Origin of the sequence: Lampropedia puyangensis (assembly GCF_004833285.1) — a bacterium.
GTDB classification, from domain to species: domain Bacteria; phylum Pseudomonadota; class Gammaproteobacteria; order Burkholderiales; family Burkholderiaceae_C; genus Lampropedia; species Lampropedia puyangensis.
The window spans coordinates 1-57,671 of sequence record NZ_STFG01000018.1 but is presented as its reverse complement, the minus strand read 5'-3'; the positions used below and the strand labels follow the sequence as shown (position 1 = coordinate 57,671).

Annotated in this window: 51 protein-coding genes and 1 tRNA gene (1 of these 52 running past the window's edge); 28 read left to right on the top strand and 24 right to left on the bottom strand. The window is 53.6% G+C overall.

The genetic code is table 11. The annotated features are described in order from the left end of the window. A protein-coding gene (locus E9531_RS13815) for an electron transfer flavoprotein-ubiquinone oxidoreductase (RefSeq protein ID WP_136574354.1) crosses the window boundary here: on the bottom strand, nucleotides 1–596 show its start. The gene continues 1,096 nt to the left of window position 1, outside the view; 596 of the gene's 1,692 nt are visible here — the first part of the coding sequence; its start codon is at nucleotides 594–596; the stop codon falls past the left edge of the window. Nucleotides 597–942: 346 nt separating this feature from the next. On the opposite strand from E9531_RS13815, the gene E9531_RS13810 reads away from it, so the two are divergent. From E9531_RS13810 to pcp, 6 genes are all read left to right on the top strand, one after another. After that, nucleotides 943–1,722: an SDR family oxidoreductase gene (locus E9531_RS13810; RefSeq protein WP_136574353.1), complete on the top strand. Its 780-nt coding sequence runs from the start codon at nucleotides 943–945 to the stop codon at nucleotides 1,720–1,722. Between the two features lie 158 nt (nucleotides 1,723–1,880). Continuing rightward, complete coding sequence (locus tag E9531_RS13805; protein WP_136574352.1) at nucleotides 1,881–2,186, top strand: ElaB/YgaM/YqjD family protein; 306 nt, start codon at nucleotides 1,881–1,883, stop codon at nucleotides 2,184–2,186. A 141-nt stretch (nucleotides 2,187–2,327) separates the two neighbouring features. Next, a complete protein-coding gene (locus tag E9531_RS13800) occupies nucleotides 2,328–2,729 on the top strand; it encodes a phage holin family protein (protein WP_158291795.1) in 402 nt (133 codons plus the stop codon). Then, the gene (locus E9531_RS13795; RefSeq protein ID WP_136574350.1) at nucleotides 2,726–3,214 is read left to right on the top strand and encodes a hypothetical protein; all 489 of its coding nucleotides are present in this window, start codon (nucleotides 2,726–2,728) and stop codon (nucleotides 3,212–3,214) included. Before E9531_RS13800 ends, E9531_RS13795 begins: the two co-directional genes overlap by 4 nt. A 66-nt stretch (nucleotides 3,215–3,280) precedes the next feature. Then, on the top strand, nucleotides 3,281–4,756 hold the full coding sequence (locus tag E9531_RS13790) for a M20/M25/M40 family metallo-hydrolase (protein WP_136574349.1): 1,476 nt from the start codon (nucleotides 3,281–3,283) through the stop codon (nucleotides 4,754–4,756). A 40-nt stretch (nucleotides 4,757–4,796) separates the two neighbouring features. Beyond that, nucleotides 4,797–5,447, top strand: coding sequence for a pyroglutamyl-peptidase I (gene pcp, locus E9531_RS13785; protein ID WP_136574348.1), 651 nt, complete (start codon nucleotides 4,797–4,799; stop codon nucleotides 5,445–5,447). 105 nt (nucleotides 5,448–5,552) lie between these two features. Here the strand turns inward: pcp and E9531_RS13780 are convergent, their stop codons facing one another. Together E9531_RS13780 and E9531_RS13775 are read right to left on the bottom strand one after the other, a co-directional pair. Beyond that, nucleotides 5,553–7,055 (bottom strand): polyhydroxyalkanoate depolymerase, encoded by a 1,503-nt coding sequence (locus E9531_RS13780; RefSeq protein ID WP_136574347.1) that lies wholly within the window; start codon nucleotides 7,053–7,055, stop codon nucleotides 5,553–5,555. Between the two features lie 153 nt (nucleotides 7,056–7,208). Next, nucleotides 7,209–8,417 carry a multidrug effflux MFS transporter gene (locus tag E9531_RS13775; protein ID WP_136574364.1) on the bottom strand — a complete coding sequence of 403 codons (1,209 nt, stop codon included), beginning with the start codon at nucleotides 8,415–8,417 and terminating at the stop codon, nucleotides 7,209–7,211. A gap of 529 nt (nucleotides 8,418–8,946) precedes the next feature. Between E9531_RS13775 and E9531_RS13770 the strand changes: the two genes are divergently transcribed. Continuing rightward, nucleotides 8,947–9,996: a porin gene (locus E9531_RS13770; protein ID WP_158291794.1), complete on the top strand. Its 1,050-nt coding sequence runs from the start codon at nucleotides 8,947–8,949 to the stop codon at nucleotides 9,994–9,996. A 440-nt stretch (nucleotides 9,997–10,436) separates the two neighbouring features. Here E9531_RS13770 and E9531_RS13765 read toward each other — a convergent pair whose 3' ends face one another. The 6 genes from E9531_RS13765 to E9531_RS13740 form a co-directional block, all read right to left on the bottom strand. Further along, nucleotides 10,437–12,476: an acetyl/propionyl/methylcrotonyl-CoA carboxylase subunit alpha gene (locus E9531_RS13765; protein ID WP_136574345.1), complete on the bottom strand. Its 2,040-nt coding sequence runs from the start codon at nucleotides 12,474–12,476 to the stop codon at nucleotides 10,437–10,439. Nucleotides 12,477–12,525: 49 nt separating this feature from the next. Continuing rightward, a complete protein-coding gene (locus E9531_RS13760) occupies nucleotides 12,526–13,284 on the bottom strand; it encodes a DUF4126 domain-containing protein (RefSeq protein WP_136574344.1) in 759 nt (252 codons plus the stop codon). 65 nt (nucleotides 13,285–13,349) lie between these two features. Next, nucleotides 13,350–14,183: an enoyl-CoA hydratase/isomerase family protein gene (locus E9531_RS13755; protein WP_136574343.1), complete on the bottom strand. Its 834-nt coding sequence runs from the start codon at nucleotides 14,181–14,183 to the stop codon at nucleotides 13,350–13,352. A 37-nt stretch (nucleotides 14,184–14,220) separates the two neighbouring features. Next, entirely contained in the window at nucleotides 14,221–14,688 is a 468-nt protein-coding gene (locus tag E9531_RS13750; RefSeq protein ID WP_136574342.1) for an OsmC family protein, read from the bottom strand. Continuing rightward, complete coding sequence (locus E9531_RS13745) at nucleotides 14,685–15,248, bottom strand: GNAT family N-acetyltransferase (protein WP_136574341.1); 564 nt, start codon at nucleotides 15,246–15,248, stop codon at nucleotides 14,685–14,687. The genes E9531_RS13750 and E9531_RS13745 overlap by 4 nt, the downstream gene beginning before the upstream one ends. Before the next feature lie 2 nt (nucleotides 15,249–15,250). Then, nucleotides 15,251–16,873 (bottom strand): carboxyl transferase domain-containing protein, encoded by a 1,623-nt coding sequence (locus E9531_RS13740; RefSeq protein ID WP_136574340.1) that lies wholly within the window; start codon nucleotides 16,871–16,873, stop codon nucleotides 15,251–15,253. Between the two features lie 101 nt (nucleotides 16,874–16,974). On the opposite strand from E9531_RS13740, the gene E9531_RS13735 reads away from it, so the two are divergent. Continuing rightward, nucleotides 16,975–18,831, top strand: a complete 1,857-nt coding sequence (locus tag E9531_RS13735) for a Na+/H+ antiporter (RefSeq protein WP_136574339.1) — start codon at nucleotides 16,975–16,977, stop codon at nucleotides 18,829–18,831. Nucleotides 18,832–18,855: 24 nt separating this feature from the next. Here the strand turns inward: E9531_RS13735 and E9531_RS13730 are convergent, their stop codons facing one another. Further along, nucleotides 18,856–20,562, bottom strand: coding sequence for an AMP-binding protein (locus tag E9531_RS13730; RefSeq protein WP_136574338.1), 1,707 nt, complete (start codon nucleotides 20,560–20,562; stop codon nucleotides 18,856–18,858). 134 nt (nucleotides 20,563–20,696) lie between these two features. On the opposite strand from E9531_RS13730, the gene E9531_RS13725 reads away from it, so the two are divergent. The 5 genes from E9531_RS13725 to hrcA all read left to right on the top strand — a co-directional run bounded on the left by E9531_RS13725 (nucleotide 20,697) and on the right by hrcA (nucleotide 26,677). Beyond that, nucleotides 20,697–21,770, top strand: a complete 1,074-nt coding sequence (locus E9531_RS13725) for an AraC family transcriptional regulator (protein ID WP_244610117.1) — start codon at nucleotides 20,697–20,699, stop codon at nucleotides 21,768–21,770. A gap of 112 nt (nucleotides 21,771–21,882) precedes the next feature. Continuing rightward, nucleotides 21,883–22,299, top strand: a complete 417-nt coding sequence (gene rnk / locus E9531_RS13720) for a nucleoside diphosphate kinase regulator (RefSeq protein WP_136574337.1) — start codon at nucleotides 21,883–21,885, stop codon at nucleotides 22,297–22,299. A gap of 173 nt (nucleotides 22,300–22,472) precedes the next feature. Continuing rightward, entirely contained in the window at nucleotides 22,473–24,455 is a 1,983-nt protein-coding gene (locus E9531_RS13715) for a dynamin family protein (RefSeq protein WP_244610116.1), read from the top strand. Nucleotides 24,456–24,527: 72 nt separating this feature from the next. Next, a complete protein-coding gene (gene mutY, locus E9531_RS13710) occupies nucleotides 24,528–25,667 on the top strand; it encodes an A/G-specific adenine glycosylase (protein ID WP_136574335.1) in 1,140 nt (379 codons plus the stop codon). Further along, nucleotides 25,667–26,677 carry a heat-inducible transcriptional repressor HrcA gene (gene hrcA, locus E9531_RS13705; protein WP_136574334.1) on the top strand — a complete coding sequence of 337 codons (1,011 nt, stop codon included), beginning with the start codon at nucleotides 25,667–25,669 and terminating at the stop codon, nucleotides 26,675–26,677. The genes mutY and hrcA overlap by 1 nt, the downstream gene beginning before the upstream one ends. 60 nt (nucleotides 26,678–26,737) lie before the next feature. Here the strand turns inward: hrcA and E9531_RS13700 are convergent, their stop codons facing one another. Both E9531_RS13700 and E9531_RS13695 read right to left on the bottom strand, forming a co-directional pair. Continuing rightward, a complete protein-coding gene (locus tag E9531_RS13700; RefSeq protein WP_136574333.1) occupies nucleotides 26,738–27,904 on the bottom strand; it encodes an MFS transporter in 1,167 nt (388 codons plus the stop codon). Between the two features lie 168 nt (nucleotides 27,905–28,072). After that, the gene (locus E9531_RS13695; RefSeq protein WP_136574362.1) at nucleotides 28,073–28,738 is read right to left on the bottom strand and encodes an ABC transporter ATP-binding protein; all 666 of its coding nucleotides are present in this window, start codon (nucleotides 28,736–28,738) and stop codon (nucleotides 28,073–28,075) included. A gap of 102 nt (nucleotides 28,739–28,840) precedes the next feature. Between E9531_RS13695 and E9531_RS13690 the strand changes: the two genes are divergently transcribed. After that, the gene (locus tag E9531_RS13690; protein WP_425293596.1) at nucleotides 28,841–29,509 is read left to right on the top strand and encodes an arylesterase; all 669 of its coding nucleotides are present in this window, start codon (nucleotides 28,841–28,843) and stop codon (nucleotides 29,507–29,509) included. 18 nt (nucleotides 29,510–29,527) lie between these two features. After that, complete coding sequence (locus E9531_RS13685; protein ID WP_136574332.1) at nucleotides 29,528–31,645, top strand: bifunctional chorismate-binding protein/class IV aminotransferase; 2,118 nt, start codon at nucleotides 29,528–29,530, stop codon at nucleotides 31,643–31,645. Nucleotides 31,646–31,664: 19 nt separating this feature from the next. Here E9531_RS13685 and E9531_RS13680 read toward each other — a convergent pair whose 3' ends face one another. Next, complete coding sequence (locus tag E9531_RS13680; RefSeq protein WP_136574331.1) at nucleotides 31,665–32,255, bottom strand: STM3941 family protein; 591 nt, start codon at nucleotides 32,253–32,255, stop codon at nucleotides 31,665–31,667. Between the two features lie 367 nt (nucleotides 32,256–32,622). On the opposite strand from E9531_RS13680, the gene E9531_RS13675 reads away from it, so the two are divergent. From E9531_RS13675 to E9531_RS13660, 4 genes are all read left to right on the top strand, one after another. Then, a complete protein-coding gene (locus tag E9531_RS13675; protein WP_136574330.1) occupies nucleotides 32,623–33,120 on the top strand; it encodes a GNAT family N-acetyltransferase in 498 nt (165 codons plus the stop codon). Between the two features lie 304 nt (nucleotides 33,121–33,424). After that, the gene (locus E9531_RS13670; RefSeq protein WP_136574329.1) at nucleotides 33,425–34,303 is read left to right on the top strand and encodes a methylglyoxal synthase; all 879 of its coding nucleotides are present in this window, start codon (nucleotides 33,425–33,427) and stop codon (nucleotides 34,301–34,303) included. A 190-nt stretch (nucleotides 34,304–34,493) separates the two neighbouring features. Further along, a tRNA-Ser gene (locus tag E9531_RS13665) sits at nucleotides 34,494–34,583 on the top strand. A 545-nt stretch (nucleotides 34,584–35,128) separates the two neighbouring features. Further along, nucleotides 35,129–35,365, top strand: a complete 237-nt coding sequence (locus E9531_RS13660) for a hypothetical protein (protein ID WP_211343446.1) — start codon at nucleotides 35,129–35,131, stop codon at nucleotides 35,363–35,365. 141 nt (nucleotides 35,366–35,506) lie between these two features. On the opposite strand, the gene E9531_RS13655 is transcribed toward E9531_RS13660, so the two are convergent. After that, nucleotides 35,507–36,478 carry an AraC family transcriptional regulator gene (locus E9531_RS13655; protein WP_244610115.1) on the bottom strand — a complete coding sequence of 324 codons (972 nt, stop codon included), beginning with the start codon at nucleotides 36,476–36,478 and terminating at the stop codon, nucleotides 35,507–35,509. A 162-nt stretch (nucleotides 36,479–36,640) separates the two neighbouring features. Here E9531_RS13655 and E9531_RS13650 point away from each other — a divergent pair, with 162 nt between their 5' ends. Beyond that, a complete protein-coding gene (locus tag E9531_RS13650; protein WP_136574328.1) occupies nucleotides 36,641–37,396 on the top strand; it encodes an SDR family NAD(P)-dependent oxidoreductase in 756 nt (251 codons plus the stop codon). A 691-nt stretch (nucleotides 37,397–38,087) separates the two neighbouring features. On the opposite strand, the gene E9531_RS13640 is transcribed toward E9531_RS13650, so the two are convergent. The 4 genes from E9531_RS13640 to zigA all read right to left on the bottom strand — a co-directional run bounded on the left by E9531_RS13640 (nucleotide 38,088) and on the right by zigA (nucleotide 40,645). Then, nucleotides 38,088–38,645 carry a TetR/AcrR family transcriptional regulator gene (locus E9531_RS13640; protein ID WP_136574327.1) on the bottom strand — a complete coding sequence of 186 codons (558 nt, stop codon included), beginning with the start codon at nucleotides 38,643–38,645 and terminating at the stop codon, nucleotides 38,088–38,090. After that, nucleotides 38,642–38,989, bottom strand: a complete 348-nt coding sequence (locus tag E9531_RS13635) for a DMT family transporter (protein ID WP_136574326.1) — start codon at nucleotides 38,987–38,989, stop codon at nucleotides 38,642–38,644. The genes E9531_RS13640 and E9531_RS13635 overlap by 4 nt, the downstream gene beginning before the upstream one ends. Further along, complete coding sequence (locus E9531_RS13630) at nucleotides 38,986–39,300, bottom strand: DMT family transporter (protein WP_136574325.1); 315 nt, start codon at nucleotides 39,298–39,300, stop codon at nucleotides 38,986–38,988. The genes E9531_RS13635 and E9531_RS13630 overlap by 4 nt, the downstream gene beginning before the upstream one ends. A 121-nt stretch (nucleotides 39,301–39,421) precedes the next feature. Next, a complete protein-coding gene (gene zigA / locus E9531_RS13625) occupies nucleotides 39,422–40,645 on the bottom strand; it encodes a zinc metallochaperone GTPase ZigA (RefSeq protein WP_136574324.1) in 1,224 nt (407 codons plus the stop codon). Nucleotides 40,646–40,887: 242 nt separating this feature from the next. On the opposite strand from zigA, the gene E9531_RS13620 reads away from it, so the two are divergent. From E9531_RS13620 to E9531_RS13605, 4 genes are read left to right on the top strand one after another with little or no spacing between them, the layout of a single operon-like run. Then, nucleotides 40,888–42,708, top strand: a complete 1,821-nt coding sequence (locus E9531_RS13620) for a TonB-dependent receptor domain-containing protein (protein ID WP_211343445.1) — start codon at nucleotides 40,888–40,890, stop codon at nucleotides 42,706–42,708. 24 nt (nucleotides 42,709–42,732) lie between these two features. Continuing rightward, complete coding sequence (cobN, locus tag E9531_RS13615) at nucleotides 42,733–46,884, top strand: cobaltochelatase subunit CobN (protein WP_136574323.1); 4,152 nt, start codon at nucleotides 42,733–42,735, stop codon at nucleotides 46,882–46,884. A 37-nt stretch (nucleotides 46,885–46,921) separates the two neighbouring features. After that, complete coding sequence (locus E9531_RS13610; RefSeq protein WP_136574322.1) at nucleotides 46,922–47,413, top strand: MotA/TolQ/ExbB proton channel family protein; 492 nt, start codon at nucleotides 46,922–46,924, stop codon at nucleotides 47,411–47,413. Between the two features lie 2 nt (nucleotides 47,414–47,415). Further along, a complete protein-coding gene (locus tag E9531_RS13605; protein WP_136574321.1) occupies nucleotides 47,416–47,721 on the top strand; it encodes a DUF2149 domain-containing protein in 306 nt (101 codons plus the stop codon). A 136-nt stretch (nucleotides 47,722–47,857) separates the two neighbouring features. Here E9531_RS13605 and E9531_RS13600 read toward each other — a convergent pair whose 3' ends face one another. From E9531_RS13600 to E9531_RS13580, 5 genes are all read right to left on the bottom strand, one after another. Beyond that, nucleotides 47,858–49,057: an acetyltransferase domain-containing protein gene (locus E9531_RS13600; RefSeq protein ID WP_136574320.1), complete on the bottom strand. Its 1,200-nt coding sequence runs from the start codon at nucleotides 49,055–49,057 to the stop codon at nucleotides 47,858–47,860. Between the two features lie 288 nt (nucleotides 49,058–49,345). Next, entirely contained in the window at nucleotides 49,346–50,959 is a 1,614-nt protein-coding gene (locus tag E9531_RS13595) for a PepSY-associated TM helix domain-containing protein (RefSeq protein ID WP_136574319.1), read from the bottom strand. 12 nt (nucleotides 50,960–50,971) lie between these two features. Next, nucleotides 50,972–53,092 carry a TonB-dependent receptor gene (locus E9531_RS13590; RefSeq protein ID WP_136574318.1) on the bottom strand — a complete coding sequence of 707 codons (2,121 nt, stop codon included), beginning with the start codon at nucleotides 53,090–53,092 and terminating at the stop codon, nucleotides 50,972–50,974. Nucleotides 53,093–53,278: 186 nt separating this feature from the next. Then, the gene (locus tag E9531_RS13585; RefSeq protein ID WP_136574317.1) at nucleotides 53,279–53,740 is read right to left on the bottom strand and encodes a DUF2946 family protein; all 462 of its coding nucleotides are present in this window, start codon (nucleotides 53,738–53,740) and stop codon (nucleotides 53,279–53,281) included. Between the two features lie 290 nt (nucleotides 53,741–54,030). Next, entirely contained in the window at nucleotides 54,031–54,384 is a 354-nt protein-coding gene (locus E9531_RS13580; RefSeq protein ID WP_136574316.1) for a DUF2946 domain-containing protein, read from the bottom strand. A 223-nt stretch (nucleotides 54,385–54,607) separates the two neighbouring features. On the opposite strand from E9531_RS13580, the gene E9531_RS13575 reads away from it, so the two are divergent. Both E9531_RS13575 and E9531_RS13570 read left to right on the top strand, forming a co-directional pair. After that, entirely contained in the window at nucleotides 54,608–54,928 is a 321-nt protein-coding gene (locus tag E9531_RS13575) for a hypothetical protein (RefSeq protein WP_136574315.1), read from the top strand. A 421-nt stretch (nucleotides 54,929–55,349) separates the two neighbouring features. Continuing rightward, complete coding sequence (locus tag E9531_RS13570) at nucleotides 55,350–55,865, top strand: hypothetical protein (RefSeq protein WP_136574314.1); 516 nt, start codon at nucleotides 55,350–55,352, stop codon at nucleotides 55,863–55,865. 33 nt (nucleotides 55,866–55,898) lie between these two features. Here the strand turns inward: E9531_RS13570 and E9531_RS13565 are convergent, their stop codons facing one another. Next, the gene (locus tag E9531_RS13565) at nucleotides 55,899–56,201 is read right to left on the bottom strand and encodes a helix-turn-helix domain-containing protein (protein WP_136574313.1); all 303 of its coding nucleotides are present in this window, start codon (nucleotides 56,199–56,201) and stop codon (nucleotides 55,899–55,901) included. Nucleotides 56,202–56,339: 138 nt separating this feature from the next. Between E9531_RS13565 and E9531_RS13560 the strand changes: the two genes are divergently transcribed. Continuing rightward, complete coding sequence (locus E9531_RS13560) at nucleotides 56,340–57,074, top strand: hypothetical protein (protein WP_136574312.1); 735 nt, start codon at nucleotides 56,340–56,342, stop codon at nucleotides 57,072–57,074. 3 nt (nucleotides 57,075–57,077) lie between these two features. Continuing rightward, on the top strand, nucleotides 57,078–57,671 hold a 594-nt coding region (locus E9531_RS13555), incomplete at its 3' end, for a hypothetical protein (RefSeq protein WP_136574311.1).

The window sequence follows — 57,671 nt, the reverse complement described above, 5'->3', positions numbered from 1 at the left end:
CGTGCGCCTTCGGCAAAAATGGTGTACTTCGCATGCAGTTCCATACCCAACTGGAATTCACCAGTGGGCTCACCATCTTTGCCAATGCCCATGTTGCCTGTGGCAATGCCTTTGACGGCGCCTTGCTCGTCGTACAGGACTTCAGTGGCGGCAAAACCAGGGAAAATTTCCACGCCCAAGGCCTCAGCCTGCGCAGCCAGCCAACGCACGACATTGCCTAAGCTGATGACGTAGTTACCTTCGTTATGAAAGTTGTTGGGAATGAGCGCCGCAGGTGTTTTGGTTGCGCCTGTTTCGGTCAGTAGCAGCACTTCGTCTTCACTGACAGCTTGGTTCAGTGGCGCGCCTTTTTCCTTCCAGTCGGGAATCAATTCGCTGATGGCAATGGGATCCATCACTGCGCCAGAGAGAATGTGCGCGCCGGGCTCAGAGCCTTTCTCCAGCACCACAATATTGATATCTTGGCCTTTCTCTGCCGCCAATTGCTTGAGGCGAATGGCCGTAGAAAGCCCTGCTGGTCCGCCCCCGACGATCACAACGTCGTACTCCATGGATTCACGTGGGCCGTATTGGGCGAGAATTTCTTCGTTTGTCATATTACTCATTCCTGTGGGGCTCGCCTTGATGGGCGATGGCTAGTCTCACTCTATCGTTTTGGTGCTAATGCTGCGCATGGTGCATGAAAAATCGCAGCACCTTGTCTATTGCGTGACGCCTTGTCGTTTGTGTGACTGTTGGCGCAAGCCGAAAAGTGACAATGCAGGCTACTGGCTGTAGTGGCCGTTTAGTGCGCGGCATGGGCGAGCAACACAGCGGTATTTGTGTTTGCCTTAGGCGCTGTCTCGAGTAGGAGGCACAACCCTTACGCCAGCCATTTGCACTGCCTAACTTAATGAATATGGGCCGCAGCAACAAAAGCGCCTAATGATACAAGGAACATACATGGCTTACACAATAGATTTGAGTGGAAAAACAGCAATTGTGACTGGAGCTTCGAGTGGGCTTGGACGTCAATTCGCGATGGTTTTGGCTTCTGCTGGCGCAAAGGTGGTTTTGGCAAGCCGCAGGCGTGACTCCTTGGAGTCGGTGGCGCAAGGCATTGCGCAAGCGGGCGGGCAGGCTTTTGTGGTCGAGTTGGATGTGACCAGTCAATCCTCGATTGAGGCCGCTATTGCCCAAGCAGAGGAAATGGCGGGCCCTATTGATATTTTGGTCAACAACTCGGGAGTGAGTACGACACAAAAACTGCAGGATGTCAGCCAGGAAGATTGGGAGTTTGTGCTCGGCACTAACCTCAAGGGGGCCTTTTTCGTCGCACAAGCAGTTGCCAAGCAGATGATTGAGCGGGCTAAGGCCACAGGCGGGGTATTGAGTGGTGCGCGCATCATCAATGTGGCATCTATGGCTGGTTTGAAAGTGCTGCCCATGATTGGCATCTACGCCATCAGTAAAGCAGGTGTTGTGCAGATGACAAAGGCTATGGCGCTGGAGTGGGGGCGGTTTGGTATCAATACCAATGCGCTGTGCCCTGGTTACATTGAAACGGAAATCAACCGTGCCCATTTTCAAACAGAAGCAGGGCAAAAGCTAATTCAAATGCTTCCGCGCAAGAAAATAGGCCAACCGCAAGACTTGGATGCGCTGATCGTGTTACTGGCCAGTGGCCAAAGCCATTTTGTTAATGGTGCCACTATTGCGGCTGATGATGGTTTTGCCGTGTAGCAATCGGCCGCTCAAGTGCTAAACACGTGGCTTTAGCATGGTGAAAATGGACCTGTTCTCTCTGACATGCAGATGGCGTTATGATGCAAAGCACATGAGTTGCAGCTTGCTGTTGCGGCTATGTTTACAAATCATTCATCAACAAACAGAGGTGTGATATGGGAATTTTTTCTGGAAAAACTCAACCCCGCGATGAACTAGAGAAGCTGGTCGACGAACTGCGTGATGTGATCTCCAGCCGTGATTTGGATGACGTGCCCCAAATTCGCCAGATTCGTGAGCGCTTTGATGAGGGCTACCACAACTTGCGCGATGCAGCGGTGCGTACTGCGCAAGAAGCGGCAAGCCGTGCGAAAGACCATGCGCATGCAGCTAACCAGTACGCACACGATGAGCCATGGCAAGTGGCAGGCGCTGCGATTGCTGTTGGCGCATTGCTTGGTTATTTGCTGGCGCGCCGTTGAGTGCTGATCGCATGAAGCACAGGGGCCGCGCACCAGCTTGATGGGCCACCCTATTCGTATCATGTAGGCTTAAAAGCCAGCGAGACCGCGCCTTTGATGAGGTGGTTGGCCTCGCTGGCTTTTCTATTGGGAGGATCTATTGTGGCAATTCAGTGGCAATCATTGCTTGGGCTTGACAGGTTTCGTGAGTCGGCGCGGTATTGGGTAGATGAGAGCTCGATCGCGCTGTCTGATCGATTGGAGCTGGCCCGGTTAGAGGGGCAGAAGCAGTTTTCCGCCATAGTCGGTTTGATTGTGGCTGCTGCTTTATTACTCATGCTGCTATTTGGTGCGCTGATTGTCGGCTCATTCATGGTGCTGCTGAGTTGGTGGCAAACCCCGCAGTGGGGCACAGCCTTGGCGTGGATTGCGGGAGCTTGGGGCGTAGCACTATTGGTTGCCATTGTGGCGATGGTGCGCATGGTCAAGAAGATGGCCCAGCCATTCGTGTTGACACGGCAAGTGCTGGCACAGGATTTTCGTGATCTGAAGGAGCGGCTATGACAGTAGAAAGAAATGGGGAACTGTCTGCGGCGCAGGCCAAACTCGATCGGATTTTGCAGTTGCAGCAAGCCATTGAGCAAGCTTCTGAACAAGTGCATATGGCAGAGACTGTGCAACCACAAGAGCAAAAAGTGATGCTGCGCATTTTGGCGCAGCGACGCAGGTGGAGCCAGCGTGAAGCTCAGCGCCATTGGAATAGAGAAGAGCGCAATGCAGTCACATCCGGCTTTTCTGTTGGTGCACGTGAGCGCTCTGCTCAGAATAGATCTCTCCACCAAGGTGAACTGGCGCAGGCGTTACCGTTGGTGGGAGAGGTACAAGCATTTGCGTTCAAGCACCCCGTTGCAGTCGGATTGGCTCTTGGTGTCAGTTTGGTGGTGGGCCCCAAGCGTATCTTTAAGACGGCACTTTGGATGGCTCCTCTGATGTGGCGTGGCTGGTCAATGGCGCAACGCATGCGTGGGACTTTAGGGGAACGCCGCTAGACGCGCGTTTGTTTGTTCTTGGTGACACAATACTTGCTTAAATTTTGTTAAACGACCTTGAGCCTTATGAACGCCCCAGCAACCCCTGCGCAATTTGCTCCGCAACAAGCGTTAGAAACGCTCTCTCAGAAATGGGATGATGACATTGTTGGGCGCTTGACCGAATACATTGCGATTCCTGCGAAATCGCCGATGTTTGAAAAGAACTGGCAAGCCCTTGGTTTGATTGAAAAAGTGGTGCAAAACGCTGCGGACTGGGTTGCTGCGCAGCGGGTTACAGGGCTGCGTTTGGAAATTGTGCGCTTGCCCGGTCGCACACCAGTGCTGTTTTTTGAGGTGCCCGCCACGGCAGCCGATGGGCAAACCGTATTGATGTACGGGCATCTGGATAAGCAGCCTGAATTTTCTGGGTGGCGTAGCGATCTGGGGCCATGGACGCCTCAGTACCTGGATGGGAAGCTCTATGGCCGAGGCGGTGCCGATGACGGGTACGCCGTATACGCCAGCGTGGCTGCGATTGCTGAGTTGAAGCGGCAAAATATCCCGCATCCCCGCATTGTTGGGTTAATTGAAACCTCTGAGGAGAGCGGCTCCATTGACTTGCTGCCTTATATCGATGCCCTCAAACCCAAACTGGGTGACGTAGGCTTGGTGATTTGTCTGGACTCGGGCGCAGGCAATTACGATCAATTGTGGTTAACAACCAATTTGCGCGGAAACATCACGGGCACGTTGAAGGTGGAGATTTTGACTGAAGGTATTCATTCAGGAGATGCCTCGGGTGTTGTGCCCTCTTCATTTCGCATCATGCGGCAAGTGCTCGATAGGTTAGAAGACAGCGCGAGTGGCCATTTGCTGCCTGAGGTGTTTCACTGCGATATTCCTGCTGAACGTACTGTACAAGCCCAGATCACCGCTGGTATTTTGGGTGAGGATACGTATGCCCGTTTTCCTTGGGCGCATTACGATTGCGGTGGCGCTACCTTATTCGCGTTGCCTACGACTACTGATCCGGTGGAGGCATTGCTCAAACGTACATGGCGCCCAACTTTGAGTGTGACCGGTGCGGAGGGGCTGCCCAGCCTAGACAATGCTGGCAATGTGTTGCGCCCGTATACCGCCTTCAAGTTGAGTATTCGCACCCCACCATTGGTGGATGCAGCCGCTTGTATTGAGCAGATGAAAAATCTGTTGGAAGACAATGCGCCGTACCAAGCCAAGGTAACTCTTGAAGACCTGCATGGTGCCAATGGCTGGAACGCACCGTCCATGGACAACTGGTTCCAGCAATCCTTAGATGCGGCAAGTCTGGCGCACTTTGGGTCGCCCTGTGGGTACATTGGGCAGGGCGGCACAATCCCTTTGATGGGGTTATTGAGTGAGAGTTTCCCTTCTGCTCAAATGATGGTTTGTGGAGTGTTAGGCCCCAAAAGCAATGCCCATGGTCCTAATGAGTTTTTGCATGTGCCGTATGCGAAGAAGCTCACGGCAGCTGTGGCGCAAGTGATTGCCGCGATGTCTGCGGCTGCTGCAGCTCAGTAAGCTTGAGGCGCAAGCACACCATAAGAAAAGGGCAAGTGGTATGAGCCTTCCTGTATCTACTGCTCCCGTTTTGGTTACCGGATTCGAACCATTTGCTGGTGCGGCAAGCAACCCCAGTTGGCGTGTGGCACAGGCTTTACATGGGCATAACATTGGCGGCATCGCAATAGTGGCAGCATGTTTACCAACTGCATTTGGCCAGTCGCTCGTGCGTTTGCGTGCTTTGCTCGATAACTATCAACCGCAAATGTTGGTTTGTTTAGGCTTGGCTGGCGGACGCTCAGCCATCTGCATTGAACGCATCGCTATCAACTTGATTGACGCGCGAATTCCCGACAATGAGGGAGAACAGCCCATTGATGTTCCGGTTGTCGCTGGGGCGGTTGCGGCATATTTCTCGACTCTTCCAATCAAAACCATGTGCCGTGCTATTCGGGCTTTGGGCATCCCATCGGAGATTTCACACTCGGCAGGCACTTTTGTCTGCAATCAAGTGATGTATGGCGGGCTGCACATGGCGCATGCTAGTGGTAAGGGCATGCGGGCAGGCTTTATTCATCTTCCGTGGGCGACTGGTGAAGGGGTGCCTTCGCTTGATGACAATATGATGGTTGCTGCAATTGAGGAGGCCATTGCGGTTGCACTTGAGTGCCCGTGTGATGTGCGTGAGGTTGGTGGCTCGATATATTGAGAGGCTTGCCACATTGCCTGCATAAATAAGCGTTTTCGCACTGGGATAAAAAAGGACTTCTCTTGAAGTCCTTTGGTAATTATTGGTATTGCGTCCTTGAGCACATCAATCCAGTGTTTGCGCTTGCACTGCGACGGGCCTTTTACTGGCCGGGCGTGTGGGAGCTTTTCCTGGGGGTTGGGTAGTCGTACCTGCGGTTGTTTTTTTTGCGGGTGTCGTGCGTGCGGGGCGCTTTGTTGAAGACGCTGTTGCAGCGGGTTTCTTTGTAGCAGCCTTTAACGTTTTCGCTGCAATAGGTTTTTTTTCAGTCGGTGCGTTATTGTTTTCTAGTTTGGTGGCAGGCGCTGGCTGAAAACGCAAAATGAAATCACGTACTTGCGGATAGACGATTTTGCGCCATTTGCTGCCACTGAAAATACCATAGTGGCCGGCCCCTTTGACTTCCACATGTGCGCGATCTGCATCTCTAATGCCTGAACACAATGTATGCGCAGCTTGGGTCTGGCCAGAGCCAGAGATATCGTCGAGTTCGCCTTCGATGGTGATCAGACCGGTATGGCGAATATCTGCAGGTTTGACCAATTCTGCTTGGCCTGCTGGATTGCGTACTTCCCAAGTGCCATTGACCAATTTGAACTTCTGAAAGACGGTCTCAATCGTTTCCAGGTAGTAGTGGGCATCCATGTCCAGAACGGCGTTGTACTCATCGTAGAATTTGCGATGGTGCTCAGTTGCATCTTCGTCACCTTTGATCAGGTTTTGAAAGTAATCGTAGTAGCTGCTGGCATGGCGATCGGGGTTCATGGCGACAAACCCTGTGTACTGCAAAAAGCCGGGGTAGACTAAACGCCCTTCGCCCGGGTAACCGTGCGGAACGCGGTAGATCAGGTTGTTTTCAAACCATTCAAAGCTGCGCTCGGTGGCCAGGTTATTTACCGAAGTAGGTGCTTTGCGTGCATCAATGGGGCCTCCCATCATGGTCATAGACAAAGGGGTGGTTTCACCTCGACTAGCCATAAGAGAAATGGCAGCCAGCACAGGCACAGTAGGCTGGCATACGCTCATCACGTGGCAATTGCCATAGTTTTCTTGCAGGTAACGGATAAAGGTCTGCACATAGTTGACGTAGTCGTCCAGATGGAATACGCCTTCCTCTAACGGGACGGTACGTGCATTTTTCCAGTCTGTGATGTAGATTTTGTGGCCACCGAGCATCGTGCGTACAGTCTCACGCAGCAGTGTGGCGTAGTGGCCTGAGAGAGGAGCGACAATCAGAACCACGGGTTGCTTCAGCATGGCATCAAGCGTGGCGCTGTTATCCGAGAACCGTTTGAAGCGGCGCAACTCACAAAATGGCAAATCCATCTCTACGCGCTCATGAATGGCGACATCAACGCCGTCCATATCCACGGTTTCAATATCAAATGTCGGTTTGACGTAGTCTTTCCCTAAACGGTAAAGCAAGTCGTAGCCAGCTGCAACGCGGTGTGCTAGGGCAGTGTCTGCAAACATCCACGAAGGGTTGGAGAACAACTTCGATGTGGCTTTTGCGAAATCTGCAAATGGCTCAGAGATGGCACGTTGTGCCTCATAAAGTTGGTAAAGCATGGCATGACCTTTTTTGTTGCAATGCACAATATAGCAGTAGACCGTGACAGTTGCTACGGGCCTAGGCTCGGGCATACCCGCATCTTAAAGAAAAGTGACAAATCGAGTAGTCACCCTCTCAGGCGAAGCTTCTCTGCGCGTTTCGTGAATTGCTTACGAAGCAGGCGCATGGGTGCGGCCAATGTCAGGCCAGCGGCGGTGCAAAACAATCCAAGCAATTAAGCCGATGGCCCAGAAACTGGCGGAAGCCAACGCGAGCGCCCAAGTGGAATGCATTACCAGTGGCACAATGGCTCCGGCAACCACGCCGTTGGCTGCCGAGTTGATGCAAGCCTGCAGCGAAGATGCCATGCCACGTCTTGCTGGATTGATATCGAGCACCAGCAGTGTGATAGGCGGCATCAGGATGGCCCAACCCAACGAAAAAATACCCAGAGGCGGGATTGCTACAAATGGGAGTTTCACATCGCATAGCGAGATCACTGTATTGAGCAGGCATGCTGCGGCCATGATCAAAAAACCTAGCCGTATCTGTTTTTTCGGCGCTAGTGTGCCTGCCATTTTCCCGCTCACGATAGCCCCTGCCATGATCCCGCCAATCGTGCATAGAAACATCCAGAAGAATTGGGTTGGCTGCAACGCTAAGTGCGAACCTAAAAACTCAGGTGACGCCAGAATGTAGACAAACATGCCATTGAATGGCACCGCACTGCTGATGGCTAACAGGAGAAATCGCGCACTCAACCCCAACTCCATGTAACCCTGTAAAAGTGGTTTGAGTTGCAGAGGTTGGCGTTGGGCGGCTGATAAAGTTTCCGGTAGTGCACGCCAGTTCACTGCCCACAAACCAGCGCCTAAGAGGGTCATGAACCAGAAAATGCTATGCCAACCGAACCACGTGTAGAGCCAACCTCCTAATATAGGGGCAACAGCAGGTGCCAGCCCAAAATACAGGGTGACTTGACTCATGACCTTTTGCGCCTGTGCTGGCGGATAAACATCACGAATAATGGCCCGAGAAACGACCATGCTGGCACCTGATGACAGCCCCTGCACAGCCCGAAATAGAATCAATTGTTCGATGGATTGCGCTAGCGCGCACCCTAGAGAGGCTAAGGCAAATGTGGCCAGCCCCCACAGAACGATAGGGCGCCTACCAAAGCAATCTGCTAATGCGCCATGAAACAAATTCATGAAGGCGTAGGCCAGCAAATACGCCGAGAGTGTTTGCTGCATTTGCACAGGCGACGCCGATAGACTGCCAGCAATTCCGGAAAAAGCAGGCAGGTACGTATCAATGGAGAACGGGCCTAACACACTCAGCGCGGCCAATAAAGCGGGAAACGCCCATACCGAGCGCATGATGGGTAATTCAGCGAAATGCTGTGTGGCAGAGGAGTTGTGCGAAGGGATGTTGTTGTGCATATTCTTGTTGCCCTTACTTGATAAGTGCTTCTTGCTGCTGCGAAACTGTGCCGTCGTTAGTTTGATGTATGCATGGGGCAGAGCGAAGACGGCATTGTAGTTTTTTCAGCCTGAGCGCTCGATCTAGCTTGAGGTATAGCTCGGCCATGACTTGCATTGGTATAGCAGTTGTCAAGTTTCTGCCGTATCGGCTCGCCAACGCTTTCGCTGCTTCTTTCATCGTGAGTGATCGCCACTTGTTATGGTCAGGCTCAGGACGGTGTGTTGTTGCCCTTCTGCAACGAATTTGAGACGAAAGGCCAAGCAATTGCAAATACTCTTTGCCAAGCCTCTCAGGGTCTGTTGCAATACGCATAACTTCCCCACCAGGAGGTTGGCTCGGGGAACCGGCGGGACTGAAATCAGGTGATTCAAAGCCCAAGACCCCCCGTACCGGAGCCCTATGTTTAACCTTGGAGTATCCGCAATGAAAAAATCTCTAATCGCTTTGGCCGCTATTGCTGCTTCTGGCTTGGCAATGGCCCAATCTTCTGTGACTTTGTACGGTGTGGCCGATATCGCTTTGGGCGACGCCAACGATACACAAGGCGCACATTCCAACGGCAACATCAATAACGGTACTAGCCGCATTGGCTTCCGTGGTGTTGAAGACCTGGGTAACGGTCTGAAAGCCAACTTCCAACTGGAACAAGCAGTGCGTCTGGCTGACGGCGCTACTGGTGGTAACGGTGGCAGCGGCACTGGTGCAACTTTTGCACGTCAAGCATGGGTTGGTTTGTCTGGTGACTTCGGTGCTATCCGCGCTGGTCGTCAATTGACTCCTTCTCATGGCGCTACAGCTGCTTACGAATTGACAGGTACTGCTAACTACTCAGCAGTTGCTCTGAACTTCGGTTACGGCGGTGGTTCACGTGACAACGCCATGATCACTTACGCAACACCTAGCTTCGGTGGCTTCAAAGCAACTGTGGGTTATGTGTTTGAAGATAACTACGCTTTGAACAGCACATACGGTGTTGGCGATACTAAAGGTCACTACGACATCGGTCTGGTGTACGCAAATGGCCCATTGGCTGTTGCTGCAGCATACAACTACGCTGAAGTGGACACAGGCTGGAACAAGAAAAGCCGTGTTGAGAACAGCAGCATTGGCGCTTCCTACGACTTCGGCGCTGTGAAGTTGGCTGGTTCTTACCACTACAACGACATCGCTGCTGCTGGTTACCTGGGCGGCCCAACAACTGGTTCCACTAACGTGAACCCAGGCGTTGAAGGTTACTCTTTGGGCGCTTCTATCCCATTCGGCGCATTCAGCTTGACAGCTGATGTGGTGTACGCTGAAGACCGTAACGGCAACCGCGACGGTATCGATGCTGTGGTTGAAGCTAAATATGCTCTGTCCAAGCGCACATTCGTGTACGGTGTTTACTACCGTGCTGACGAAGATAGCCCAACATACGGCAGCAACTTCACCGATAAAAACAACTTCGCTATCGGTCTGCGCCACAACTTCTAATTTGACTACCTACCTAGCGTAGGTTGGTTAAATAGCAAAAACGCCTCGAAAGAGGCGTTTTTTTATGGCTGTGAATTCAATAGTGATGCGTATACAGCATGTGATGGATTTTTTCGTTTTCTTTCCGACAGTGTGTGGAGAATTGAATCTAAAAATACTGCGCGGAGTAAGGCGTGCAACGAAACGATAAAGTTTTAGCGAATCGACATGGCTGTGAATGAGGATAAATGAATATCAGCCCAAGCGACTGCTGCACTGCAACCGTGAGTCGGATGGCTGGTTTGGGTGTGATGCAGCGCTAGTGCTTGTAGAAAGACAAGTCACATCGAAAGGATTTCCCTTTTCCTTTGGATTGGGAGGATGCCAGAGGAGGCCAATCGCTCATAGCATTCTGTCTTATGTGCGATGTCTGCTTAAACGCAGCGTATCGCACACAGGCGCTACTTCGCTTCAGTGAGCGTCAGTAGTTCTGCTCCATCCATGACTTGGTCTCCTGGTGTAAATAGCAGTTCCCCGACAATGCCATCCCGTGGGGCAGCGATGGTGTGTTCCATTTTCATGGCTTCCATGACCGCCAGTGGCTGGCCTTTTTTGACGGCGTCGCCTGTTTTCACGGAAAAAGACACCACTTTTCCTGGCATGGGGGCTGTGAGGCGGCCGCCTTCGCCTTGTTCTTCGTTTTGCCTAAGCGGGTCAATCCAGGTCAAGACGTCGTGACCGCGAGGTGCGAAGATTTCAATGGCATCGTTATGCCGATAAACGCAAAAGCGTGCACTGTGATTAGCGTAGCTGACCTCTATGGCATCGCTCCCCGCAACGGGTACAAAGTGCAGAGTACCTTCACCTAAAGGTGTGGCTTGGTGGTCTCCGTGCGGGCGGATATCCAAATGCAGCGCTCCATCGTTCAGGTAGCTGATCGTGGCGCTGATTTTGTCTTCCCCCTTGGCAAACAAGAAAAAGCGCTTGGCTACACCCCAACCGCGCCAGCCGTCATGGCGATCAAACGGGTCTTTTCCGTGTGGTGTCTTTTCTTGCTGCAAAGCGTGGGCGACGGCAGCTGCAACACTGAACGGGATAGGCCATGCCGTTTGTTTGAACAGGTGTTCTGCTTCGCGTGGAATCAGTGCGGTATCCAATTTACCCTTGGCAAAAGACTCTGTTTTGATCGCCCGTCTGAGAAATTGCACGTTTGTCGGTAGTCCAACAATGTGTAGCTGTGCGAGTGCTTCGTCCAAACGCGCCAGTGCCTGTTCTCTTGTGTCGCCATGCACAATCAGCTTAGCGATCATCGAGTCGTAATAGGGGCTAATGGCATCGCCCTCGCGAACACCATCGTCAATGCGAACCTCGCTGATCGCAAAGCTGCTTGCTTGTGGTTTGCGATAGACAGACAGATTACCGGTGGCGGGCAAGAAGTCATTGTCGGGGTTTTCTGCATTGATCCGTGCTTCAATCGCATGGCCGTGAATGTGCAGTTCCTCTTGTTGTTTAGGTAGTGGCTCGCCGTAGGCAACTCGCAATTGCCATTCCACTAAATCTGCGCCTGTAATGGCCTCGGTAACAGGGTGCTCTACCTGCAGGCGTGTATTCATTTCCATGAAGTAGAACTTCATGTCTTCAGGTTTGTCGTAGCCACCGGGTTGCTCTACGATGAACTCCACGGTACCGGCGCCGACATAGTTCACGGCTTTGGCCGCTGCTACAGCAGCTTGCCCCATTTCTTGGCGAAGTAATGGCGTCATTCCGGGTGCAGGTGCCTCTTCAAGCACTTTTTGATGGCGGCGTTGTACTGAACAATCACGTTCAAACAAGTACACCACATTGCCTTGCGTATCACCAAATACTTGGATTTCAATATGGCGAGGGCGTTGAACGTATTTTTCGATCAACACGTTGTCATCGCCAAAACTGTTGATGGCTTCGCGCTTGCAAGATTGCAGGGCTGCATCAAAGTCTTGTGACTGTTCTACGATGCGCATGCCTTTGCCGCCTCCGCCTGCACTGGCTTTGATCAACACCGGGTAGCCGATGCGATCCGCTTCACGCTGTAGGAGTGTGGGGTCTTGGTCCGTGCCGTGGTAGCCCGGCACCAGTGGCACGCCTGCTTTTTCCATTAGGCGCTTGGATTCTGCTTTCAACCCCATGGCTTGGATGGCCGAAGCAGGCGGGCCAATAAAGACCAAGCCTGCAGTCGCGCAGGCTTTGGCAAAGTCTTCGTTTTCTGACAAAAAACCATAACCAGGATGGATTGCCTGTGCTCCGGTGGCTTGGGCTGCCTCGATGATCCTCTGCCATTGCAGATAGCTTTCCTTGGGCGTGTTGCCGCCTACGCGTACTGCCTCGTCGCAGACTTGGACGTGCTTGGCCTGGGCATCGGCATCGGAATACACCGCTACAGTTTGTATGCCCAAGCGATGTGCCGTAGAGGCAACACGACAGGCGATTTCGCCGCGGTTGGCGATCAAGATTTTTTTAAACATGCTTGTCTCCTCAAGATAGTTGAATACAGCAGCAATAGCGGCGGTTATTTCAGGGGATAGGTTTTCCTGCGGGATGGGGAGCCTCTTTCCCTAGCAGGCGTTGCAGGGTGCGCCAAGCCGCACGTAAGAACTTGAACATCCACCATGTGATGAACCACATGGCTACAACGGCAATGACGAGAAGGACGATAAAAACGACAGGATTGGTCAGGGCCAACCAGATAGCGCCAATACTCATGCCGTCTTCTGCCAAGCTTGCGGTGACGTTGGAGAAAGGCTCTGGAGAGGTATTAATAGCCGCACGGGTGGTCGTTTTCGCTGCCTGACTGGTGGCCGCCAAAGTGCCTCCCATCAAGGCTGCGACCATGGCCATTTGGGCGTTATCAACGCCAAAGACAGAGGCTGCCAGCGCCGCTCCGGCGGGCACACGAATGACGCTTTGCAACACATCCCAGAGTGAGTCGAATCCTGGGATTTTGTCGGCAAAAAACTCTGCAAACAGCATGATGCCGCTGAAGAACAGCACGATGGGGCTTTGCAGCATGCTTAAACCACCAGGCAAGGTAATCCAGTCCATATAGCCAACCAACCCCATGATGAATACGACGGCATAGAGGCGCAGCCCACTGGCCCAGCCCAGCGCGGCAGCCAGTGCAAGCAAGCTGGTCATGTCCATGCCACTCAAGGCATGTTCCATGCGGCCGCTGATTTGACTTGCGGTGTCGTGGAGGGCGCTGCCATTGAGGTGAATGCCAGCGCTGTGCAGGCCTTCAACAAGACGGTCAGTGGTGGTGCTGGCGTTGTCCATATCACTTGCGATCGTTGTTCAGTAGATGTAGCCCAATTTGGTGCTGATGCGTATTGGCTGGCAAGTCAGCTAAGCCATTGGGGTTTGCGCTTTTGCAGGAATGATTGCACCCCTTCTTTGCCTTCGGCACTGGCGCGAATATTGGCAATGCCCTCAACGGTTTGGGCAATTAAATCCGGCGTGATAGCGTGTTCAGCAATATCCATGACCAGTTGTTTGGCTGATTGAACGGCTTGTGGTCCAGCCTGCACCAACGCGCGGGTGATTTCGGCGATTTTTTGATCCAAGGCTGAAACTGATCCATCACTTGTGGTGGCTTGGTTCGATTCAGTTTGTGCCGTTTCAGGCTCTGCCACTAGCGCATGGATGAAACCAATGCGCAGCGCTTCTTGTGCGCTGAAGCGTTCGGCCGTCAAGAAATAACGGTGTGCAGCACGAGCGCCCATTGCCCGAATCACGTACGGGCTGATGGTGGCTGGAATAAGGCCCAGCTTCACTTCGGAGAGGCAAAAGCCCGCCGTTTCAACGGCTACGGCAATATCGCATGCAGCTACCAGTCCCATTCCTCCTGCATACACGTCTCCCTGAATGCGGGCTACAGTGGGTTTGGGGCATGCGTAAATGACGTGCAGCATATCTGCTAGTTTTCCTGCGTCAGCGATGTTTTCTTCGCGGGTGTAATCGGCCATCTGGCGCATCCAGTTCAGATCGGCTCCGGCGCAAAAGGCCTTGCCTTCAGCAGCCAACACAATAGCGCGCACGTCTTGGCATTGGCCCAGTTCGATGAAGGTCTGGGTGAGTTCAGCGATGACGGCATCGTTGAACGCATTGCGCATGTCGGCGCGCGCTAGGGTGACAGTAGCGACATGGTCATGATGGGTGACGTGGAGGTTAGTCATGCTGCGTTGGCTTCGTTAAGGTGAGGTGGCAGTTGTTTCAATAGATATATTGGCGAGGTTGACAAAGCACCTCTGTTTTGACCGATTGCGCAATAAAACACTCTTCATGGGCTTGGTGGTGCAGCGCTTCTAAGGTTGCGGCATCGGGCGCTTGACCTGTCCATTGCACGGCAGGGTATAGCGTGACGCGGCTGACCCATTGCTGCCCGTTGGGGTTGCATGCCATTTCGCCTTCCGCACGGTCGTGGTATGCCTGTGCGATGAAACCGGCTTTCGAGGCCAGCCATAAAAAAGTCAGCATATGGCATGACGATAAGGCTGCCACAAACGCTTCTTCCGGATCGACAGCCTGCGCATCGGACCATGGTGCAGGCACGATGTGTGGCGATGGGGAGGCGGGAATAATCTGTCCGCCGTCAAATTGCCATGTATGGGCGCGGCTATAGCGTCCTTTAGCAAAGTCCCCGCCGTTGAGGCTCCAGTGGATATCGGCGTAATAAGTCATGGCTTTGATGTTGCTTCAAACAAGGAGGTGGCGGTGTGAGGGTGGAGTGCTTTGCGCATCAAAACCGACGCGTACGTTTTGCCACTCCATTGCACGTGCCCTGCATCTGAATAGCCGCGGCGTTGGTAGCGAGCGCGCAGTGCTGTGGCAGGTTCGGCGGTGTCCAGTGCCACAGCACTAAAACTATGGTCATGGGCCCATTTTTCAGCGCAATCGAGTAACCTTTCTGCAATCCCTTGACCTCGGGCTTCGGGGTGGACGGCCAGTTGCGCCAATATGGCATGGCTAAAGTCTGCATACAGCTCAGGTACAGCATCTTGCAAGTAGCGGCCATTGGCAGGTTTGGGCGGGGCGATGCTGATGGTTCCAACCATTTTGGTGCCATTTTCTGCAATGAAGCATTGGCCTTGCGTGGCGCGTTCGCGAGTCGTCTCGGCGCTTTGCGTGGCTGCTGTGAAGTTCCAGCCTTGGGTCGCCAGTGTGGCGTAGGCTGTATGCAGCAAGGTAGTCAGCGCCTCCATAGAGTCGTTGGTGGTCAGGGGACGGATGGTGATGGTCATGTTCACATACGGAAGATGCCGAACTTCGCATCTGCAATCGGGGCATTGCGAGCTGCAGACAAGCCCAGCGCTAAAACCCGTCGGGTATCGACAGGATCGATGATGCCATCATCCCACAGCCGAGCAGAGGCGTAATACGGGTGGCCTTGCTCTTCGTATTGCTGGCGGATGGGGGCTTTAAAGGCCTCTTCTTCATCGGCACTCCATTGGCCGCCTTTGAGCTCAATACCGTCGCGCTTGACGGTAGCCAGCACGCTGGCAGCTTGCTCGCCGCCCATGACAGAAATGCGCGCGTTGGGCCACATCCACAAAAAACGTGGTGAGTAAGCGCGGCCGCACATGCCGTAGTTGCCAGCGCCAAAGCTGCCGCCAATGATGATGGTGAATTTAGGCACATTCGCGGTGGCGACCGCAGTGACCAGCTTGGCTCCATGGCGGGCAATACCTTCGTTTTCATATTTACGCCCGACCATGAAGCCAGTGATGTTCTGTAAAAACACCAATGGAATTTTGCGTTGGCAGCACAACTCAATAAAGTGCGCTCCTTTTTGTGCGGATTCTGAAAACAAAATACCGTTGTTGGCAATGATGCCCACCAGCATGCCCTCAATGCGCGCAAAGCCGGTGACCAGCGTGCTGCCAAAGCGCGCTTTGAATTCGTCGAAGTCACTGTTATCCACTATGCGCGCAATGATTTCGCGTACATCAAACGGTTTGCGTGTTTGGTTACCTGCCGCATCCAGCGGGATCAAACCATAGAGCTCTTCGCTGTCAAAGCGTGGGCTTTCAGGAGTGGCATCGGCAGGGTTGGACGTTTTAGCCCAATGCAGGTTTTTGACTTTCTCACGCGCTAGAGCCAGCGCATGCATGTCGTTTTGCGCCAAATAGTCTGCGACGCCCGAGAGGCCGGTGTGAACATCGCCGCCGCCCAAGTCTTCTGCACTGACGACTTCGCCCGTAGCGGCCTTGACCAGCGGTGGTCCACCCAAAAAGATGGTGCCTTGGTTTTTCACGATGATGGTCTCGTCACTCATGGCAGGAACATAGGCGCCACCAGCGGTGCAACTGCCCATTACTACCGCAATTTGCGCGATCCCCTGGGCGCTCATGTTGGCTTGGTTGTAAAAAATGCGGCCAAAGTGATCGCGATCAGGGAAAACATCGTCCTGGTTGGGCAGGTTGGCGCCACCAGAGTCGACCAAGTACACGCAAGGCAGGTGATTTTGCTGGGCAATTTCTTGTGCGCGCAAATGCTTTTTCACCGTCATCGGGTAATACGTCCCGCCTTTGACGGTGGCATCGTTACAGACCACCATGCATTCCACACCATTGATGCGGCCAATGCCGCAGATGACGCCAGCGCCTGGGGCGGCGTTGTCGTACATGTTCAATGCTGCCAGAGGGGCGATTTCAAGGAACGGAGAGCCAGGATCGAGCAAGGCTTGCACGCGGTCGCGCGGCAGTAGTTTTCCCCGCGCCAGATGTTTGTCGCGTGCAGCGGCGCCGCCGCCTTGCTCAATGGTGCTGAACTGCTGTTGCAGGTCATCAACCAGGGCACGCATTACGCTTGCATTGTTTTGAAAATCTACGGAACGGGCGTTGATTTTTGAGTTCAAAATGGCCATGTTGATGTCCTCGCTGGCTCGGTTGTGAGCTGGTTGATTGTCTCTTGTTGAATTGAATGGCGCTGGGTTGGTCGCATGTGGCCTGCTTGCGCTGGCGCACCATGCATACCCTTGAAATTGTTTTGTTGGTTTTGATGTTTGGCGCAGCATCCGGGCTGCTGGCGCGTTACGTCAAATTCATTCCATTGCCGCTGTTGCAGATTGCGCTGGGTTGCGCATTGTCGTGGCCGCAAGCGGGTCTGCATATTGGTTTCGATCCAGAGCTGTTTTTGATGCTGTTTATTCCGCCACTGCTGTTTGCCGATGGCTGGCGCATCCCCAAACGTGAATTTTTTGCCTTGCACCGCCCCATTCTTCGACTGGCTTTGGGGCTGGTGTTTTTCACGGTCATTGGGCTCGGGTACTTTATCCATTGGTTGATTCCCTCCATGCCTATGCCGGTGGCGTTTGCACTGGCCGCAGTGCTTTCTCCGACCGATGCCGTAGCCGTGTCGGCCATCACACGGAATTTGGGAATGCCCACCAAAACCATGCATATTCTGGAAGGGGAATCCTTGCTCAATGATGCTTCGGGTTTGGTTGCGCTGAAATTCGCTGTAGCTGCAGCCATGACGGGCGCCTTCTCGTGGATGGAAGTTGGCCGTAGTTTTGCCTGGATTGCCATTGGCGGTGTGGTCGTTGGCGCGTTGCTCGGCTGGGCTTTTGGCTATGTGCGCAACTTGGTCACACGCCGCATTGGCGATACCGTATCGACTCAAATGGTGTTGCTGCTGTTGCTGCTGCCTTTTGCTGCCTACATCATGGGGGAGCGTTTGGGCGTCTCTGGCATTTTGGCTGCGGTGGCAGCAGGGATTGCGACCAATTTCACTGACTTGGACCGTGGTCGCTTTGTGACAGAGCGCATGCAAAGCAACGATGCCTGGGAGATGGTCGAGTCGGCTTTCAATGGTGCCATCTTTTTGTTGTTGGGTATTCAGCTGCCGACCTTGATTCGTGAGGCAGAGGGCCGAAGCGACTACAACTGGTGGCAACTGGCCGGGTTGATTGTCGCCATCACCGTAGTGGCGATGCTGTTGCGGGCAATTTGGTTGCACATTGGTGTACAGGGGGCGTTGCGCAAGGTTTATCACAAAGGGGCCTTGGGGCACAACCCCACATTTTTGCTCACCGCGTTGGCGACGGTGGCGGGAATTCGTGGCGCCGTAACCTTGGCTGGCGCCTTGTCGATTCCTTTGCTGCTGCCCAGTGGGCAGGCGTTTCCTTCCAGAGACTTGGTGGTCATGTTGGCGGCAGGAGTCATCATCACCACTTTGCTGATTGGTAGTGTGGGGCTGCCTTGGATCTTGCACAAAATGCCCGCCGTGAAAGAGCATGCTACCGACCGAGAGGAACGCCATGCGCGAGTTGCTGCGTGCCATGCTGCCTTGGTGGCTTTGCAGGCAGAGGAGGCCGCTCCAGGTTCTTCTGGAGAGCAGGCCTTGCGTGCAGCAGTATTGGGCCGAGTGGCGCAGGACTATCGGGAGCGCCTTAACGCATTGGATGACACCAGCGATCCTGATTTGGTCAAACTGCGTGAGCGTGTGCAGCATGGCAAGACGCTGGAGTTGGACATGGGCTTGCGCCTTAAAGGTGTGCAAGCGGAGCGGGAGGAAATTTACCGTCTGCGCCGCAAGCATTTGATCAATGACGATTCGCTCAGGCGTTTGGTGAGTGAACTCGACTTGGCTGAAGTGGCCATTAACCGCCGGATGGAGGCTGCCCAACTCAACAGGCAGGTGGCTGAAGCTGCGTTGGAAGAAGCCCGGCGCAACGAAGCAGAACAAACCCAAAGCACACCAGCTATTGGCAGCGGTGCTAACACTCCTGCCCATACGGAAAAACAGACGACCGTATCGAGTGCCGCAAGCGGCGCCGATTTGATGGCGCCGGATGTGGGCATACAAGACAGCAGGCACTGAGGTCGTGTGCATCATGCGCAGTGATTAGGCGGACGCCGCTTCGGTTAAGCCCAGTTGCTGTTTCATTGCATCACGAATGAGAAACTTCTGGATTTTTCCGGTTACTGTCATGGGGAATGCATCGACAAAGCGGATATAGCGGGGCACTTTGTAGTGCGCAATTTGCCCTTTGCAGAATGCACGCACATCTTCTTCGGTCAGACTTTGGCCTGGTTTGGCGATGATCCAGGCACACAACTCTTCCCCATACTTCTTATCTGGCACTCCGACGATTTGCACGTCCTGAATTTGTGGATGGCGGTAGAGAAACTCTTCAATCTCGCGTGGGTAAATGTTTTCACCGCCACGGATCACCATGTCTTTGATGCGACCCACGATGTTCACATAGCCCTCTTCATCCATCGTGGCCAAGTCACCGGTGTGCATCCAATGCTCAGCATCAATAGCCTCGCGGGTTTTTTCCTCGTCGCCCCAATAGCCATGCATGACTGAATAGCCACGGGTGCACAGTTCGCCTGATTGGCCGCGTGCGACGGTTTCACCAGTGCCTGGATCGACTATTTTTATTTCCAGATGCGGCTGCACTTTGCCCACTGTAGTCACACGTTTTTCCAATGGCGTTTGCGTGTCACTTTGGCAGCTGACGGGGCTGGTTTCGGTCATGCCGTAGGCAATCGTGATTTGGCTCAAGTGCATGCGCTCGACCACACGCTTCATGACTTCAATCGGGCATGAAGTACCGGCCATGATGCCGGTGCGCAAAGTGGAGAGATCAAATTCAGCAAAACGTGGGTGATCCAGCTCGGCAATGAACATGGTTGGCACGCCGTGTAGGCCTGTACAGCGCTCAGCTTGTACGGCTTCAAGCACGGAAAGAGGCTCGAATCCATCGTTGGGATAAACAATGGCGCTGCCATGTGTCAAGCAGGCCAAGTTGCCCAGTACCATGCCAAAGCAGTGGTAAAGCGGCACGGGGATGCAGAGCCGGTCGGTGGGGCCGAGTTCCATGCACTCACCAATGAAGAATCCGTTGTTGAGAATGTTGCGGTGGGTCAGAGTGGCCCCTTTCGGGAAGCCCGTGGTACCGCTGGTGAATTGGATGTTGATCGGATCGTTTTGGCGCAAGCTAGCTTGTGTTTGCGCCACTTGTGCATCGTTGGCAGAACCAGTGGCCAGCACGTCAGAAAAACGCAGCATGCCGACTTGATCTTCACCTTGTCCAGCCACATCAATCCAAATGATTTGGCGCAGAAATGGCAAACGCCGTGCAGCCAATTGGCCAGTCGAGGCTGTGGTCAACTCAGGAGCCAACTCCCGCAACATGCCCAGATAGTCGCTGGTCTTGAAGCTGGGCATTGTGACCAGCACTTTGCAGCCCACTTTATTGAGTGCGTATTCGGCTTCTGAGGTGCGGTAAGCCGGATTGATGTTTACTAAGATCAATCCGACTTTGGCCGTGGCCAATTGCATCAGTACCCATTCGACATTGTTATGCGACCAAATGCCAATGCGGTCTCCTGCTTGCAAGCCCATTCTCAGTAATGCACTGGCAAATTGGTTTACGCGTGCCTGCAGCTGGCTGTACGTCAATCGCTCGTTTTGATGGCGGCTGATGAGTGCATCGTGGTCAGGGTACTGGGCAACCATGGCATCAAAATAGTCGCCAATGGTTTGTTCAATCAAGGCGGGAGTTTGGCTGCCTTTGGCGTAGCTGAGGGCGGGATTTTGCATTGTGTCTCCTGTGGGCCATTCTCATTGCGGCTCGCTGTTGAGTGACTATCTTAATGTTGGTGTGCGTAAAAGTCGTGGCCATGGAGGGTGCAATTTGTGCCAAAATTGTTTGCAACATTGCCTGATTAATGCCTATGACGAAAAATGCTGCCAAGCCTGTCCGAATGCCCATGGATCGAGAGCCCGCTAGGGCGACTCCGGTTGCGTTTTTGCATACCGTTTTGCAATGTTATGAGCAGTACGGGAAAGACCCCGAAAAGGCGTTGGAATATGCACAAATTACGCCATCTGATAGGGCTAATCCGCAAGGCTTGATGACGGCCTTGCAAATGGAGCGATTGTCGGTTTTTGCCATGCAAGAGCTTGACGATGAGGCTTTGGGTTGGCTGTCTCGTCCGATGCGGTGGGGCAGCTATGGTTTTCTTGCGCGTGCCACCCTGAGTGCGCCGAACTTGCGAATCGCTTTGCGCCGTTGGTGCCGCCACCATGGTTTGCTAACCGATGACTTGCACCTGCAATTGGATGAGCGCGCAGGCTTGGCACAGGTGACGGTGCATGAGCGGCAACTGGCTTGTGCGGATAGGCGCAGGCTGGGCTTGATGACACTGCTACGCAATATTCATGGTTTTTCATGTTGGCTGCTCGATTCGCAAATTCGTCTGACCCAAGTCGATCTGCCGTTTGAGGCTCCAGACTACGCTGCGCAAGTGGCGGTCATGTTTCCTGCGCGTATTTGCTACCAAGCTGAACGTGCCAGTTTGCAGTTTGATGTGAACTATCTCGATATGCCGGTGCGGCGCGATGAAGCTGCACTCAACCTGATGCTGCAGCGAGCCTTGTTGGTGGTGGTCAAGCCTTATCGCAGGGACAGGTTGATGCAACAGCGCGTGCGGCAGTTGCTTGCCAATGCCAAACCTGGACAGACGTACACGGCAGAGAGCTTGGCTCAGGCGCTGCATGTCTCTGTGCGTAGCCTGCACCGTTTTTTGCAAGAGGATGGGATGAGTTTGCAGAAAATCAAAGATGAAGTGCATTGCGAGAAGGCGATGCAGTTGCTGCTGCGTACGTCCTACCCTGTCAAGAAAGTTGCTGCCAGTGTTGGATTTGACAATGCCAAGAGCTTTACACGTGCATTTACACGTTGGGTGGGGGTCTCGCCATCGCTGTACCGGCAAAGTGGCGGGAAATGTGGCGTGAATATGGGCTAAAGTGCTGGTTTTACGAATAAAGCAAGCACGTGACGTGGCGCTCAGCGCAAGAAACTGAGAAATGCCAGTGGCGTTGAACTGCACACGTTGTTGCCATTGCAAGGAGTGACCCATGGCCGATGCCAAACCCCCTTTAATTCTCTCTTCACTGGATGTGGACCGCATTGAAGCGTTGCTGGAGGCCATGCCTGCATCGGCCTTTGCGCACCGTGATGCGCTGGAGAAAGAGATAGACCGGGCTGAGATTCTGCCGCCAGAGGAAATTCCCCCTACAGTGGTGACTATGAACTCCACGGTGCGGTTCGTGATTGCTGAAACTGGCAAGGAGTTTGCGCTGACCTTGGTCTACCCGCGCGATCTCCAAGGGATGGACGACCGTGTTTCGGTTTTTGCTCCTATTGGGAGTGCGCTATTAGGGCTATCTGTGGGTGATTCGCTCAGTTGGCCCGCGCCGGGTGGCAAAGTGATGACGGTGCATGTCAAAGAGGTTTTATTCCAGCCTGAGCGCAATGGAGAGTTGCATCGTTAAATTAATGTCAACACAATGGCGTAACAGCCGCTTTGTGCTCTCTTGTTGTTCAGGATGGGCCTATTATGTTGACAACTGTTAAATCGCATTTCAACCGCATTCCATAGGCATTTCTCTGATGGGCCTGCCGGTACGATCAGGCCCATCGTATGCCACACCATAAAGCAATCACAGTGAGCATTGAGAGTCAGACATTCAATCAACGATTTGACCAATATGGGCAATGGCGTGCTGAATTTGCCAAAGAGCTGAGTGTGTTCTCAGCATGGCTCGAAGGCAAAGGCTTGCGCAATGCCTCTGCAATGGAGCGTTTGAGCCGTTTGCATGAGCAAACGCTCGACGATAAGCTCACAGTGGCTTTTGTGGCAGAGTATTCACGCGGCAAGTCGGAGATGATTAACGCCCTGTTTTTCTCCAGCTATGGTCGGCGCATCATGCCCGCCAGCGCAGGCCGCACAACCATGTGCCCAACGGAGTTGACTTGGGATGCGACTTACACGCCCAGTGTGCGTTTGTTGCCCATCGAGACTCGCAAGTTGGGGGCGAGCTTGGCCGACTGGCGGCTCAAACCCTCTTCATGGTTGTCGGTGCCGCTCAACGCCAAATCCGGTGATAGCGTGGCTGCTGCTGTTGAGCGCGTGACCGAAACCATCAGTGTGGATGTGGCCGAAGCGCGCCGTCTGGGTTTTTGGGTGGATGGTGCAGATGATAATCCACCGCTCAATGCGTCTGGCTTGGTCGATGTGCCCAAGTGGCGTCACGCGGTCATCAACTTCCCGCACCCGCTGCTGAAAAAAGGTATGGTGATTCTGGATACGCCCGGTTTGAACGCGATTGGGGCTGAGCCGGAATTGACGATCAGCCTGTTGCCGCAGGCACAAGCGGTATTGTTTATTTTGGGGGCAGACACAGGCGTGACCCGCTCTGACCTGCGTATTTGGCAAGACTTGCTCGGCCCACATGTGGATTCCTCTGGAATGCGTCTGGTGGTCCTCAATAAAATTGATACGCTCTGGGATAGCCTGACCTCCAAGGAAGCGCACCAAACACAGATCCGAAAGCAGCGGCAAACCACTGCGCAAACCTTGGGTGTGCCGCTCAACCAGGTGATTGCGATTTCTGCGCAAAAAGCGCTGGTGGCCAAAATCACCAAGGACGATGCATTGTTGCGTGAGAGCGCGATTCGCCAATTGGAATCGGTGCTGGTTGATACCTTGCTGGGGCAACGCCACCAATTGCTTAACCATGCCTTGTTCAAAGGGTTGGCGGAGTTGCGTGCGGATGCGCAGCAGATACTGACGGTGCGTTTGCGTGACCTGACCGAACAAATGCAGGAGATTGCAGGCCTGCAGGGTAAAAATAGCAGTGCAAGGCGCAGCATTCGTATGCGTATTGCCCGTGAACGCAAAGAGTTCGACAGTAGTGTGCACAAGATCTTGGGTCTGCGTGCGGCGCAAAATAAGCTGCTCAACCAAGGTTTTCAGCAGCTGAGCAGTAAAACCATCAAAAGTGAATTGGCCAGCCTGACGGCTGCACTGCAAGGGAAAATGCTCACTTTCGGCTTTCAGAAACGTTTTTTTGAAACCTTTGATAGCTTGAAGGAGTCGGTGGAAGCGACGCAGGAAATTGCCGATCAGATGCACCGTTTGGCGATAGATGCTTTTGATAGCCTGAATACCGAATTTGGGTTTTCACTCACTGCGCCACAAGCCCTCAATCTTGGGCAGTACATTGAGGATCTGGACAAGATCGCGCAAAGCAATAAAAACCATTTTTCCGTTGCCAATGCGCTGCGGTTTTCTTCGAACGAGTTCAGTGAGCGTTTGGTTGCCGCTATTTCCATGCGCTTGCGTTCTGTGTTTGAGGCTGTCTCCAATGAATTAGAACTGTGGAGTAAGGCTTCTTCCGCCCAATTGGATGTGCAGTTGAAAGAGCGCAGGCATAGCTTTTTGAACCGCAGCGAAACCATTGAGCGTATTGAGCAGGCTGAATTGGATTTGACTGAACGCTTGCAGGAGTTGCAGGCTGATATCGATGCCTTGGCGTCGGTTTCCGAACAATTGCAAGATCGCACTAGCCGATTGGAAGACTCCTTGCATTCCATGCTCAGCAGCCTTGATTTCGACCTTGGACAGCCTCAGCCTGTGCGTGCATGATGGCGCGATATAAACGGCTGTCTTACTTCTTTTGATCTCTGCGCTCGCAGTAGTGCTTTCCTGGTGAAACGCGTGTCCTTTTTTTCAGATCGTTTGGTCGCGTGGCAGCGCAGCAGTGGCCGACATGGCTTGCCTTGGCAAAATACCCGCGACCCCTACCGCGTATGGCTCTCCGAAATCATGCTGCAGCAAACCCAAGTGAAAACCGTGCTGGGGTATTACGCGCGGTTTCTGGAAGTCTTTCCTTCGGTGGATGCGTTGGCGCATGCCTCTGTAGACGAAGTCATGCCGCTCTGGAGTGGATTGGGGTATTACAGCAGGGCGCGTAATCTCCACCGTGCTGCACAAATGGTGGTGGCGCAGTTCAACGGGCAATTCCCTAGCGATCCTGACTTATTGGTGCAGTTACCAGGAGTGGGGCGTTCGACTGCCCATGCGATTGCGGCATTTTGTTTTGGTGTACAGCGTTCCATTTTTGATGCGAATGTTCAGCGCGTAATGGCCCGTTATTTAGGGTTTGAAGAAGACTTGGCCTCCGCATCGGCCATCAAAACCTTGTGGGCTAAAGCCGAAGCTTTGGTTCCCAAGCAGGATGGCGTTAATGCCATGCCAGCTTATACCCAAGGGCTGATGGATTTGGGTGCCACAGTGTGTACATCCAAGCGTGCGCACTGCGGCGCGTGCCCGGTTGCTGGTGATTGCCAAGCCCGTTTGAAGCAATTGACGCATGTATTGCCACGCAAAACCCGTAAGCTCAAACGCAGCTCTTCTACGTGGTACTGGTTGGTGTTGTGCCGCGACCAGCATCATCAATGTGACAGTCAGAGTTCAATTGCGCTCCCGCAACTGGCTTTGCACAAGCGTCCAGACAAGGGCATCTGGGCGCAGCTGTATGCATTTCCTACATTTGAAGATGAGGCCGCGCTTTTGCTGGCGTGGCAAAACCTAGGTGGGCAGGCTGGTGGCTTGGATTGGCAGCCTGGTTTTCGTCATGTGTTGACACACAAAGACTTGAATCTCGTGCCCGTGGTGGCTCAACTTCCAAGCCAGGCAGCACCGTCTGTGCAGATGGTCGGGCATGGCGATATGCCTCTGGGTCACCTCGAATGGGTTGACGTTGATCAGCTTATTCAGGGACGCTGGGCATTGCCTGCGCCTTTATTGGCATGGCTCAAGCACAGCACCTTCGCGGATACCGATAAAATGTGCTGATGCTGGATGACCGCGCCAAACTACTGCTAACCACTCTGATTGAACGTTATATTGAGGACGGGCAACCGGTGGGCTCGCGCACGCTGGCCAAATCTTCTGGTTTGGACCTGTCGGCAGCCACTATCCGCAACATCATGGCGGATTTGGAGGACTTGGGCTTGATTGCCAGTCCGCATACCTCGGCAGGGCGGGTGCCGACGCCAAGGGGCTACCGCCTATTTGTCGACAGCATGATGACCGTGCAGCGTGAGCAGTTGCATATGCAGGCGCCTTCCCTGAGCGTGGACCAACCGCAGCGCGTGATCGCCAGTGCGGCGCAAATGCTCTCGAGCATGTCCCAATTTGTGGGCGTAGTGGTGGCGCCGCAGAAAAGTTCGGTGTTTCACCACATTGAATTTTTGCGCCTGTCCGAGCAACGCGTACTGGTGATATTGGTTTCCCCAGATGGCAATGTGCAAAACAAAGTGGTGCTGACCCAGGCCGATATCTCGCAAGACCAGCTCTCGGAGGCCAGTAACTTTCTCAACGCCCATTATTCGGGTTTGTCGGTCGATCAAGTGCGTGAGCGTTTGCGTACCGAGGTCAACCGCTTGCGTGGTGAAATTGCCGGCTTGATGGAAGCGGCCATGAGTGAGACTGCACCTGCTGACGGCACGACCGACAAAGATGTGGTGATTTCTGGCGAGCGGAATCTATTGGCCGTGAGCGACTTTTCCAAAGACATGGACAGTATTCGCCGCGCATTCGATTTGTTCGAGCAGAAAAATCAAATTTTGCAACTGCTCGATGTCACGGGCCAGGCCGAAGGCGTGAAAATTTACATTGGTGGCGAAAGCCACATCGTTCCTGTTTCGGAGCTTTCCATTGTCAGCGCCCCTTACGAAGTGGATGGCCACGTGGTAGGGACCTTGGGCGTCATTGGCCCCACCCGTATGGCTTACGACCGAATGGTGCAAATCGTCGATATCACCTCTCGCCTACTGACCAACGCATTGAGCAGACCAAAATAAAAGTGTGGAAATGCCCGTTTTAGGATGGCGATATGGGGTCTGTATAGCCCCATCAATGCCTTAACGTTTTCTCAAGGCGGGCACGGCAACTGTTAAGCAAGCCAACACCGCCAAGCCAGCCCCACACCACATCACTGCGGCATAGCCCAGACCGGCCTTCAGGATCACACTGCCGACAGCGGCACCAATCGCATTGCCGCAATTAAATGCCCCTACATTGACTGAAGAAGCTAAACCAGGTGCGCCGCTGGCAGCGCGCATGACGCGCATTTGAACTGGCGGTACCACGCCAAATGCGGCAATAGACCAGACCAACAGCGCAATAGCGGCCCCTACATGTGTTTGGGCCAGATAGGGAAAGGCCAGCATGCTGATGGCGATGAGCGACAGAAAGCTCAGTAGCGTTTTGACCAGTGAGCGATCGGCCCAGCGCCCGCCTAAAGTATTGCCGATCGTAAAGCCAACACCAGTGAGCACCAGCATGGCCGTGACAAAACCTGGTGAAGCATTGGTGAAAGTTTCCAGCGCGGGATTGATGTAGGTGTAGAGCGCAAACATCGCGCCTGAGCCCAAAACGGTAGTTGCCATGGCCAGCAGTACGGTAGGTTGAACCAATACACGCAGTTCAGCACGGACATTGGGCATGCTGCCACGACTGCCTTGCGGCAGAGCGAGGGCCAGTGCAGTCATGGCCAGCAGACCTAACGCTGAAATGGCCACGAAGGATTCGCGCCAGCCTATGGTTTGCCCTAGCCAGGTTGCGACGGGGACGCCGCCAATATTGGCAATCGTCAATCCTAAGAACATCGTGGCAACGGCGCTGGCTTGCTTCTCTCGTGGCACCAAGCTGGCAGCAACTACTGAACCAATGCCAAAAAAGGCACCGTGGTTCAGGCTGGTGATGATGCGTGCCACCATCAGGCTGGCATAGTCTGGTGCCCAGGCTGATAGTAAGTTGCCGACAGTGAAAATCGACATCAGCGTGATCAAGGCTTTGCGCCGAGGCCAGTGGGACAGTAGCAATGTCATGAAAGGCGCCCCGATCATGACACCAATTGCGTAGGCAGATATCAGCATGCCGGCAGAGGCGATGGAGACATCCACACCGGCAGCAATCGTGGGCAGCATGCCCATGGGGCCGAATTCGGTGGTGCCAATGCCGAAGGCGCCGACGGCTAAGGCCAGTAAAGGCCAGCGGGAATGGGAGACGGCAGAAGCAGAAGTCATGGACGCGCACTGTGGGGTAGAAAAGGCCCCAGATTGTTGCGCGAGTTGCAAGGTGGTGCGATTGGGTGTAGGTGGAAACCCTTGGCTGTTTGCGCCAACCGTCGCAGTGCGCTCTCAAATGCCTATTTTTTGGTATGGCGCAAAGCCCACGTTTGAGCAGTCAAGCGCTTAACTTTCAAGGTGGGCGTGCCCAGCATCGATACGCACGCGCATAGTACAGCGCGCGGCCAGTTCTCGGTCGTGGGTCACCATCACCAACGTGGTGCCGAGCTCTTGGTTGAGTTGGAGCATCAATTCCATGACCGCGTGGCCAGTGGCGAAGTCCAGGCTGCCGGTGGGTTCGTCTGCAAACAGTACTTGGGGCTGCACCACAAAAGCACGGGCCAATGCTACGCGTTGCTGTTCTCCCCCAGACATGACTTTGGGGTAGTGGTTGAGCCGTTGGGACAGGCCCACACGGGCAAGCATCTCGGTGGCCTGTGTGCGGGCATGCCGCTGTCCTGCCAGCTCCAGCGGGAGCATGACGTTTTCGAGTGCCGTCAAACTCCCCAAGAGCTGGAAGTTTTGAAATACAAAACCAGTCTTTTGTGCCCGCAGCGCCGCCCGCTGATCTTCATTGAGCGCAAAGATATCTTGCCCATCTAGGTAAACAGTGCCTGTTGTGGGCGTGTCTAGTCCCGCAAGAATGGACAGCAAGGTACTTTTGCCTGACCCGGATGCTCCGACAATGGCGACCGTGGTTTGCGCAGGCAATTGCAGGTTAATACCGTGCAAAATTTGCAGGGTTCCTGTGGAGTCCTGGACTGCTTTGCCCAACTGATCCACCATAATCATCGGCTTGCTGGCTGAACTTGGGCGCGTTGGTGCGCTCTCAGGTGCAGTGTGAACAATAGGGGAAGCAGTGTGATCAAGGTTTTTCATCGTCGCCAATGTAGCGTGACTGTAGTGTCTCGTATCTTTTTGGGGCTTTTTTGGGGTGTGTTGGTGTGGGGGTTAGTCGCGCCGTTGGCGCATGCCAGCGGAGTCAGTGCGGCTGCCCGAGGTACGAAAATGCTGGTGTTGGGGGACTCGATCAGTGCAGAGTATGGGTTGGCCAGAGGGCAGGGCTGGGTTCAACTGTTGAGCCAGAAATTGCACGAGGGCTCTTCCAAAGTGGAGGTGGTCAATGCCAGCATCAGTGGCGAGACCACTGCAGGCGGGCGTAGCCGTTTGCCTGCATTGCTGAAAGCGCATGCACCGGCATACGTGGTGATTGAACTGGGGGGCAACGACGCATTGCGAGGGTTGCCGCTGAGCAGCACGCAAGACAACCTGATTGCTATGGTGGATGCAGCGCAAGCGGCTAGGGCGCAGGTCTTGCTGCTGGGCATTCAGGTGCCGCCCAATTATGGGGCCAAGTATTCCAGCGAGTTTGCTCAGGTGTTTGCGCAAGTGGGTAAAGACAAAACGGTAGCGGTGGTTCCCTTCATCTTGGAGGCCATTTCAGACCCCGCAGACTTGGACAAGTATTTTCAAAGCGATCGTATCCATCCAAATGCGCAGGCTCAGCCGTTGATTGTGCAAACGGTGTGGCCAGCGGTGCAGGCGTTGCTCAAGCAGGAATAAGTGAAGCAAGGCCAAAACATGCAAAGTTCGTGGAGCGAGCTGGGCGCGCGTGAAGCGGCGCCCATTTTTGCGGCAGAAACAGGAGAAGCATTTGTCTTGCTCGATGACTGTGATGCCACTGTCGAGAGACCCGCTAGCCGTCTGTATACGCACTGGCACTCCAGCTTGGTATGCACCGATGCGGATGATCTGCAGGCATGGCAGACGCGTGTGCAGCAGGCGCTGGCTTCTGGCCTGCATGCCGTATTACTGGCGGACTATGAGTGGGGGATGCAGTTGCAGGGGCTTGTGCCTGGTGGTTGCCAAATCTCTCATGCGCGGACCCCGTCGGTATCTGCGCCTGTACCGAGTTTGCGCGTGGAACTTTTTGCATCAATGCAGCGTATGGACAGAACTGCAGTGAAGGAGTGGTTAGATGCGCAGGTAGCCACCTTGGCATGGCCCGATGCTGGTTTGTTTGATTGGCAATCTCAAGTCAACCAAGCGGAGTTCACGCAGGCGATTGATGAAATCCATGCAGCCATTGAACGCGGTGATACCTATCAGATTAATTACACTTTTGCGTTCCATGGCCGTAGCTATGGTTCGCCGCTGGCGCTATACCGCCACTTGCGCCAACGTCAGCCAGCGCAATTTGGCGCGTTGATGCGCCTGCCAGTAGCGCAAGCTGGCTACCAGCCCTGGGTGCTGTCCTTGTCGCCTGAGCTTTTCATTCAGGTCAACGATGGCAACATTGTGGCCAAGCCGATGAAAGGCACCACGGCCGTGCAAGCCACGGTCGCGCAAACAGAACAGGCGGCGCAGTGGTTGCACAACGATCCGAAAAATCGTGCTGAAAACGTCATGATTGTGGATTTGCTGCGCAATGATTTGGGCGCGGTGGCACAAACAGGCAGCGTACAGGTACGTGATTTGTTTGCAGTGCAACGCAATGGGCAAGTGCTGGGGATGACTAGTACAGTGCAGGCGCGTTTGCGGCCCGAGGCAGGTTTGGCGGAAGTTTTGCGCGCGAGCTTTCCGTGTGGCTCCATTACCGGTGCGCCCAAGCGCAAAACCATGGAGCTGATTGCCTGCATCGAAGGCGCGCCTACCAGCAGCATGCCAATAGATGGGACCCAATCATATGGGGCGCAATGCCACGAGGCGCATGGTGTACTCATGACACGAGACGCGCACCAACGTCGACTGTACACCGGTGCAATTGGCTGGGTGGAGGCTTCTTCTATCCACGAGCTACTAGTGCAAGAGCCAGCGAATGAGGCGGCTACGCTGAATTACTGTTTGAGCGTACCGATTCGCACTCTACAGCTTGACGTGGCGCTGGAATTGCCTGCTAGGGTGTTGCCCCCTGCGGCGATGGGCCATGCAGTGCAGTTTTCTGTGGGCGCTGGCATTGTGTGGGACAGTCAAGCAGAGCAAGAATGGCAAGAGTGCCATCTCAAAGCTGGTTTTGCGCTGCATGACACAACCGGCTTTGAATTGTTTGAAACCATGCGCGTGTCTGCAGGCGCCTCATGCCCTGCATATTGGGAGAGGCACGTTGCGCGTTTGGCATCTAGCGCACTAGCACTGGGCTTTGCGCATGATCGACCGCGTTGGCAAAGCCAATTGCAGACATACATTGAAGAGCACTTCGATGCACATGCCACTGGCGATTGGCGTTTGCGCATGGCACTGCGTAGTGATGGCCAGTTGGCATTCACCCATGGCCTTTTGCAGCCATTGATGTTGTCTGGGGATGGTTCGGTAGCGGTCATTCTGGCCCATGCTGCTTGCCATACCCCCGCATGGCTGCGTCAGTTCAAGACGAGTTTGCGAAGCGACTACGACAGGGCCATGAAAGCGGCCGAGGCTGTGGGGGCGTTTGATGCCTTGTTTTTCAATAGGCAGGGCTATCTGACTGAGGGTGCGCGTAGCAATGTGTTGGTCAAACTTGATGCTGATCCTCATGCCCCTTGGTACACACCACCTCTAGCTGAGGGCGTATTACCTGGTGTCATGCGTAGCGTGTTGTTGGACAGTGGCGAATGGAACATTCAAGAGCGCAGTTTAACCAAAGCGCAGGTACTGGGTGCAGCAGATATCGTAGTGTGCAATGCTTTGCGCGGCGCACTCCATGCACGCTTGGTTGTTTGAGGCCGGCTCTGAGGATGGTTTATGTTGCTTGCGTGGCAGCGGTAGTTGCCTCTTGAGGTGCAGCATCTGATTGGATGTGTGACTGCAAATACAAGATGACCTGTTGTGGGTCTGCCTGAAGTGCGCTGATGTCGACCAGAAATGGACTGTGAAAGCGGTTGATCAGTGCTTTGGCCATAGTCTTGTTGCGCCCGCTGGGAAGCTGCGCCAAAAATGCGTCAGGCTCTTTGAGTAATAGCACCAAAATATCGCTGCGCTTGTTGCTCATGCGGGCAATACCGTTAAATGCACTCCAAGGGGCTGAAAATTGCGAACTGAAGGTCGTAGTCTCAATGCCCTCTGCGTTCAAAGTGGCCCAGGGTTTTGGGGTGCGTAGATTGCGCAGCGAGAAAAACAACAAGAACCCAAACACAGCCATGCCAAGCGCCATGACGCTGTAATACAAGATGGGGTCACGTAAAAAGAAGAACATCGACGTGCCCGAAGGCCCCAGCACCGCAGCGGCCACCGCAAGAAGAAAAAGGCAGCCTGTGCCAAATGCGCCTAAGGCCAGTTTATGCCGCTTGGGGTAGAGCTTGAATGTCTCACCGGGTGTGGAAATGGAGGCCATGTTGTCTCACTCACAAAAAAAGGGGGGATCTGCTCGGGGATAAACCCATGCGCATCACTGGAAAAGAAAAAGAAATAGGCCACTTGCGGCCTGATCTCTGAAGATTGGCATGCATTGTAGGCAGTTGTGCGGTAGTGCAGGCGAAGCCCTGGCAGGTATTGGCCATGCTGAATGCGTATTCTGTTCGCTATCCGGTCTTGCCTTTGGCATTGCGTTGTACGTCGCTTGTGAGCGTGAAGGCTTTTGTTGGAAGCGTGCAGCCTCATTCCTCAAAACCAAGCCAACGTGGGTGACGTGCAGATACCGACTGGGCGTTGCGCTAACTTATGCTCCAATCTCGGATTGTTCTTTCCGATGGACGCTGAAGATGACACTTGATTTGAAAACCACCGTAGTACAGGCCGATTTGCATGATGCAGCGCACGCCCGGGCGCTGGTCGAATTACTAGATAGTTATGCGCAAGACCCTATGGGTGGCGCAGAGCCGTTACCTGCTGCAACACGGGAAAATTTAGCAGCTACCTTAGCGAGCCGCCCTGGAACCTACGTGGTCTTGGCTTTTTGCGATGGTCAGCCTGCGGGCCTGCTCAATGCAATGGAAGGGTTCTCCACCTTCGCATGCAAACCTATTTTGAATGTGCACGACGTAGCGGTAGCCCCTGCATATAGAGGCAAGGGTATTTCGAGGCTTTTGTTCAATGAAGCGGAAACCATTGCACGTGAGATCGGTGCCTGCAAGTTGACGCTGGAGGTGTTGACTGGCAATACCACAGCACAAGCGGCTTATCGCCAATTCGGCTACGCTCCCTATGCGCTGGATCCTGCCATGGGGCAGGCACAGTTTTGGCAAAAGCTGATCGACTAAATGTGTTGCGGCAGATCACCGCTTGACTGTTTGAATAAAGCCGCTGCTTGGAGATTACGAAACAGTGCGTAAGAACGTGTTTAGGATCTCCACGCAGACCGCGTTGAAATCCAAAAGGCAAGGTCTAAAAAAACGCATTGCGGCGTTGCCTGTTTTGCACATACAGGCGCATGCGCGGCAACAGGCGCTTTCACAGCCTCTTTTTTTGAGTTTTGTGCGATTGAGTGCAGATCCTGACCACGTTCTAAAGCCGTATTAGCGGCGATACTAGCCACCTTTGGTTGTTCTTTAAACGGGAATCTCTATGAGACTGGGACTGGCCGCTAATCGCTTGCATCATCAAAACGAAGAGGGCGCGCTTTTTACTTGGTTGCACTATTGCGAAACGGGCGTCTCCGAACTAGCGCTGCAACTGCATACCGTTGGCCGCACGTACGACGCAATTGCTTCCTCTAGCAAGCTACAAGGCTACTCGGGCCTTCAGCGCTATCCCTTTGGGCACCAAGGGGGCTTGATGCAGCTTGTCGCTGAAGTTGTAGGTATGGGAACGCCTGAGCGCACACTCGATGGCATCGTTTATTTAATGGATCCTGTTGATCCTTCCTCGATTTTTCCTGAAGCTTTGGCGTTAAAGCGCCAGTGCGTCATTCACGGAAAACCTTTCTTGTCTACGGTAGCCAGCGCACGCGACTGGATGGAGATGGAGCGCATTCATGCCGGTCTTACGCCTGATCCGCAAGCCGACGTGTTCCATGACTATGCGCAGCAAACATTGGCTTTGATCGCACACGATGCCATGAAGCCCACCATGATGGATTTTGTGGCTCGCAATTTTGACTTGCTCTCACGCTTTGGCAGCCGTGTGGGTACTGGTACTACGGGACAGCAACTCAATGAATTAGCCTGGAGCAAAGGTTGGCCTAAAGACCAAGTTTGGGTGCAGCGCTACAACAGCGGGCCGTTGGGTGGTGATGCGCAAATTGCAGCCTTGGTGCTCAACAACCAATGCCATCGGGCCATCTTCTTCGAGGACCCGCACGTGGCACGCCAGCATGAAGCGGACATCCAGTTGCTCGAGCGTGCAGTCACAACGGCCACTTACACAGCAGTTTGTACCACCGCCCCTAACATCGCCCAGCGCTGGTGTGATGCTGCAGTGATTCGCGGTAAGCACCGCAAATAAACTGACTGGGGTGAAGCATTAAGTTGGCTATTGCGTAATTCGCAACTTTACGTTTAGCGACGCAGTCAATCAGCGCAAGTAAACAACATTCTGCTGAAAATGTATTTCTGGCTTGAATTTGCACTTACAATGGCGACCTTCAAAAGCGTAAGCCCATCTTCAAGAGTGCGGTTTTCGCCAACCAAAATAGGGAAGCGTGGCAGAGTGGTTGAATGCAACGGTCTTGAAAACCGTCGAAGGTTTACGCCTTCCGTGAGTTCGAATCTCACCGCTTCCGCCAATAAAAAAAGATAAATCATTGATTTTACTAAAAAAAGCCACCTGATAGGTGGCTTTTTTTATTTTCTACCCACAGTTTTACCCATTGTAAAAAGTGCGCTTGTTTGCACGATGAAGGTAGATTTTGATAGATATTTGTACTTGAAAATCACGTATTGGCATTGTGCCGGTTGTGCATGCGGCAAGGCAAGGTGTGCAAATCATGTGCTTTTGTAATGACTGCTGATTTCTTAGGGGCAGATTACATTTTGCTTAGCTGCCGGAAATATCTCAATGCTAAAACTAGGTGCCTTGATTTTAATTTTTGAATAGCTGTCAGCCAAGCGTTTTCACACAGCCTCGGTCGTAAGTAGACTTTCGTCTTTCAATTGCAAGACTTGAAGAGACGAAATTGTCTTGTGCACTTCAGTGCAGCCACAAAATCGTCCCAACTCGCTAAGGGTGTTCTGCATCCCGTTGTGAAAAGCTGCGTCAGGCTCTCAGCTTGGCTCTAGATATAGGCTGTGCACATGAAAGCGCCCAGCACTGCAGTCTGTCTTGAAGTCAATGCAGCCCACAAATTTGCCTTGCCACAGCATCGGTAGACAAAAATGGCGCGTCGCCGATGACGGGAGGGCACGCCGCTGCAATCTGTGGGGCCTGGAGGTTCAACGCATCTGGATCGACACGGCACGCAAGGGAACACGATTGATTCATCACCAGGGCGATGGCCGCTTTAATGTCGATGGAGATACCTTAGACTTGGGCGAGCGTATGGTGAAGTGGCGCTATCTCATGCAATGAATAGGTCCGCTGATGTATGGCGTTTACTCGCAGGGGGAGCCTTCCAGTGGCTTGAGCGTTGGATAAACGGCCGCGCCTGAATTAAATGCTCAAATCTCCAGCTGCGTGGCTGCGCGCTCACAATGCGTGCACTGACGCTGCTCAGCCCTCGCGTTTCATCGCCGATTGCGCTTGTAGGCGCATTTCGCGGATGCTACGTGCTGGCGGTTGGCCGAACATGCGAGTGTATTCACGGGTGAATTGCGACACGCTTTCATAGCCCACACAGTGGGCGGCTTGGCTGATGGCAGCGCCATCGGACAGCATGTGACGGCGCGCTTCGAGCAGACGCAATTGCTTTTGGAACTGCAGGGGAGTGAGCGTGGTGATGCTGCGAAAATGTGCATGAAACGACGATAGGCTCATCCCTGCTGCATAGGCCAAGCGCTCAACGCTCACCGCTTGTGTATAGTTTGCGCGAAGGATGGAGATGGCCCGCGCAATGCGCGCGGTGTGGCTATCGGTAACGCCTAAGGCACGGATGGCATGGCGATGCTGCCCACACAGCAGCCAAAAATGCAGTTCGCGCACCATCTGCTTGCCCAACACGGGCAGCGAACTCGGTCGATCCAGCAGCTTGAGCAGGCGCAACGCGGCTTCGGACACATCGGACTCGGTCTGATCCACACGCACGGGTTGATCCAGCCGCGCCGGTTGCCCCCCCATTTCGCCGGCTAGATCGGCGATGACTGCAGCATCCAACTCCATCACCAGGGAATAGTAGGGGGCGGCTCGACTGGCTATGGTGATCTGGCTCACCGTTGGCACATCCATCGTGATTAGCAGGGACTCGCCAGCGCCGAAGTCATAGCTGTGGCTACCCATGGTCACACGCTTGCCTCCTTGCAACACTAGCGCCACCAGTGGCTTGCTGATCGCATACTGAAGCAACGAAGGCGCTGCCTCGCGCAAGATGACCACGCCCTCTACAGGGGTGGCGGCTAAGCCATCGGCGTTGGCGTGCCGGTCGGCATATCGGCTTGCAAGTTGCAGCAGCGCGTCGGTGATGCCAATGCGTGCAGTTGCGGCGCCCATGAATGGAGTGTCAGAGTAGGATTGTGCAATTTTTTCCATGCGTAATGGATGCTTTTGGCGGCGTTAATATTGGAAAATACTACAGTTTTATGATCCGCGTGAAATATCATCAGGATAATTAGGCAAGAAAAAACCATAATCAGGCAACCCGAACGCGGGCCAAATTCCTACCATGAAGACTTTTGCACTCAGGAGCATTTCATGACGACTATTTCTTTGGTTACTGGCGCCAATCGGGGCCTCGGACGCAACACGGCATTGAGCATCGCTCGCCATGGCGGCGATGTGATCATCACTTATCGCAACGGCAAGGAGGCCGCCGCCGCCGCCGTTGCCGAAATCCAGGCGGGAGGCCGCAAGGCGGTCGCTCTCCAACTCGACACAAGCCATGTGCCCTCGTTTGAAGGTTTTGTCGCTGGCGTGCGCCAGGCACTGACCGAAACATGGGGCCGCGACACGCTGGATCACCTCATCAATAATGCCGGGCATGGAGAGATGGCAGACTTTGCCGCAACCACCGAAGCGCAGTTCGATGCACTCTTTGATGTCCACGTCAAAGGCGTATTCTTCCTTACCCAAGCTCTGCTGCCGGTGCTCGCTGACGGGGGGCGCATTATCAACTTTTCCTCCGGCTTGACGCGCGTATCCTTCCCGGGATTTTCAGCTTATTCGGCAGCCAAGGGCGCGGTGGAGATTCTGACCGTCTACATGGCCAAGGAGCTGGGTAGCCGAGGCATCACCGCCAACACAGTCGCCCCGGGTGCGATCGAAACCGATTTTCTTGATGGCGCTGTGCGCGACATCCCGGATTACAACAAGGCGTTCGCGGACATGACTGCGCTCGGTCGTGTTGGTGTGCCCGATGACATAGGCCCAATGGTCGCGAGCCTACTGAGTACCGACAATCGCTGGGTCAATGGCCAGCGCATCGAAGTCTCCGGCGGCCAGTCGATCTGAGATACAGGCAGCTGATGCCGCTTTGTGCGAAATCGGGTAGCCGCGTAAGTTTCGTTTCGCGCAACGACGTAACCAAAGTCGCCGGCTGCCGCACTGACTAGTGAGAGCCACGAGGTCGCCATTTATCAGCTGGCGGGACCTGACGTTCTGCGCGGTGGAACGGTCTGCAGGTTGATTGCGCAGCTTGTGCAGCGTCCTTTCGTCTTGAACGTGATGCCCGCCGAAGGACTGCGAACCGGGCTGATCAAGGCGGGGCTGCCTGAGGTCATTGTCGTCGCAGTGATATCCATGAGGTGCGGCAGGCGCGCGGCTCCTATGACCTCGTCAGCGGTGACATCGAGCGTTTGACCGGATGCGCCGTGATCTCTGGCCGAGATTCTTGCGAGAACAGCCGACGGACTGAGAGAGTCGTAGTCACTCGCGTTCTGGGAGCCTTAATCGCACAGGATCGAAAATTTGTAAGAGCGCAGAATCAGGGTGGAGCCGCAGGTTTTCAATGGCCAGCTGCATCACCACTGGCTCGATGCCCGCGTCACCACTTTGCTGCCTCACAACAAACCGAAGAGTTTTTTGCGTTTCCTCACAGCCTCGGTCGTTTGAGAATATTCTTTGTTGGCCCGTTACTGTCATTGTGAGACGCAAGCTACCTGTGGTCCAATCTGCAATCTGCCAAGATACTCTCCCTTACCATTCATGCTGTTGCCACGACACGCATCGTTTCGAGCAAATCCTGAGCCGTCGGAATGTGCGTAGACAGTAGTCCTTCTATTACAAGTCCATCCACAAGCGCAGTCAAAGTGCGTGTTGTCTTTTCATTCGCAAAGCGCCGGATGGTGTCTCTGAGTACTTGTGTCGACGCTTCGCTGTAATGGCTAAACTCCGGACGACGCAGCGCAAGGAAATAGAGTTCGTACGACAGCATGGTTTCTTGCCGATCTCGTGTCAGGCGCTTGACGATTAGGTCCGCCAGCTCGACCAGCATTTCATCCAGCGATGAAATTCGCTCACTCCATGCATCCATTTCAGTCTGCCTCCGTTGCGTCAGACGCTCGATGGAAGCGATTAGCAATGCATCAAGATCATGGAAATAGTAGGTGGTTGAGCCCAAGGGCACGCCGGCCTTGGCAGCCACAGTTCGGTGATTTACGCCTTTAATACCTTTGATAAACATCAGAGACAGCGCAGCTTCGATTAGATGATCGCGTCGTCCTGGATCACCCGCGCCACGCTTACCTTTCGCCCCAGTCATGATGCCGACGCCCGATGGCGATTGATCATGACCACCCCAACGACGATCAAAGCAATGCCTGCCAAATTATGGAAGGTCATAGCTTCGTCGAAGAACACCCAGCCGGACAGGATCAGCAGCAAGGTGCCCAGGCCTGCCCAGACGGTATAGGCCACACTCGCGGGAATCCTGGCCAATACATGCGAGAACAGGAAAAGCACAAGCGCATAGACGGCAAAAGACATCAAGCCCGGGGCGATACGCTGGAAACCATCGGAGAGTTTCAGCAGCAAGGTCGCGCTCGCTTCGGCGAACACTGTCGCCAAAAGCAGCAGCCACGTCCGTAGCGTAGGTGACTGCATCATGCCCAAACTCCCAGAACGGCGATGCCCGCCAGAACACAGAAAAAACCTGCTACTCGGCTCGCGGACAGCGCCAGGTGAAACACCCACCGGTCGATGGCTAATAAAGCAAGAGCGACCAGCCCCGTCCACACTGCATGTGCTAACGCGATTGGCATTAGCGTTATCGCACGAGCCAGCAGGATGGTCGAGCCTGCATAGCACAGGAACGCCAATATCGTTGGAGCGGGTTTTCGAAATTGTTCCGAACCTTTCAGCGCCAATGTGCCCAAGGTGCTGCAAAAGGCTCCGAAGATAAGCGTTGATATGACCATAATACATTTCAGAAATTATGTGTACTATTGTACATATAAATTATTAGGGAATGGTACCCGTCTGAATCGAAGCGTTAGGAGAATAAATTTGTCTCTCAAAAATATGTAAGGGACAGCTTGGTTAAACTTGATCCTCTGAACTTGAACGCCAGCCTGAGAAGGGGTTTGAGAAACCCTGCCAACTATCTGGCCCAAGAGCCATTTCTGTATCGCTCAGTAGACAAGCATTGAATTGCTGGCGTAACGCAGTTTCATCCATTTTTATACCAATCAGGACAATTTCCTGACGCGCATCTCCCACATCCTTGTGCCATTTTTCATGAATATGTTGAAGTGCATCAGGATCTTGTGGCCAGTGCTGTCGCGGCACATTTGCCCACCAGTAGCCTGCAGGGGTGTGTCTTGCAACAGCGCCTGCTTGTGACCATGAACCAGCGATTTTCGGGTGACTGGCGAGCCAGAAAAAACCTTTTGAGCGAACCACTCCCGGCCACTCCTTTTGCACCCAGTCATAAAAGCGTTGCGGATGAAATGGCCTGCGTGCCTGATAGACAAAACTGCTGATGCCGTACTCCTCGGTTTCAGGTATGTGGGTACCACGTAACTCCTGCAGCCAACCGGGCGCTTTGGCTGCTTCTTCAAAATCGAACAGTTGGGTGTCAAGCAAACGATCTAACGGAACACGGCCGAATTGCGAGATTTCAATACGTGCTCTGGGGTTCAGGCTGTGCAAAATGGCACGCAAACGGTTCAGTTCTTCGTTGTTGATGAGATCTGTTTTGTTCAAGATCAGAACGTCGCAGAACTCGATTTGTTCAGTCAACAGATCGACCACTGTGCGTTGATCTTCTTCTCCCAGTGACTCGCCCCGCTCGGTCAGGCTCTGGCGGGAGGCGTAGTCGCGCAGGAAATTAAAGCTGTCCACCACCGTCACCATGGTGTCGAGCCGTGCGATCTCCGCCAGAGTCTGGCCGTTTTCGTCAGTGAAAGTGAAGGTTTCTGCAATTGGCAGTGGTTCGGAAATTCCGGTGGATTCGATCACGAGATGATCGAACCGGTCTTCCTGAGCCAGGCGTTGTACTTCCAGAAGCAGGTCTTCGCGCAGAGTGCAGCAAATGCAGCCATTGCTCATTTCAACGAGTTTCTCGTCGGTGCGAGAGAGTTCCGCTCCGCCTTGTCGAACCAGGTCAGCATCAATGTTGATTTCTGACATGTCATTGACGATGACGGCAATGCGCCGACCTTCACGATTATTCAGGATGTGGTTGAGCAGTGTGGTTTTGCCTGCGCCAAGAAAGCCGGACAGAACGGTGACTGGCAAACGGGTGGGGGTTGGTTTTTTCATGAAATTTTCCATCTGAGCATTTTTGATATTAAATTCTCAATATGAATTATGATACTGTTTTATCAATAGTGTTTGGTTCATTGAAAATGATTCGGATCGCGCAACCAAGGCAGTCGGCCTGCCAGCAGTCAAGGCGTCGTTATTGCGGTGCCTTATTTTTTGGAGCAGTGCTGGGTCTGAGCCCGTGCGCGCATGCACAGAATTTGCAGAAAGAGTCAGCACCACTGCTTGATGAGCTGGTCGTGACCGCCACTGCAACCGAGACGACATTGGAGGAAACGCCTGCTTCCGTCGCCATCGTCAAACGCGACGATTTGGTGAAACGGCCGGTGCAGGATCTGGCAGACGCGGTACAGGGTTTGCCTGGCGTGCACGTAGGGGGTGTTGGGCTGACGCGGCGTGGCATCAGCATTCGCGGCATGGGCAGTGATTACACGCTGACCTTGGTCAATGGGCAGCGCATCAATCAGTCCGGTGGCGTAATTGGCCATTCGGACAGCGATCTCGGCTGGGTTCCCTCCGAGGCCATTGAACGCGTGGAGGTGGTACGTGGCCCCATGTCGTCTCTGTATGGTTCTGATGCTTTGGGTGGTGTGGTGAATGTCATTACCCGTGCCGCAACCGATGAGTGGCGCGGCAGCTTTTCTTCTAGAGCCGGATGGCGTGAGGATGGTCGAGGTGGTGACAGTCGTCAGGTGGGTTTTTATGTCGGCGGTCCTTTGCTACCAGGTGTATTGGGCTTGAATGTGTATGGAGAAACCAGACGTCGAGACAATGCGCCGCTGGCAACCGATGAGAAAGTTTCAGACATTGAAGGGCGTGATGCCAAAAGCCTGAATGTGGCCCTGAACTGGACGCCCAGTGCCAACCAACGTATCGATTTGAGCGTAGGTCGGGTTAATGAAGATCGTGAGCGTGGCACAAAGTCTGGCACAAGCTATTACAACAGCTATGACGCATTTGAACGCAAGCAATGGTCGCTGAGCCACAAGGGGAAGTGGAACAACGCCAGCAGCCAAGTGCGTATTTACGGCGCTTCGCTGGACAAGACAAATACCCGAGACGTTGGTACGCCTACACGGCCACAGGTGTTGAACGAGGAAGTTGCCGATGCACGTCTGAGTCTGGCGCTGGGTGAACGCCACTTGCTGACAGTGGGCGGTGAGCTGCGCAAGGAAAAGCTGGAAGACAGCTCGGTGAACGAACTGGGCAAAGCCGACATCACCCATAAGGCGGTTTTTGTGCAGGATGAATTTGCGCTTGCACCCAACTGGTCGCTGGTGCTGGGTGATCGTCTCGATGATCATGAGAAATTTGGTCTGCAACACAGCCCAAGAGCTTATCTGGTGCATCAGGTGAGTAATGCACTCACCATCAAGGGTGGATTGGGGCGCGGCTTCAAGGCTCCCAATCTCAAGCTGTTGTCGCCAGACTACTACGTAGCGAGCTCAAGTTTCAGCGTGCGCGGCAACCCTGACCTGAAACCGGAAATCAGTACCAGCTATGAACTGGGGGCTGAGTACCGAGCTGCAACGGGTTGGAGCCTGCAGGCTACCGTGTTCCAGAACAATGTGCGTGATCTGATTCAGACTTACTGCGAGCGCAATTGCGATGCTTACCGGGAGCTGGTTTATCAAAATGTGGAGCGGGCTCGTATCCGTGGGCTGGAATTGGGCACTTCCTTGCAATTGCTGCCTCAGTTAGCGCTTTCCGGCAATTACACGTGGCTGCAGGCGCGCAACCAGCAAACAGGACAGCCTCTGGCAACTCAGCCGCGTCACCAGGCTAATGTACGCTTGGGCTGGCAACCAGCCGCCGCTTGGCAAGTCGATCTACGTGGCCAATACACAGGCAGCCAGATGATGTACAGCAGTTCGGTTCAGTATGCATTGCCTGCGCACAGCATCTGGTCGCTGGATGTGAACTATCGCTTTTCGGAGCATTGGACCTTGAGTGCGTCGGTCGAAAATCTGGGCAATACCCTGCTGACGGACAAAACCACGCGCTTTAACTACGCAGTACCAGGAAGAAGTGTTTTTCTGGGCATTACGGCCAGTTTTTAACTTTGGGAAAGCAGGCTTGATGTGATGTCTCGTGTTCACTCAATGCGTGGTGCCTGTAATTGGCAATGGCACCTGTGCTTATGGGCTGCGTTTGCTCTGCTGCAATTGGCAATGATTCAACCCTCGCATGCAAATACGGATGATGAAGCCACCAGTCACATGCCACTGGTGCGAGTGGTGGCCGATGAATCCATCTTGCCTGGTAAGCTGGACAAACTTCGTACCTACGCACGGCTGGCAGGTGTGCAACTGGAGAGCGTGTACAGCCAGGATATTCCAGGCGATACGCCTGCCGCACGTGAGGCTTGGGTAAGCCAGGCAGATTTGCTGATTCTGGAATCCAGCCTGCGCGGAGGGCGAGAGCGCCTGCGCACGCAGCTAGGGCCCATTTTGCAAAGACCCACTGTGCGCTGGCTGGAGGCAAGCCTGCGCAGTACTGCGCACAGTGGTTTGCCTGCCCCGCATGCAAATGCACTCGCAGCCTATTATGAGAACGGCGGCGAAGCGAATTACCGCCATTTCTTTGCGTATTTGCGTTTGTGGCTGGCAGGGCAGAGCGTTGCTGACGTTCCCGCACCCATTCTGTTGCCCGCAGATGCTTATTACCACCCGGATGCCCGTTCGGCATTTACAAGTTTTGAAGATTATCTCGCCTGGGGTACCGGCACTCCGCATGTTGCGGCACCACGTTGGCAGCAGGGAAGTCCGCGGATTGCCTTTGCCATTCACGCTACCAGTCTGGCGAATATGCAGACCGGCGTGATTGATGCCGCCATCCGCCGCAGCGAAGCGCTCGGCATGCTGCCGGTGGCATTCTGGTTTGATGGTGACAAGCCTCAGGCTTTGACGCACATGTTGAAGGACAAGGGCATTCAGGTGCTCATCAACATGCAGCACATGGGCAATGCCGAGCAGCGAGTGCCCGAGATTGAGCAACTGGGCATTCCGGTGCTGACCACCCTGAACTACCGTGATGGCAACACGCAGAGTTGGCGCGAAGCTGAAAGCGGCACACCGAGCCGGATGGTTGCGCCATTCATGGCGGTCTATGAAATCTGGGGCATGACGGATCCGCTGGTTCTCAGTGCCTTGGAGCAGGGCGAGCCAGCAGCCATCCCAGAACAACTGGATGCTTTATTGCACAAGGCCAAGAACTTGGCAACCTTGCAAACGACACCTGCCGCCGATAAACGTCTGGCATTGATGTTCTGGAACTACCCCAATGGCGACAGGAATATCTCTGCCTCCAATCTCAACGTCACACGCAGCATTGAGCGTTTGCTCCCAGAATTGGCAAAGGCGGGTTATCAAGTACCCGGACAAGAAGAGGCAAGCATCATCACACAGGCTCAAGCAGTAATGAGGCCACTTTATGACCATGCCGCCTTGGACGGCCTGCTGGAACAAGGCTTGGCGGATACGCTGCCTTTGAAACAATATTTGCAGTGGTTGCAAGCCTTGCCTGAGCGCCGACAGCAGGCTCTGGATGCGCGATGGGGTGACCCTGCCAGCCATTGGGCGATTCGTGAGATTAGTGGAGAAAAACACTTCATCATCCCGCGCATTCAATGGGGCAATCTGACGGTGCTGCCACAAATGCCGCGCAGTGATGTGGATGGCAAGGACTACCATGATGCCGCGGTGCCGCCCAACCATTACTATCTGGCCAATTACCTGTATCTGCGTGAGAAGCAGAAGGTGCATGCACTGATTCACTTTGGCACACATGGCTCACAGGAGTGGCTGCCCGGCAAGGATCGTGGCGTGGGGGCTGATGACTATCCATTTCTGGCGGTGGGCGATATTCCGGTAATTTATCCTTACATTCAGGATAACCTAGGCGAGGCCGTGCAGGCCAAGCGTCGTGGGCGTGCCACGATTGTCAGTCATCAGACTCCACCGTTTGCCCCTTCGGCTCTGTACGATGAACTGGTGGATTTGCACGCACTGATTCATGAGTACCAGCAACTCGAAGAAGGAGCAGTGCGTGAACGCACTCGTCAACAGATTCAAGATGCCGTGATGGCCTCGCGCATGGATAAGGATCTGGAATGGGATACTGCATGCATTGATGCCGATTTTGATGGCTTCTTCAATGCTTTGCATGACCACTTGCACCAACTGGCGAATCAAAATATTCCACTGGGACTGCACACATTCGGGCAGCCAGCCAGCGATGAACACCGGCTGTTGACCGTGATGCAACAATTGGGTGAACCATTGCAACGATTGGCAGATGAATGGGATCGCCAGTCAGCAACACAGCAGCACCATGGCCAGCACCCACACCAAGCCCACCAAGAGCATGATCACGGCTCAGAGCCATTTGCAGGCAGTTATGAAGAACTTGCCAAGAGTGCGCCATACCGCTTGCTGCACCAATATCTGCGTGAAAAAACGGATTTGAAGGGTATCCAGAATGCACCGTTGCGCCAGATGCTGGAGCGTGCGCGTGAACTCGATCATGGCTTGCAAGACACGCAGGAAATCGAAAGCCTGCTTCTGGGATTGTCTGGCCGCTATGTGCCTCCCGGCCCTGGCGGTGATCCGGTGCGCAACCCTGGAGTGCCCAGTGGGCGCAATCTCTATGCTTTTGAGCCAGACAAATTGCCGACCCGTGCAGCCTATGACGCAGCGGCCGAACAATTGCAGTCATTGATCGATGATTACCGTAACAATCATGACGGGCAGGCTCCCACCAAACTGGCCTTCAGCCTGTGGTCGGTGGAAGCCATGCGACATCTCGGCATGGTGGAAAGCCAGATTCTGCTGGCGCTGGGCCTGCGCCCGGTATGGGACGAAGGTGGTCGCGTAAGGGCACTGGAGATCATCTCACGTGAGGAGCTTGGGCGTGGCCGTATTGATGCCGTGGTTCAGGTTACGGGAGCCTACCGCGATCAGTTCGACGGCTTCATGCGCTTGCTGGCGCAGGCCATTGACAATATAGCGCAACTTCCTGAAGCCGATAATGCCGTGGCCATCAATAGCCTGACCACAGAGAAAAACCTGCTTGCGCAAGGGCTTGCAGCCGAGCGTGCTGCAACTCTGGCGCGTGCACGCATTTTTGGTAACAAACCCGGCGATTACGGTGTCGGTCTGGCTGATGCGACGCTGGACTCTACCAGTTGGGAAGATGATGCCCCACTGGCACAACAATATTTGAGTCGTCTGCAATACGCTTATGCTGCGCCCGGCAAGAAAGTCCAGCGCGAAGGCAACAGTGCTAGCAGTAATAACAGCGATTGGGCCATCGCCGTGGGCGATGAACATCCTGGAGTCAACCTTTACGCTGAGCAACTCAAAGGGGTACAGGCCGCCGTGCTGGCGCGCTCATCCAACACGTACGGTTTGCTGAGTGGCGACGATCCTTTCCAGTTCCTGGGCGGTATGTCCATGGCCGTTCGTCACCTCGATGGCGAAAGTCCAGAACTTTATATTGCCGACCTGCGTGATCCACGCACTGGCCGCATGACCAGCGCGGCGCGCTTTCTTGCCGATGAACTGCGCACGCGTTATGACAACCCACAATGGATTGGTGCCATGCAGCAAGAAGGGTATGCGGGCACAGTCAACGTGCTCAAAGTGATTAACAACCTTTGGGGCTGGCAGGTCACCGACCCAGGAATCGTGCGTGACGATCAGTGGCAGGCATTGCACGAAACCTACGTCAATGACCAGCGTGAGCTGGGAATCAACGAATGGTTTGAGAAGCACAACCCGACTGCGCAGGCACAGCTTATTGAACGCATGATGGAAGCCGTGCGCAAAGGTTATTGGCAGGCTTCGGAACAGACTCAGCACGAGCTGGCGCAGCGTTGGCAGCAACTGGTTGACCAGCACGATGTGGATGTGCAAACCAGTTCACCCACCTGGCAGGCCGCGCAGAAAGTGCTGGCCGGTTTTGGTATGAATGCGGGGGCCGGTGCACAAGGCAGTGCTGCATCACCTGATGCCTCTGAACCCGCCAGCTCTCAAGAAACCGAATCACAAGCAACAGTTCAATCGCAGGCTGTGGCAGTGCAGGGGCAGGTCATGGAACAGGTTCAGCCCGCAGAACCTCCGCCGCGTTGGGTCTTCTGGCTTTCACTGGCCGCATTGTTGCTGGCCGCCGCTGCAGGTGCAACACAGCAGTCAAGGCAGGCTGTTGCGTTGGGCAGAACACAGACCATCCGCTGATGATTTTTTGACTCCCCTCTAAAAACAATTCTTGGTTATGAACATTCTTGAATCCAGTTTGTATGAACTCTCAGGCCTTTTTCTTGCACCTGTGCTGCTATTAATCCTGTTGAGCCTGTTGTATGCCTTTGCCGTACTGGGCGGTTTTGCGATGGAGGCTTGGCAACGAAGAAGACGGCGTTACCAATCCGTGCTGGCGGCATATCAGAGCCAAACTGGCAGTGCTGCTGATGACTTGGAACTATGGATCATTCGTCGCCTTGAGTGGCTGCGAATCGTCTCCCGCACCACGCCTATGCTCGGTTTGATTGCCACCATGATTCCCATGGGGCCGGCTTTGCTGGCTCTGGGCAGCGGTGATTCGACCAGCGTGGGTGAGAATCTGGTTGCTGCATTCTCTGCCGTCATTCTGGCGTTGGTTGCCTCCAGTATCACCTTCTTTATTTTGACTGTGCGCCGCCGCTGGCTTCTGCAGGAACTGCGTGAGCTGGAGCGTAATGGCATGTTGCCAATTCATTCGGGGAGATAAACATGCGATTCATCGAATCTGATGAGGCTGACGATCCTATTCTTTCGGTCGTCAACTTGATTGATTTGTTTCTGGTGGTTATCGGGATCTTGATGATTGTGGTGGCTAAAAATCCGCTGAACCCTTTCTCATCTAACGATGTTGTCGTGGTAGAGAATCCAGGTCAAGCCGACATGCGCATGACCATCAAGAAGGGCGAAGAACTGACACGCTACGAATCGAGTGGCGAAATCGGTGAGGGCCAGGGTGTGAAGGCTGGCATTACCTATCGGCTTGATGATGGCAGGATGGTTTACATCCCAGAATGACACTCTTTATCCTGACGGCCATGCCTTACGTTGATATCGCCTGATGATCAAGAGAATGCTGGAAATACCACCGTAAGCTCCCCTGCCAAGTAAAGAAATAGTTATCAAGAATTTCTGCGATGAGAAATATGCGCGATTACAAATACTTTAGCCACGTAATGTCGCGGCGTTGTGCTTTGAACCGAGCAAAGGCTTTGACAGGCCAATACAGAGCAGACACTAGCACCAAAGTAATAAGCCAAATCGATAGTACCGAGTTCACTCCAAAATAGGTCCCCCCCTGATTTTTTCCCAAGATGCTCACGCACGTCAGGTACATCAGCTTGAGAACATAAAGATGCAGCAAATAAAAGAACATCGGGGCTGCCCCAAAAGTACACAGCCATGCTAGAGCACCTGGTAGGTGGCCTTGGAATCTATCTTGAAGGCGCCCTAACTTCCATAGTAGCAATAACCCCAAACCCAAAGTTAGCATGATGAACAACAACGAAGGTGGGTATTTGGTAATGTTAAGAAAACCCATTAAAGAGATCAGCGAAGATTCGGCCTCAACCCAAGGTTTATCTCCGTAGCTGTTGAATGCTCGCAAGGCAACAAAGCTGCACAGCAAAGCAATGCCAAGCTTTAGTAAACTTTTTTGGCGTTGAGCAAAAGTCACGTCTTGGCCAAACCACGGTCCAAGCGAATAGCCTAGCGAAATTACTCCAATCCACGGTAGAACAGGATAAGACGTGCGCATACGCAGGCCATCAGTGACTTGCAGCCAGCCACGGTCATGTAAAACCGCCCAAGGTATGTGCATCCAACCTGATTCGTCAAAGTGAACGCTATCGAGCAAATTGTGACCCGCAATGATGATGAGTCCTAACACCATCAGGATTGAACGTGGTAGCCACAGCAGCACAGACAGTATCACCATACTGATGCCAATGGCCCAAATCACTTGCATGTATATGGTCGATGGAGGGAAACTAAATGTCCAGGCAAAGTTGACCAGCGTGAATTCAAGCACAATCAAAAATAAGCCGCGTTTGAACAAAAATGCGCTGGCGGCTTGCTGTGAATGTACGTATTTTGATGCGTATAAATATGCAGATAAACCAGTTAGAAATACAAATATAGGTGCGCATAAATGTGCCAGTAAGCGTGAAAAAAATAACCCCGGTGCCGTGGTCGTTACATCCATTGGATCATTAACTTGCATATGGAGGAAAAAAGTCTCACGGACATGATCCAGCAGCATTAACACTATTACAAAGCCGCGCAAGGCATCAATGGATTGCAGGCGCACAGCCGGCTTCTGTGCAGTTTGAGGAGAGGGGGGATTTGCTGTCATTCTGATCGTTTTTACATGTCGCTAAGCAGTCATTTAATAGATGCGACAGTAAGGGGAGTTCAATTCAATATGGTATCTTGTTAATGATAACTTGATATTGAATAGTCAAAAATGACCCTTTGCTGGAAACACAGCACGGCTCCCAAGGTGTGCTTGATACACGTCGGTTTTGTTGCACATAAAAGCCAAGAGCACTGCGCTGCCAATCGGAGCCAGACGATGGATTGAAAATAGCATGAAGAAATTCTTTGTCATGGAGGGAAATGGTTTTGCTAAGGCCTCAGTCCGCTAGCGGCTCGCGGTGCGAGCTGACTCACCAGTCGCGGTGGATATAGCAGATGCCTTGTTGTGTTTTTGCGCTGGCGACGGGCTTGCTTTGGTGCGCAGAGTGCGCCGTTTCATCAGGCTGGCACGCAGGTATTTCCAAGCGATCACCAGCCCTGTTACGGCAATGAACAGTGCACCGATGCTGAGCGCAATCAGCGCTGCTTCACGCAGATAACTCCATTGCAAAAACAGCGGCAAATCCCAGCTGTGCAAGAAGTTGAACAACCAGCGTGAGAGGCGCTGTGCTCGGTTGACGCTCAGCGCGAGCTGACCGCTGTGCAGATCGAGGTAGACCGAGCTCGCATTCGCATCGCCAAAGTCCAGTCGTAGCGCAGGCAGACCGCGTAAATCACCGGCGTACATAGAGGCTGCCTGGCGCTGGTAGTAATACGCGTCATAGCGCTCCAAGACTTCGGCCTTCACGATGGGCGCGGCCAACAACTTGGCACCAGCAGCTTGTAAATCGCTGGGCAGCCATTGGTCTTGTACCGAAAAGCCTGTGCCATCTGCGCTGGCAACAATTAGCTTGGTGCGCGCTTGGCCATCAAAGGCCAGTACATAAGGCTGTTGATCCAGCACCAACCAGTGCAGCTCTTTGGCCGCGAATCCTTGGCTGAGCAGTCGGCCAAGGATGTCAGCAGGCGCGGTGGCCAGTTGCACATGGCCCGCATCGGGTTGGTAGGCTTTGCGGTCTGGCGCTGGGCCTTGGGCATTGAAAACACCAAAAGGGTTCATCGACATCAAGCCGCTGAAAATCCAAGCCAGCAAAATCAGTCCAAACAGCAAGCCCGTGATGTGGTGCCAGCGCATCGCCAAACTGCGATAAGGACTGCGCGAGCCGGATTTGTAGCGGCCTGAAAAGCGCCAACGCCAGACACCGACAAATGCACCCGCAATCGCACTGAGCGTGCATAGGGCCGACAGGCCAATCACGAGCCAACTCCAGAATGCATCTTTAGAGCCGTTGCGGAACATGTAGAGCCAATGCAGCCACGCACCCAGCATGCTCCAATAGCGCTCATCACGAGGCGCGTCCAACACCACTTCGCCGCTCCGTGAGGACACATACAGCCAAGTTGTGGCTGGATCCTGCATTTGGACCTTGAACAAAGGCCGATGCGCATCCAAGCGCGGCGAGTGAGTCCAGCGGTCATCGTCGACCAAACCCAGCATTTGCGCCTTTGCCTGTGGCAAAAAAGCTTGGGCACTGGCCAGCGCCGTATCGGCATTGGCCGCTGGCAGCGTTTGTGCATTCATGGCATCAACAAGCTCCAAACGGCCATCGCTACGCTGCAAACGGTAGACCACTTGGTTGGCCACCGTAGTCAGCGCGATGCTGGCCACCTGTTCGGGGTGGGCAACCTGTGCCAAGGCCTGCTGCACATCAATACAGCAGCCCTGTTGCGGCAAAGTTGGCAATGCGGCCAGCCGCTCAGCCGGCAGCAGCTTGGGGTGACCGACAAACAGCATCACCACGCCACTGACCAGCCACAGCACCATCAAGATACAAGCGGCAATGCCGCTCCAGCGGTGCAACAAGTAAACAAAGCGTTTACTGAAAAGCGTCGCAAACATAGCGGCTTGGCTTTAAAAGCGGTGGTTCAGCGTCAGCTCAAAACGGCGTCCTTCTCCGACTAACCACTGGGTATTGGTGTAGTACGTGGTGGTGAAGTAGTACTTATTGGTGACGTTGATGCCACGCAGCGTCAACGTGGTTGTAGGGCTTGCTTGCCACTGCACAGCCAAGTCGGCCGTCGTGTAGCCGGGCAACGTCAGCGTGTTGGCGTTGTTGGCATAGCGCTTGCCCACGTAGCGCACACCTCCAGAGAGCGTCCAATCGGGCAAGACCTTGTAGCTGGCCCATGCATTGGCCAGGCGCTCAGGTACATCGGTTGGCACATTGCCATTGCGCGAAACGCTCACGCCACCAGAAGACTCATTGAAATCTGTGTATCGCGCACGCAGTATGGCCATATTCAAATCCAACTGCCACTTGGGCGTTGGGGCCAAAGACAAGGTCGCCTCTACCCCCTTAGAGGTACGCTCACCCACTTGCACTCGCAAGCTGGGATCAGCCGGATCACGCGAGAGCAAATTGTTCTTCTTGATGGAATACGCCGCCAAGGTCCACTCAGCCTTGTTGTCCCAGAAGACTTGCTTGATGCCGACCTCCATTTGCTTGCCAGTCGACATATCAAAACTACTGTTAGCGGGTGACAGCAGCAGCATGCTGGCAACTGGATCCACTGCGGTGGAGTACTGGGCATAGAGCGACAAATTGGGCTGCAGTTTGTAGACGCTGCCAATACGCCAGCTGGTGTTGTTGTAGTTGCGCTCAAATGCCTGGTTATTAGCCACCAAATCAAAGCGTGAGAGCTTGGTGTAGTCGTAACGCAGACCACCTATCACAGACCAGCGGTCCGTAAGCTCAAGGCGGTTTTCAGCAAACAAGGCGTATTGCTTGGCCTTATTGCGATAGCGCGGAATGAATGGAACGTCGCTTTGGTACAAGCCCGACACTGGGTTGTACAAATCCACTGGCCCAGAGCTGCCTACATAAGTGTTGTTGGTGTGCGTGAACTTGGAATCATTGAAATCAAAGCCAAACGATGTTTGGTTGGCCATCTCAGCGACTCGATTGCGCCACACCGTATCTACATGCACGCCGGTTTGTGCCTGGTTGTGGCCGATCTCGGTATTGTCCGCACGATCGACCATGCCGCTTGCATTGTTGTAGACCAGCCCCTCAGAATTGCGCCAATGGCGAGCACTGCTGATGCGGTAGAGCTTGCCACGCACCGTGACATCCTCAGTCGCTGCCCATTGCGCGGCCAATTCGGTCCAATGGTCGCGGTAAACAATCGACGCATCTTTGACGTTGTAGTTGTTGTGTCGCAAATCCTTGATGGGGCGACCATCGACCAGCGGCGTGCCGAAATAAGCTTGTGGCTTTTGACGGGCATACGCATGGCTTAGTTGCACATTCAGCTGGGGCGTGAGATCCCAGCGCAATGCACCATTGAAGCCTAAGCCACGTGTGTCACCTCGCTCAACCCAGCCATCACTGCGCTCACCACTGACATCAATGCGGTAGGAGAGCTGTTCGCTGATAGCGCCCCCGCTGCCAAACGCAACAGCTCGCTTGCCGTGGTTGCCCGCTGTGAGCTGCATTTCATGCTCGGGCTTGCCTTTGCTGGGCTTTTTAGGAATGACGTTGATCACGCCGCCAATGGCTCCATCGCCATAAATCACCGCCGAGGGCCCCAGCAACACTTCAATCTGGGCAATTGACCAGGTATCAAAAGGAAAGCTCAAACCGGCACCGCCATATTGGCGCGTGCCATCGTAGAGCTGCATCACCGAGGTCGAATCCGTAAAACCGCGCGCTGATAAGGCAGAACCAATATTGCCAGGATGGCCCATGCTGCTGATCCCTGCAGCTCTTGTGACTGCATTGACAACGGATGTATCGCCACGCTCGCGCAATTGTTGCTGGCTAATGGTTTGCACACTGGCTGCCGTTTCAAGCGACGTCAGATCCAAGTTAGAGCCGGTCGATGGCAATTGTGCGAGCTGCGGGAGGTCTTGCAGTGACACTGTGACCTCAGGCAAGGTTTTGTTGTTTTGCTGATGATCAGCAGTAGCGTTATTCGTGTCGGCCCACGTTGGCAAGGCGAGGCTGAGACTGGCGACGGCAAGGGCAGCCATCAAAAATGGAGGGTGTTGCATCAGGCATTCATCTGTTGATCGCGCATGCAAAAGCCATGCGCAAATACACACGCCACGTCTTGCTCTGAGGCAAGGCGAGGCGGCATACGTTGTGTCTTTCAACGAGTCGTCACAGCCAGTAATTCAATCAGGCACTTGCAGCGAATGCGTCAAACGACGTGAGGATCAAACAGTGAATGGGGGCGCTCTGGCGGCGCGAATGTCTGTGCGCGGTGCCCATATGGGCGCGCAATAGCGCGGGGGCAGGATCCGAATCGCCAGTAAGAGCAGCACAAACAATAAGGCCAGCCATAAACCATCGAGCAGTATTTGCCAGGCCATGGCTGAAAAACTGCAAACGGTTTTGGCATGCGCTGACTCAGACGCATCTGGCGTCGAGTGCGGTGTGCTAGTGGGGGAGGTGGAATGCTTTCCACTAACGTCTAAAGGGCCGTCAGGGGTACAAACAACCATCGCAAAGAAAACATCTTGGTCCGAGGAGGCTGCGGGCATATAGCCCTGCGGCACCAAGGCGCGCAAAAATATGGCCAGCAGCAACAAGATCGAAACACGCCAACGCCAGCCACGCACAAGCCACCGACGTACTTGCGCCAGTTGTTGTGTTGCTACAGCGTTCGGAGTATTCATGCCTGATGCCCTGTTGAGAAAACAGTGCTCGGTGTGCTTATTGATGGATGGTTGTAGGGGGCGAGCTGCAAAGCGCCTTATCGGCCACCCCAGTTCAAACTGAATGCCAATTCAGAGATATCAGCGATGCGCATCGGGCCAGCGATACAGTTTCAAAAACAATATGCTTGGCTTGCCAGGCTGTAACTCTGATGAATGCATCAGCCATTGCCGCGCCATCAATGCAAGGGCAGAAATAACGCCCTTACTCATGGCAGGCATACATTCACCTGCACGAAAAAGTGCAGAAATTAAAGGGCAACTGGCGGGCCCCGTGGCGGCAATGCCGAGCCACTCAAAGCCGGAATATGGGCTGCACGGTAGCGGCTCAGCGAAAAACTGAACGCTGATGCAGTCTGCCCAGCCTCTAGCTGCAGCGGTGGCGCTGTCAGCAGGCAATTTGGACAATCTAAGGTGTGATTGCCAATCGGAACAATCTTGCCTTGGTCATCGACCACCACGACTTTCATGGCACCACCCTCGGCACACAAAAAGTCGATCCGCTTAGGATTCACAATCGGCGATGCAGTCGCAGCCAGAATCGACAAAGCAAACCAGACTATCACTAGTTTGGTGAGTTTGCGAAACAGCGGAAAAATTGACATAGTTCGCAATTATCGCGCGAAAACCTAATTCCGAAATGAAGTTTCGGGTGCAAGCATAAGTGAAGGATATTTTTAAGCCACAACGCAGATATTGACACATATCTAAGACTTTAAATTTCCGCTTTGGCTCGATTTCTACCACTCGCATCGAAGGTTTTCCTAGGTGCTCATGCGAATCCGTTCGCACATACTGTGTGTAAACTGTCTTAACAAGGAGAAACACATGGATGCACTGGGATGGTTGGCTTACCTATGCTTGGCATTTTTTGTTGGAGCTTGTGGTCAGTTGGTGCGTGTGGCCGTTGGCCTTAAAAAGCTTCATGATAAAAATGCATCTGCAGGCACTAAAACTCCGTTTGATGCCAAGAAATTCTGGATCAGTATTGTTCTTGGGGCATTGGCAGCGTTGTTAACAGCAATCCTCCAGTGGAGCGACCAGATGCAGAGCATTGATCGGGAGTACATCTTTACCTTGATGGCTGCTGGATATGCGGGCTCAGACATCATTGAAGGCTTAATGGATCGCTGGAGTAAGAGCACCTAAATACTCAGCTTGAGCAACCTCATTATTGATGTCTGGGTAGATCAAATATCGGTATTTGATAAAGTTATTTTTCTCACATAGGCTGCCTTGAAACCAATAAAATATAGCTATCAGCATTTAAAAAACGTTATTTTTAAAATCAATGTTTTCTGAGCTGATTACCGTCAGTCATGCGCAGTGCAAGCGATTGCACCAGTCATTTCAGCCCAAAGCCTCACCAAGAAGAGCTGTTCGACGGGCAATGACTTAATTCTCTGGAATCACCGAATTCCTCAATCCTTGATCGAAACCCTTGCTGATCGTTAAAAACGACCAGTAAGACAAAGAACGACCTCATCCACTAGGTTTTGCGAAAGCAGATCTTGACACTCAGGTCGCGCTGCTGCATGGCTTTTTTTTGAGTGATTTTCAAGGAAAGTACATGAGTCAAACTTCTAACTCATCATCCGCCCCAGTAACTTTTTCTGCTGCCTATAAGCGTATTGCTCAATCTGAACGCTGTGACGATGTCTTGGCATGCATTGCCATGATTGCAGGCAAAACTCTGCAAGAGGTCACAGCTGTTGCGCATAGCCTTGGATTTGCCAAGCATGGGCCTGCCAATATGAGTGAATCTTTGATTGCCAAGGTTGCCATGCTCTCTGCTCAGCTGGTCACCTCAAATTACAAGGATTTCGATACCTTTGAAGCGTTGCCTCCACTCGCCCTGCTATATGTTGACTATACGGATGAGATGGAAATCGGCAGGCATGTACTGTGGCACCGGCCAAGTCCGGTTAAAGGCCAAGAGAGCACTATCACAGGGGCCTACATCATCGATCCAGGAAACTGGATTGAGCCCAAGCGCCAAATTACGCAGGACTTTTCGCATCTGAGGGTGGATTGGTTTCTCTCGGTGCACGCAGCAAAACCAATTCCGACTAAAGCCAAGGCCTAGAGCAGCACGCGTAGGCCATATCACTGATCAAGGTCAACGCTTGATGTGATTAGGCACCTGGGGTTCAGGCAAGGACGTCATCAACACTTCTGGCTTGAGCCCCAGGCTGTGCGCAATGCGCCAAATATTGAACAGCGACACGTTGCGCTCACCGCGCTCGACCGAGCCCACGTAGTTTGCATGTAGGCCAGCCCCTTCGGCTACTTGTTCAATCGTCATCAGCTTTTCATGGCGTAGCGAACGCAAACGTTTGCCAAAGTTTTTTTGCACCGCAACAAGAGACTCCTGTTGGAAAGCATCCAAAGGTTGAGGGTGATTGACGACGACGCGAGACATGCCGGGAGTGTTCGCGAATCACCACTATGAGTACACAAACTATGAGTTTTGTTTTGTGAATCGTGTGGCAAAATTCATTTAAAACCAAACGTAAAGTGTGTTTTATTCATCCATTCATAACCATTAGAGGACAAATTTATGTTTTCACATCACTTAGTACGCCCAAGGCGGGCTTTTGTGCGTGGCGCACTGCTATGTGCTGCACTACTCGCACCGTTGGCCTCACAGGCCTCATCGTTCATGAATGCTGCGCCTCGCTACACGAGCATGAGTAGCCTTTTACAAGGTGTCGCCAATGGCGAACTCGCGCATTTACACCCCAACAGTGAGGAGCCGCCGATCATGGCCAGTGTGTGGCAAACGCTAAATACGCCAACACCATTTCCAGGACAGTTTCGCGATGTTTCAGATGCTTTGATGCTGGAGTCCACCTTGATGTCTGTGTTACATCAGATTAACCAAGCTACCTGGGCACAGGTCTCGAGACAAGCTCCTGATTTCGGTCATGGAGAAATCGCGTTTTCAGATGGGCAAGTGCAAAAGCTCGTGCAGCAGCGCATACAAGGCTCCTACGCCCTGAGCCCTTGTGGAGCAGCCCAGAATCAGTGTGTGCAACGCATTCATCAGTGGTTGGCACAAGTGGCTCAGGCTAGTGTCCGTGGGGCGCAGCAAGAGAGGCTGCAGCGCGTTGAGGCATGGCAAGTGCAACAGCATGAGCTCCAGGCGCGACAGCGACGAGAGCGCGAAGCACAGCAAGCTAGGGTGCGCGCCGAGCAAGATGCCGAAAACGCCGCCATTGCACAAAGAGCACAGCGCATTCGTGAGCAAGAAGCGCAAAAACAAGAGCAACGCAATACACGAGTGGGGGGCTAAGCCATGCAGACAATTTTCCAGTTGGTACAGCGGTCGGCTCAATGGACGATAGCTTTCATCACGGTGTTTGCTTTACAAGGATGTTGGGCGTCTGAGCCTCCTGAATGTGATTCACAGGAGCTAACTACCGCTTTGGTTGATTTGATTGAGCAGCATGCGATGGAGACACCCTTTGGAGCACCCCAAGAGGGTGATCCAACTGGACTTTCAACTCTTTTTTATAGCCAATCGACCATCACGATTGAACAAGTGGTTCCTGTGGGCTATGACAAACACAATGAGCGCCGAACGTGTCAAGCAGTGGCACACATGCAGTTTCCTGATGGTGATGCAGGACAGCTATTACTGGGGTCTGCTCTTTACGGTTTTGTCGACACAGGCAATGCACAAATAGCACCACGGGGCGCTATCAAAGAACGTATCGAATATCACGTCCAATCTGCCAATTCCTCTGGCTCAGAATTTTATGTACAGAGCAACATGCTGGGCCTGGTCAACCTAATGGGCTTTGCTCATTCTGGTTTTGTTGGGAACTATCGCTACGCTGGGAAATGGCATGGAACTGAATCGCACCGGTATCCGTGGAGGCTGAATCTC

Bases quoted from the DNA above. Each gene is read 5' to 3' on its own strand.
- E9531_RS13810 (WP_136574353.1), top strand. From the start codon at position 943: ATGGCTTACACAATAGATTTGAGTGGAAAAACAGCAATTGTGACTGGA.
- E9531_RS13805 (WP_136574352.1), top strand. From the start codon at position 1,881: ATGGGAATTTTTTCTGGAAAAACTCAACCCCGCGATGAACTAGAGAAG.
- E9531_RS13795 (WP_136574350.1), top strand. From the start codon at position 2,726: ATGACAGTAGAAAGAAATGGGGAACTGTCTGCGGCGCAGGCCAAACTC.
- E9531_RS13790 (WP_136574349.1), top strand. From the start codon at position 3,281: ATGAACGCCCCAGCAACCCCTGCGCAATTTGCTCCGCAACAAGCGTTA.
- pcp (WP_136574348.1), top strand. From the start codon at position 4,797: ATGAGCCTTCCTGTATCTACTGCTCCCGTTTTGGTTACCGGATTCGAA.
- E9531_RS13780 (WP_136574347.1), bottom strand. From the start codon at position 7,055: ATGCTTTACCAACTTTATGAGGCACAACGTGCCATCTCTGAGCCATTT.
- E9531_RS13775 (WP_136574364.1), bottom strand. From the start codon at position 8,417: ATGCGCTCGGTATGGGCGTTTCCCGCTTTATTGGCCGCGCTGAGTGTG.
- E9531_RS13770 (WP_158291794.1), top strand. From the start codon at position 8,947: ATGAAAAAATCTCTAATCGCTTTGGCCGCTATTGCTGCTTCTGGCTTG.
- E9531_RS13765 (WP_136574345.1), bottom strand. From the start codon at position 12,476: ATGTTTAAAAAAATCTTGATCGCCAACCGCGGCGAAATCGCCTGTCGT.
- E9531_RS13760 (WP_136574344.1), bottom strand. From the start codon at position 13,284: ATGGACAACGCCAGCACCACCACTGACCGTCTTGTTGAAGGCCTGCAC.
- E9531_RS13755 (WP_136574343.1), bottom strand. From the start codon at position 14,183: ATGACTAACCTCCACGTCACCCATCATGACCATGTCGCTACTGTCACC.
- E9531_RS13750 (WP_136574342.1), bottom strand. From the start codon at position 14,688: ATGACTTATTACGCCGATATCCACTGGAGCCTCAACGGCGGGGACTTT.
- E9531_RS13745 (WP_136574341.1), bottom strand. From the start codon at position 15,248: ATGACCATCACCATCCGTCCCCTGACCACCAACGACTCTATGGAGGCG.
- E9531_RS13740 (WP_136574340.1), bottom strand. From the start codon at position 16,873: ATGGCCATTTTGAACTCAAAAATCAACGCCCGTTCCGTAGATTTTCAA.
- E9531_RS13735 (WP_136574339.1), top strand. From the start codon at position 16,975: ATGCATACCCTTGAAATTGTTTTGTTGGTTTTGATGTTTGGCGCAGCA.
- E9531_RS13730 (WP_136574338.1), bottom strand. From the start codon at position 20,562: ATGCAAAATCCCGCCCTCAGCTACGCCAAAGGCAGCCAAACTCCCGCC.
- E9531_RS13725 (WP_244610117.1), top strand. From the start codon at position 20,697: ATGACGAAAAATGCTGCCAAGCCTGTCCGAATGCCCATGGATCGAGAG.
- rnk (WP_136574337.1), top strand. From the start codon at position 21,883: ATGGCCGATGCCAAACCCCCTTTAATTCTCTCTTCACTGGATGTGGAC.
- hrcA (WP_136574334.1), top strand. From the start codon at position 25,667: ATGCTGGATGACCGCGCCAAACTACTGCTAACCACTCTGATTGAACGT.
- E9531_RS13700 (WP_136574333.1), bottom strand. From the start codon at position 27,904: ATGACTTCTGCTTCTGCCGTCTCCCATTCCCGCTGGCCTTTACTGGCC.
- E9531_RS13695 (WP_136574362.1), bottom strand. From the start codon at position 28,738: ATGATTATGGTGGATCAGTTGGGCAAAGCAGTCCAGGACTCCACAGGA.
- E9531_RS13685 (WP_136574332.1), top strand. From the start codon at position 29,528: ATGCAAAGTTCGTGGAGCGAGCTGGGCGCGCGTGAAGCGGCGCCCATT.
- E9531_RS13680 (WP_136574331.1), bottom strand. From the start codon at position 32,255: ATGGCCTCCATTTCCACACCCGGTGAGACATTCAAGCTCTACCCCAAG.
- E9531_RS13675 (WP_136574330.1), top strand. From the start codon at position 32,623: ATGACACTTGATTTGAAAACCACCGTAGTACAGGCCGATTTGCATGAT.
- E9531_RS13670 (WP_136574329.1), top strand. From the start codon at position 33,425: ATGAGACTGGGACTGGCCGCTAATCGCTTGCATCATCAAAACGAAGAG.
- E9531_RS13660 (WP_211343446.1), top strand. From the start codon at position 35,129: ATGCAGCCCACAAATTTGCCTTGCCACAGCATCGGTAGACAAAAATGG.
- E9531_RS13655 (WP_244610115.1), bottom strand. From the start codon at position 36,478: ATGGAAAAAATTGCACAATCCTACTCTGACACTCCATTCATGGGCGCC.
- E9531_RS13650 (WP_136574328.1), top strand. From the start codon at position 36,641: ATGACGACTATTTCTTTGGTTACTGGCGCCAATCGGGGCCTCGGACGC.
- E9531_RS13640 (WP_136574327.1), bottom strand. From the start codon at position 38,645: ATGACTGGGGCGAAAGGTAAGCGTGGCGCGGGTGATCCAGGACGACGC.
- E9531_RS13635 (WP_136574326.1), bottom strand. From the start codon at position 38,989: ATGATGCAGTCACCTACGCTACGGACGTGGCTGCTGCTTTTGGCGACA.
- E9531_RS13630 (WP_136574325.1), bottom strand. From the start codon at position 39,300: ATGGTCATATCAACGCTTATCTTCGGAGCCTTTTGCAGCACCTTGGGC.
- zigA (WP_136574324.1), bottom strand. From the start codon at position 40,645: ATGAAAAAACCAACCCCCACCCGTTTGCCAGTCACCGTTCTGTCCGGC.
- cobN (WP_136574323.1), top strand. From the start codon at position 42,733: ATGTCTCGTGTTCACTCAATGCGTGGTGCCTGTAATTGGCAATGGCAC.
- E9531_RS13610 (WP_136574322.1), top strand. From the start codon at position 46,922: ATGAACATTCTTGAATCCAGTTTGTATGAACTCTCAGGCCTTTTTCTT.
- E9531_RS13605 (WP_136574321.1), top strand. From the start codon at position 47,416: ATGCGATTCATCGAATCTGATGAGGCTGACGATCCTATTCTTTCGGTC.
- E9531_RS13600 (WP_136574320.1), bottom strand. From the start codon at position 49,057: ATGACAGCAAATCCCCCCTCTCCTCAAACTGCACAGAAGCCGGCTGTG.
- E9531_RS13595 (WP_136574319.1), bottom strand. From the start codon at position 50,959: ATGTTTGCGACGCTTTTCAGTAAACGCTTTGTTTACTTGTTGCACCGC.
- E9531_RS13590 (WP_136574318.1), bottom strand. From the start codon at position 53,092: ATGGCTGCCCTTGCCGTCGCCAGTCTCAGCCTCGCCTTGCCAACGTGG.
- E9531_RS13585 (WP_136574317.1), bottom strand. From the start codon at position 53,740: ATGAATACTCCGAACGCTGTAGCAACACAACAACTGGCGCAAGTACGT.
- E9531_RS13580 (WP_136574316.1), bottom strand. From the start codon at position 54,384: ATGTCAATTTTTCCGCTGTTTCGCAAACTCACCAAACTAGTGATAGTC.
- E9531_RS13575 (WP_136574315.1), top strand. From the start codon at position 54,608: ATGGATGCACTGGGATGGTTGGCTTACCTATGCTTGGCATTTTTTGTT.
- E9531_RS13570 (WP_136574314.1), top strand. From the start codon at position 55,350: ATGAGTCAAACTTCTAACTCATCATCCGCCCCAGTAACTTTTTCTGCT.
- E9531_RS13565 (WP_136574313.1), bottom strand. From the start codon at position 56,201: ATGTCTCGCGTCGTCGTCAATCACCCTCAACCTTTGGATGCTTTCCAA.
- E9531_RS13560 (WP_136574312.1), top strand. From the start codon at position 56,340: ATGTTTTCACATCACTTAGTACGCCCAAGGCGGGCTTTTGTGCGTGGC.